The 57671-nt window shown below is 42.7% G+C and carries 49 protein-coding genes and 1 pseudogene (1 of these 50 running past the window's edge); 19 read left to right on the top strand and 31 right to left on the bottom strand.

Annotated features, from left to right (window positions below; translation table 11 throughout):
- Nucleotides 1–228: 228 nt before the first annotated feature.
- Nucleotides 229–1330: pseudogene (locus RM368_RS07470) on the top strand (tetratricopeptide repeat protein).
- A 44-nt stretch (nucleotides 1331–1374) separates the two neighbouring features.
- On the opposite strand, the gene RM368_RS07475 reads toward RM368_RS07470, so the two are convergent.
- Nucleotides 1375–2055 (bottom strand): phosphoribosyltransferase, encoded by a 681-nt coding sequence (locus RM368_RS07475; protein ID WP_322693492.1) that lies wholly within the window; start codon nucleotides 2053–2055, stop codon nucleotides 1375–1377.
- Nucleotides 2056–2246: 191 nt separating this feature from the next.
- Between RM368_RS07475 and RM368_RS07480 the strand changes: the two genes are divergently transcribed.
- Nucleotides 2247–2927 (top strand): uracil-DNA glycosylase, encoded by a 681-nt coding sequence (locus RM368_RS07480; protein ID WP_322693493.1) that lies wholly within the window; start codon nucleotides 2247–2249, stop codon nucleotides 2925–2927.
- 356 nt (nucleotides 2928–3283) lie between these two features.
- Here RM368_RS07480 and RM368_RS07485 read toward each other — a convergent pair whose 3' ends face one another.
- From RM368_RS07485 to rpsT, 6 genes are all read right to left on the bottom strand, one after another.
- Nucleotides 3284–7354 carry a DNA-directed RNA polymerase subunit beta'' gene (locus RM368_RS07485; protein ID WP_322693494.1) on the bottom strand — a complete coding sequence of 1357 codons (4071 nt, stop codon included), beginning with the start codon at nucleotides 7352–7354 and terminating at the stop codon, nucleotides 3284–3286.
- 105 nt (nucleotides 7355–7459) lie between these two features.
- The gene (locus RM368_RS07490) at nucleotides 7460–9337 is read right to left on the bottom strand and encodes a DNA-directed RNA polymerase subunit gamma (RefSeq protein ID WP_322693495.1); all 1878 of its coding nucleotides are present in this window, start codon (nucleotides 9335–9337) and stop codon (nucleotides 7460–7462) included.
- An 83-nt stretch (nucleotides 9338–9420) separates the two neighbouring features.
- Nucleotides 9421–12720: a DNA-directed RNA polymerase subunit beta gene (gene rpoB, locus RM368_RS07495; protein ID WP_322693496.1), complete on the bottom strand. Its 3300-nt coding sequence runs from the start codon at nucleotides 12718–12720 to the stop codon at nucleotides 9421–9423.
- Between the two features lie 140 nt (nucleotides 12721–12860).
- Nucleotides 12861–13151 (bottom strand): hypothetical protein, encoded by a 291-nt coding sequence (locus RM368_RS07500; RefSeq protein WP_322693497.1) that lies wholly within the window; start codon nucleotides 13149–13151, stop codon nucleotides 12861–12863.
- 460 nt (nucleotides 13152–13611) lie between these two features.
- Complete coding sequence (locus RM368_RS07505) at nucleotides 13612–14409, bottom strand: TatD family hydrolase (RefSeq protein WP_322693498.1); 798 nt, start codon at nucleotides 14407–14409, stop codon at nucleotides 13612–13614.
- Between the two features lie 111 nt (nucleotides 14410–14520).
- Complete coding sequence (rpsT, locus tag RM368_RS07510) at nucleotides 14521–14817, bottom strand: 30S ribosomal protein S20 (RefSeq protein ID WP_322693499.1); 297 nt, start codon at nucleotides 14815–14817, stop codon at nucleotides 14521–14523.
- A 733-nt stretch (nucleotides 14818–15550) separates the two neighbouring features.
- Between rpsT and hisD the strand changes: the two genes are divergently transcribed.
- Both hisD and RM368_RS07520 read left to right on the top strand, forming a co-directional pair.
- Nucleotides 15551–16849 carry a histidinol dehydrogenase gene (gene hisD / locus RM368_RS07515; RefSeq protein WP_322693500.1) on the top strand — a complete coding sequence of 433 codons (1299 nt, stop codon included), beginning with the start codon at nucleotides 15551–15553 and terminating at the stop codon, nucleotides 16847–16849.
- A gap of 365 nt (nucleotides 16850–17214) precedes the next feature.
- Nucleotides 17215–17640: a universal stress protein gene (locus RM368_RS07520; protein WP_322693501.1), complete on the top strand. Its 426-nt coding sequence runs from the start codon at nucleotides 17215–17217 to the stop codon at nucleotides 17638–17640.
- Between the two features lie 362 nt (nucleotides 17641–18002).
- Here the strand turns inward: RM368_RS07520 and RM368_RS07525 are convergent, their stop codons facing one another.
- Entirely contained in the window at nucleotides 18003–18389 is a 387-nt protein-coding gene (locus RM368_RS07525) for a hypothetical protein (RefSeq protein ID WP_322674433.1), read from the bottom strand.
- 206 nt (nucleotides 18390–18595) lie between these two features.
- Here RM368_RS07525 and hslO point away from each other — a divergent pair, with 206 nt between their 5' ends.
- Nucleotides 18596–19495 (top strand): Hsp33 family molecular chaperone HslO, encoded by a 900-nt coding sequence (gene hslO, locus RM368_RS07530; protein ID WP_322693502.1) that lies wholly within the window; start codon nucleotides 18596–18598, stop codon nucleotides 19493–19495.
- A 160-nt stretch (nucleotides 19496–19655) separates the two neighbouring features.
- Nucleotides 19656–21731, top strand: a complete 2076-nt coding sequence (locus RM368_RS07535; RefSeq protein WP_322693503.1) for a chromosome segregation ATPase — start codon at nucleotides 19656–19658, stop codon at nucleotides 21729–21731.
- 336 nt (nucleotides 21732–22067) lie between these two features.
- On the opposite strand, the gene RM368_RS07540 is transcribed toward RM368_RS07535, so the two are convergent.
- The 5 genes from RM368_RS07540 to RM368_RS38715 all read right to left on the bottom strand — a co-directional run bounded on the left by RM368_RS07540 (nucleotide 22068) and on the right by RM368_RS38715 (nucleotide 26184).
- Complete coding sequence (locus tag RM368_RS07540) at nucleotides 22068–22946, bottom strand: NAD(P)-dependent oxidoreductase (RefSeq protein ID WP_322693504.1); 879 nt, start codon at nucleotides 22944–22946, stop codon at nucleotides 22068–22070.
- 428 nt (nucleotides 22947–23374) lie between these two features.
- Complete coding sequence (locus tag RM368_RS07545) at nucleotides 23375–24553, bottom strand: class I SAM-dependent methyltransferase (RefSeq protein ID WP_322693505.1); 1179 nt, start codon at nucleotides 24551–24553, stop codon at nucleotides 23375–23377.
- Between the two features lie 129 nt (nucleotides 24554–24682).
- Nucleotides 24683–25003 carry a DUF5615 family PIN-like protein gene (locus RM368_RS07550; protein WP_322693506.1) on the bottom strand — a complete coding sequence of 107 codons (321 nt, stop codon included), beginning with the start codon at nucleotides 25001–25003 and terminating at the stop codon, nucleotides 24683–24685.
- An 86-nt stretch (nucleotides 25004–25089) separates the two neighbouring features.
- Nucleotides 25090–25479 carry a VOC family protein gene (locus RM368_RS07555; protein WP_322693507.1) on the bottom strand — a complete coding sequence of 130 codons (390 nt, stop codon included), beginning with the start codon at nucleotides 25477–25479 and terminating at the stop codon, nucleotides 25090–25092.
- Nucleotides 25480–26028: 549 nt separating this feature from the next.
- Nucleotides 26029–26184, bottom strand: coding sequence for a pentapeptide repeat-containing protein (locus RM368_RS38715; RefSeq protein WP_416212220.1), 156 nt, complete (start codon nucleotides 26182–26184; stop codon nucleotides 26029–26031).
- 79 nt (nucleotides 26185–26263) lie between these two features.
- Here RM368_RS38715 and RM368_RS07565 point away from each other — a divergent pair, with 79 nt between their 5' ends.
- Nucleotides 26264–26614 (top strand): transposase, encoded by a 351-nt coding sequence (locus RM368_RS07565; RefSeq protein WP_322693508.1) that lies wholly within the window; start codon nucleotides 26264–26266, stop codon nucleotides 26612–26614.
- On the top strand, nucleotides 26580–26837 hold the full coding sequence (locus RM368_RS07570) for a transposase (protein WP_322693509.1): 258 nt from the start codon (nucleotides 26580–26582) through the stop codon (nucleotides 26835–26837). The genes RM368_RS07565 and RM368_RS07570 overlap by 35 nt, the downstream gene beginning before the upstream one ends.
- 210 nt (nucleotides 26838–27047) lie before the next feature.
- Here the strand turns inward: RM368_RS07570 and RM368_RS07575 are convergent, their stop codons facing one another.
- On the bottom strand, nucleotides 27048–27539 hold the full coding sequence (locus RM368_RS07575) for a pentapeptide repeat-containing protein (RefSeq protein ID WP_322693510.1): 492 nt from the start codon (nucleotides 27537–27539) through the stop codon (nucleotides 27048–27050).
- Between RM368_RS07575 and RM368_RS07580 the strand changes: the two genes are divergently transcribed.
- The 3 genes from RM368_RS07580 to RM368_RS07590 are packed head-to-tail and all read left to right on the top strand — an operon-like array spanning nucleotide 27538 to nucleotide 29134.
- On the top strand, nucleotides 27538–27756 hold the full coding sequence (locus RM368_RS07580) for a hypothetical protein (protein WP_322693511.1): 219 nt from the start codon (nucleotides 27538–27540) through the stop codon (nucleotides 27754–27756). The two genes, RM368_RS07575 and RM368_RS07580, sit on opposite strands and share 2 nt — an antisense overlap.
- A complete protein-coding gene (locus RM368_RS07585) occupies nucleotides 27753–28037 on the top strand; it encodes a type II toxin-antitoxin system YafQ family toxin (protein ID WP_322693512.1) in 285 nt (94 codons plus the stop codon). The genes RM368_RS07580 and RM368_RS07585 overlap by 4 nt, the downstream gene beginning before the upstream one ends.
- A gap of 59 nt (nucleotides 28038–28096) precedes the next feature.
- A complete protein-coding gene (locus RM368_RS07590) occupies nucleotides 28097–29134 on the top strand; it encodes a cysteine hydrolase family protein (protein WP_322693513.1) in 1038 nt (345 codons plus the stop codon).
- A 115-nt stretch (nucleotides 29135–29249) separates the two neighbouring features.
- Here RM368_RS07590 and RM368_RS07595 read toward each other — a convergent pair whose 3' ends face one another.
- Complete coding sequence (locus RM368_RS07595; RefSeq protein ID WP_322693514.1) at nucleotides 29250–30140, bottom strand: M23 family metallopeptidase; 891 nt, start codon at nucleotides 30138–30140, stop codon at nucleotides 29250–29252.
- A 331-nt stretch (nucleotides 30141–30471) separates the two neighbouring features.
- Between RM368_RS07595 and RM368_RS07600 the strand changes: the two genes are divergently transcribed.
- Nucleotides 30472–31680: an HhoA/HhoB/HtrA family serine endopeptidase gene (locus RM368_RS07600; protein WP_322693515.1), complete on the top strand. Its 1209-nt coding sequence runs from the start codon at nucleotides 30472–30474 to the stop codon at nucleotides 31678–31680.
- Nucleotides 31681–31777: 97 nt separating this feature from the next.
- Here RM368_RS07600 and RM368_RS07605 read toward each other — a convergent pair whose 3' ends face one another.
- From RM368_RS07605 to ispD, 3 genes are all read right to left on the bottom strand, one after another.
- Nucleotides 31778–32125, bottom strand: coding sequence for a DUF760 domain-containing protein (locus RM368_RS07605; protein WP_094347414.1), 348 nt, complete (start codon nucleotides 32123–32125; stop codon nucleotides 31778–31780).
- A gap of 183 nt (nucleotides 32126–32308) precedes the next feature.
- Entirely contained in the window at nucleotides 32309–32851 is a 543-nt protein-coding gene (scpB, locus tag RM368_RS07610) for an SMC-Scp complex subunit ScpB (protein ID WP_322693516.1), read from the bottom strand.
- Nucleotides 32852–33092: 241 nt separating this feature from the next.
- Nucleotides 33093–33776: a 2-C-methyl-D-erythritol 4-phosphate cytidylyltransferase gene (gene ispD / locus RM368_RS07615; protein ID WP_322693517.1), complete on the bottom strand. Its 684-nt coding sequence runs from the start codon at nucleotides 33774–33776 to the stop codon at nucleotides 33093–33095.
- 69 nt (nucleotides 33777–33845) lie between these two features.
- Here ispD and RM368_RS07620 point away from each other — a divergent pair, with 69 nt between their 5' ends.
- Nucleotides 33846–34805 (top strand): glycosyltransferase family 9 protein, encoded by a 960-nt coding sequence (locus RM368_RS07620; protein ID WP_322693518.1) that lies wholly within the window; start codon nucleotides 33846–33848, stop codon nucleotides 34803–34805.
- 310 nt (nucleotides 34806–35115) lie between these two features.
- Here the strand turns inward: RM368_RS07620 and RM368_RS07625 are convergent, their stop codons facing one another.
- Together RM368_RS07625 and RM368_RS07630 are read right to left on the bottom strand one after the other, a co-directional pair.
- Complete coding sequence (locus RM368_RS07625; RefSeq protein ID WP_322693519.1) at nucleotides 35116–35844, bottom strand: class I SAM-dependent methyltransferase; 729 nt, start codon at nucleotides 35842–35844, stop codon at nucleotides 35116–35118.
- A gap of 437 nt (nucleotides 35845–36281) precedes the next feature.
- On the bottom strand, nucleotides 36282–36752 hold the full coding sequence (locus tag RM368_RS07630) for a CRR6 family NdhI maturation factor (RefSeq protein WP_322693590.1): 471 nt from the start codon (nucleotides 36750–36752) through the stop codon (nucleotides 36282–36284).
- 663 nt (nucleotides 36753–37415) lie between these two features.
- On the opposite strand from RM368_RS07630, the gene RM368_RS07635 reads away from it, so the two are divergent.
- A complete protein-coding gene (locus tag RM368_RS07635; protein WP_322693520.1) occupies nucleotides 37416–37862 on the top strand; it encodes a Fur family transcriptional regulator in 447 nt (148 codons plus the stop codon).
- Nucleotides 37863–37965: 103 nt separating this feature from the next.
- Here the strand turns inward: RM368_RS07635 and RM368_RS07640 are convergent, their stop codons facing one another.
- The gene (locus tag RM368_RS07640; RefSeq protein ID WP_322693521.1) at nucleotides 37966–40980 is read right to left on the bottom strand and encodes a pentapeptide repeat-containing protein; all 3015 of its coding nucleotides are present in this window, start codon (nucleotides 40978–40980) and stop codon (nucleotides 37966–37968) included.
- Between the two features lie 143 nt (nucleotides 40981–41123).
- Between RM368_RS07640 and RM368_RS07645 the strand changes: the two genes are divergently transcribed.
- The 4 genes from RM368_RS07645 (at nucleotide 41124) to RM368_RS07660 (ending at nucleotide 45685) form a co-directional block, all read left to right on the top strand.
- Nucleotides 41124–42893: a DUF3685 domain-containing protein gene (locus RM368_RS07645; protein WP_322693591.1), complete on the top strand. Its 1770-nt coding sequence runs from the start codon at nucleotides 41124–41126 to the stop codon at nucleotides 42891–42893.
- A 133-nt stretch (nucleotides 42894–43026) separates the two neighbouring features.
- Complete coding sequence (locus RM368_RS07650; protein ID WP_322693522.1) at nucleotides 43027–43764, top strand: phosphatidate cytidylyltransferase; 738 nt, start codon at nucleotides 43027–43029, stop codon at nucleotides 43762–43764.
- A 652-nt stretch (nucleotides 43765–44416) separates the two neighbouring features.
- Nucleotides 44417–45010: a DUF4360 domain-containing protein gene (locus tag RM368_RS07655; protein WP_322693523.1), complete on the top strand. Its 594-nt coding sequence runs from the start codon at nucleotides 44417–44419 to the stop codon at nucleotides 45008–45010.
- 159 nt (nucleotides 45011–45169) lie between these two features.
- A complete protein-coding gene (locus RM368_RS07660; protein ID WP_322693524.1) occupies nucleotides 45170–45685 on the top strand; it encodes a hypothetical protein in 516 nt (171 codons plus the stop codon).
- Between the two features lie 429 nt (nucleotides 45686–46114).
- On the opposite strand, the gene RM368_RS07665 is transcribed toward RM368_RS07660, so the two are convergent.
- From RM368_RS07665 to RM368_RS07710, 10 genes are all read right to left on the bottom strand, one after another.
- Entirely contained in the window at nucleotides 46115–47566 is a 1452-nt protein-coding gene (locus tag RM368_RS07665; RefSeq protein ID WP_322693525.1) for an NAD(P)/FAD-dependent oxidoreductase, read from the bottom strand.
- A gap of 247 nt (nucleotides 47567–47813) precedes the next feature.
- On the bottom strand, nucleotides 47814–48851 hold the full coding sequence (gene cobD / locus RM368_RS07670) for a threonine-phosphate decarboxylase CobD (protein WP_322693526.1): 1038 nt from the start codon (nucleotides 48849–48851) through the stop codon (nucleotides 47814–47816).
- Between the two features lie 26 nt (nucleotides 48852–48877).
- Nucleotides 48878–49162: an HU family DNA-binding protein gene (locus tag RM368_RS07675; protein ID WP_010998076.1), complete on the bottom strand. Its 285-nt coding sequence runs from the start codon at nucleotides 49160–49162 to the stop codon at nucleotides 48878–48880.
- A 673-nt stretch (nucleotides 49163–49835) separates the two neighbouring features.
- Nucleotides 49836–50477, bottom strand: a complete 642-nt coding sequence (locus RM368_RS07680; protein WP_322693527.1) for a Uma2 family endonuclease — start codon at nucleotides 50475–50477, stop codon at nucleotides 49836–49838.
- Between the two features lie 53 nt (nucleotides 50478–50530).
- A complete protein-coding gene (locus RM368_RS07685) occupies nucleotides 50531–51106 on the bottom strand; it encodes a Uma2 family endonuclease (RefSeq protein WP_322693528.1) in 576 nt (191 codons plus the stop codon).
- 289 nt (nucleotides 51107–51395) lie between these two features.
- Nucleotides 51396–51557 (bottom strand): hypothetical protein, encoded by a 162-nt coding sequence (locus RM368_RS07690; RefSeq protein WP_322693529.1) that lies wholly within the window; start codon nucleotides 51555–51557, stop codon nucleotides 51396–51398.
- A gap of 228 nt (nucleotides 51558–51785) precedes the next feature.
- Nucleotides 51786–53963 carry an AMIN domain-containing protein gene (locus RM368_RS07695; RefSeq protein ID WP_322693530.1) on the bottom strand — a complete coding sequence of 726 codons (2178 nt, stop codon included), beginning with the start codon at nucleotides 53961–53963 and terminating at the stop codon, nucleotides 51786–51788.
- Between the two features lie 281 nt (nucleotides 53964–54244).
- Nucleotides 54245–55009: a pilus assembly protein PilO gene (locus RM368_RS07700; protein WP_322693531.1), complete on the bottom strand. Its 765-nt coding sequence runs from the start codon at nucleotides 55007–55009 to the stop codon at nucleotides 54245–54247.
- On the bottom strand, nucleotides 55006–55782 hold the full coding sequence (locus RM368_RS07705; protein WP_322693532.1) for a PilN domain-containing protein: 777 nt from the start codon (nucleotides 55780–55782) through the stop codon (nucleotides 55006–55008). Before RM368_RS07705 ends, RM368_RS07700 begins: the two co-directional genes overlap by 4 nt.
- Nucleotides 55783–55786: 4 nt before the next feature.
- Entirely contained in the window at nucleotides 55787–56893 is a 1107-nt protein-coding gene (locus RM368_RS07710; protein WP_322693533.1) for a type IV pilus biogenesis protein PilM, read from the bottom strand.
- A 152-nt stretch (nucleotides 56894–57045) separates the two neighbouring features.
- Here RM368_RS07710 and RM368_RS07715 point away from each other — a divergent pair, with 152 nt between their 5' ends.
- A protein-coding gene (locus RM368_RS07715; protein ID WP_322693534.1) for a sugar ABC transporter substrate-binding protein crosses the window boundary here: on the top strand, nucleotides 57046–57671 show its start. It continues 673 nt past the right edge of the window; only the first 626 of its 1299 coding nucleotides appear in the window; the start codon lies at nucleotides 57046–57048; its stop codon lies beyond the right edge, outside the window.

The following is a 57671-nucleotide window of genomic DNA, read 5'->3' on the forward strand; positions in this document are numbered from 1 at the left end:
GATATCTTGATTCGACCACTTTAGCTGGTAATTTCTTTTTAAAAAATCACCTAAGATTGCTATATAGTTATTACTCTTCACGAGCATAAATATAAAAGTCTTAGTTAGCGATCGCTATATAAACTCTTACCTGTCCTAAACTTATGCTGTGGTAAAGCGGACTGATGAAAGATGCGCCCTGGTTTTGGGAACACTAGATTTAGCACCAGACTTCACAGGAAGAAGTTGATGTCTAAAGGCGAATGGAATAACCAGATCGAAAAATACAGTTCCCTTGCAATTACCCATAACATACCTAAAACCAGTGAAGCGTAATACAATTACTCATGAATTTGACTCTGGTTCACAAGCAGAAATAATACCTTTACAAGAAAGTGATGACCATTTGTCAGAAGCGTCCAAGCTACTAAGGCAAGGAATTCAACAGCAACAAGGTGGTGAATTAATAACGGCTATGAAGTCTTTACAACAATCCTTGGGGTTGTTTCAAACAGTTGGCGATTTAGAAAAACAGGCACAGGTACTTTCTTTTTTAGGATTGGTAACTTACAGTGCTGGAGACTACAAAGGTGCTATCTCTTACTCCCAACAGTGTCTGTCTTTGCTTAATAACACCTCAGATTTAGCATTGCAGATGCAAGCACTTTCCCATTTAGGAAATGCATACCGTCATTTGAACGATCATAAAAAGGCTATTGAGTTTCTAGAAAAATGTTTGAAAATAACGCAACAGTTGCAAGACAAACGCAGTCAAGTCGCGGCACTCAATAATTTGGGATTGGTGTATAAAGCTTTAGGTAATTTTACACAGGCTATTGAGTATCAACAGCAAAGTCTAGAAATTGTGCGGGAACTCAAAGATCATTGGGGCGAAGAACAGGTACTCAAAAATTTGGGTAATGCTTGGTATGCTTTGAACAATTACCCAAAAGCTATCGCCTATTATGAGCAATGTGTAGTACTATCACGCTCCTTAAAAAATGTTCGCAGTGCTTCTCAGGTGCTGAAGAATCTGGGCAATGCTTGTTATGCTTTAGGTGATTATACCAAAGCGATTAAGTATTATCAAGATCGATTGCAATTAGCCAAAGAAATTCAAGACAAGCGTAGTGAGGAACAGTCTTTGAGTAGTTTAGGAGTTGCTTGTGAAGCTTTGGGTGACTATAATAAAGCAATTACGTATTATGAAGAACGTTTGCTGTTAGCTAGAAATATCAAAGATCGTCGCAGTGAAGAACAAGCTCTTGCCAGTCTGAAAGTCGCTTGCTACGCCTTGGGTGATTATGCCAAAGCTATGCAATATCAGCAGGGAACATCTTCAAATAGTTAAAAAGCAAGACTGGAAACAATTCAAAATTACTCGCACAGATCGATTCACCCGATTGTCTTTTGTTGTTGGAGATATACGAGAACTTCTAATGTATCTACTTGGGGAAATTCTGCGTAAAAATTACTCACACTCCAGAAGGGTTCGGGTGTTTCCAATATGATTGTGCGATCGCCCCACTGTTCTAACCAAGGTAGCAATTTTTGTGGCGCTACTGGAGTACATAGCCAAACTGCTGCTGGAGAAAGCGCTCTCATAGCAGTTGCTGCTACCGCTATTGTCATACCTGTAGCAATACCATCATCAATTAAGATCAACGTAGCATTCTCTGCATTTACTTGCGGACAAGTAGGAATTAATTGAGCCTCAAGAGATTTAGCAAGGTTTATCGCTTTATTTAAAGCTATTTCTCGCCACCGCGCATCATGTTTGGAGCGAAATAGCTTTTGATCGGCCCAAAGAACATTTCCAGAAGTAGTCACTGCACCAATTGCTAATTCTGGGTTTTCTGGATGGCTAATCTTTTTTGCGACAACAATTGTCAACGGACAATCTAAAAGACGTGCTATTGGTGCTGCTACTGGTACACCTCCTCTTGGCAAAGCATAAACAATTGGTACAGGCTTTACCCCAGAATCAATAGTTTGCTGAGTCAAAACATCATGAATTACTTGCGCCAATAACTCACCTGCATGGGTACGATCGGCGAAAAGTGGGGTATGTGACATGGTTTCCCCCAGCATTTTAAGACGGCACTGCTTTTATCATGACTGAATTTTGTCTCAAATTAACTGATACAATAAGATTTGTATAATTAATTAAGTATTCAGCAAAAGTTTACTGTTCTGATAAATATGCAACCAAAAGGCTATTTAACTCAGATATAACAGCTGGCGCTGATGCCAAAATCCTGATTTTCATGAGCAGCGAAACCCAACTCAGCCTCTTCGACGACTCAACTTTTAATCAACGAGAACTGATTCCTACAGACGCAAAAATTCCGATCGCTCCCGGAACTTATTCTGATATAACGGAATTGACACAGGATTGCGATCGCTGCCACCGTTGTGCGTTGGGAGACACTCGCACTCATGCTGTTGTCGGACGCGGCAATCTCAAAGCACCAATTATGGTTGTGGGAGAAGCGCCAGGTCAAAATGAAGATGAAACGGGTTTACCATTTGTAGGCAGATCGGGACAATTGCTAGAGAAAATTTTGGCATCGGTGAATCTGACTACTGAGCATGATGTATATATTGCCAATATCAATAAATGTCGCCCACCAGATAATAGAGTTCCCACTCCTGTAGAAGTGACGGCTTGTTTACCCTACTTACTAGAACAAATTCGCTTAGTTGACCCCAAAATAATTCTGTTAACGGGTGCAACTGCTGTCAAAGGAATCACTGGTGATAAGCGGGGAATTACGAAAATTCGCGGCCAGTGGTTGGAGTGGGAAGGGCGTTTATGTATGCCAATATTTCATCCTTCTTACTTGCTGCGTAATCCTTCTAAAGAAAGAGGTGCGCCAAAATGGTTGATGTGGCAGGATATCCAAGCAGTGCGTGCTAAGTTAGATGAAATTCAAAATAACAGCTAATGCTTAATCTCCTCTTTTTCTAGGGTTATGATTCCTAACATCTTTTCAATTATTCAGTTCGTTGTTATCCTGGTTGGAAAGAAATTCTCAAGCTAATAGCTAAAGTCTTCTCAAGAGGACTAAATACAAGATTTTAAGCAATGTAAATGACTAGACTCTGTGAAACAGAAAATTTCAGTCTATTGATTGCGATTGCTTCTTTTAATTGAATACGACGACTTGCTCGTTAGGGGTAAAACTGGAACTAGCGCGCCCCTTGGTAAGGAGTGCGCTAGCATAGGTGAGGTAATTTGATTATTGGTAATTGAGCAAACTCGATATTACCTTTTACCTTTTAGACGCGAAATTTCAAATCTCTATTCGTCGTCGAAATCATCTTCGTCGTCTTCCTCTTCTTCCTCGTAATCGTCGTCGTCTACTACTTCGTCAGCAATTAATTCGTCTTCTTCATCTAGAATTGACCTTTCTGCACGTCTGCTGCCAAAGCCAGATTCTCCAAGAGTAGGAGAATCTAAATTATAGTTGCGAGCTGTGCGATCGTCTAAAACCATATCTAGGGGATCGTCAACTTCATCTAACACACTGCTGGTAATTTCAGCAGCATAGTCATCGATCGCTCCTGGTTCTTCATAGGTATTATATCCAGTACCAGCCGGAATCAATCGCCCGATAATCACGTTTTCTTTTAATCCGCGCAGCCAGTCAGATTTGCCTTCGATAGCTGCTTCGGTGAGTACCCGTGTTGTCTCTTGGAAGGACGCGGCGGAAATAAAGCTATCAGTGTTCAACGATGCTTTGGTGATCCCCAATAATACTGGAGTGTACTGTGCCCTAGCACCCCCTGTAATTGCCATAGCTTCGTTCACCTGCTCGACTTGGCGCAGTTCTACCAATTCGCCAGGAAGCATTGTGGTGTCACCACCATCATCAATCCTGACTTTGTTGGTCATCTGGCGAACAATTACTTCAATGTGCTTATCGGAAATATCAATCCCTTGAGATTGGTACACCATTTGCACTTCATTCACTAAGAAGGTTTGTACTTTCTGTAAAGCAAGGCTAGCACAAGCATAAATTCCATCTTCAGAACCCAAGCTAAAGAAGATTTCCAAAATTTCATGGGGATTGGATGGGCCATCAGTCAACGGTTGTCCTGCTAATACTGTCGAGCCATCTGGCACAATCAAATTTTGTCCGGGTCCCAGAGGATAATCTGTCACCACGCCATTTGATTCTACAACCTTGATGGCGATCGCTTCATCACCGTCACCGTAAACCACCTTAACTTCTCCGCCCCGCCGACATAAGATGCACGCTTCTTTGGGTTTACGAGCTTCAAGTAATTCCTCAATCCGAGGCAAACCTTGAATGATATCTCCGGTTTTGGCGCGTTCAAACACTAGCAACACCAAGTTATCACCCCGTTGTACCAAATCACCGTCTTCTATCTGCAACACAGCACCAGGGCTGACTCGATAAGGGCGACCGATACGGGTAGTAACAACGTAGTTCTGAGTTTGAAGTGAGGAGTTAGGAGTTTCGGAATTAACTCCTAACTCCTCACTCTTAACTCCTAACTTTTTAACGTCCACTACTTGTCCTGATTCTGGGGCAAAAACTCCAGGAGCAACTTCTGTACCTTCTACTAGCAAGTCACCCACTTTTACCTTTGGCTGAGTACTAGTATTAATCGGAAGCCTGTCAGCGTCACGCAACACCAAACAGCGACGCACGTTTTCGGTTCCTTTTTGAACACCTCGTACTTCCCCGCCTTCTTTACACAAGATTTGGGTACGTGCGACTACAGAACCTGGAGCGATGGTTAACCCATCGTGTACCTCAAGTGTCGTCTGGGTACTACCTTGGGTGGCATCGGCGGTAATGTCTCGACGAATTACCAAGGATTCCAAAATCACTAGTTGTAAACGTTGAACTTCTGGGTCTTCGGTATCCTCTACTAATTCAATATCTGCTGCTAAGGGCGAAGCATTATGATCTTGTTCCCCTTCTTGCTCAATTTCCAGTACTAGCTGAGTTCGCAGCAGTTCCACACCTTCAACAGATTTGACGCGTTCTGAATCTTTATAAGGTAGTCGCTGCACCGCTCTTAATTGAATCGATCGCCCGGTCTGTTGACTTACCGATGTAGTTGATGGCACATCTGGATTATCAGGGACGGCAAACTCAACTACTGGACGGCTCAACAGGGCGGGTCCTTCTGGTGTCTCTACATACTGGATGTAACGCAATTCCGTAGCGACATTGCCTTGGAATTCTTCACCTGGTTGGATGAAGGTGTTATCTCGCCCGATAACTGATTCGGGATCGTCCACCATCAGTAGTTCCCCTGGTTTCACCACCACTTCTCGCAGGATGTCGTTTTTCTGGGTCACTTCTATCACACCACTGTTTTGGCAGAAGATATCTTTTACTACTTCGGTGCCAGCTTCGACAAACTGACCGTCTTCCACTAACAGTAAGGAGATATCTTTATTAACTTCGTGGCTTTCTTCGGGAATCCACAACAGTGTACCGCCCTGCACGACTTCATAACCCAGCTTGGCTTTGCCTTTTTTCTGGACTTCGACACCTGCAAATTTCAGGAATCCACCAGTGGTTGTGCGATAACGATCGTCGATTAACTCAGCTACTACTTGACCATTTTGCACTTTTGTACCTGGTGTAGCTCTGAGGTTAAATACTTGGTTGTTACCAGTGGAAACTAAGTAGTTATTACGCCCTTGGGAACTTTGGACTGTCACCGTTGCTTGGTCTAAGACCACAGAAGCGGTGATAATTTCAATTTCCCTAGTACTCTTACCTGGGGTAGCTTCTGGCAAGCGCACCACACCGCCATGCAAACTGGTTAACTTAGTTTCTGCTAAAACTCCATTAGAAGCGATCGCATCACCATTTTTGACCACCAATTCTGCACCAGGCGGCAAGTTGTAAACTTCCCCAGACAAAATCCAAATCAAGCCACCGCGTGCGGCTGTGGTTGTGGTATTGCCTTGACGATCGGTTTTTTGTTCTGGAACAACTTCGGCAAATTGCACTTCCCCTGCTAAGTCAGAGGCTACATCTTTAACTGCTTTTTCTGTATTAGTCCGAGTTGTGCGTCCACCAAGGGCAACCTCTGCCAACAACTGACCTTGTTTTACCTTATTTCCATCAAATACATATAGTGTTGAACCTTGGGTAAGGTGAACCTCTTGGTTATCTGGGGTAACATCACCTACTTTTGTTGGTTCCAAAAGCATGATGCCATTAGCCTCAATATAAAGGGCATCTTCCCCGTGGCGGGTACGATATGTTCTGGTCTTCAGTTTGCGGGGAAGCTTAACAGTCCCATCGATTTTAGAACGAACTTGTTGCGCTACTTCTCCAGTAAACACCCCACCAGTGTGGAATGTCCGCATGGTTAACTGAGTACCAGGTTCGCCGATACTTTGAGCGGCAATAATCCCCACAGCTTCACCCAAATCTACCATCTTGGCGTGTGCCAAACTCCAGCCGTAGCAGTGTTGACAGACGGAACGTGCGGCTTCACAAGTTAAGGGCGATCGTACCACAACTTCTCTCACCCCAGATTTTTCAATTTTCTTGGCCAAATCCTCAGAAATTGGGGTATTACGTGCTGCAATCACTTCTTTTGTTACCGGATGCACCACATCTTCACCAATTACCCGTCCCATCAAGCGGGTTGCTAGAGGAATCAAAGTTTTGGCCCCTTCTGTCATTGGTTGAATCGCAAGACCTCTAGTGGTGCCGCAGTCAAATTCCCGAATAATTACATCCTGGGATACGTCCACCAATCGGCGCGTTAAATAACCAGAGTCAGCCGTCCGCAAGGCAGTATCCACCAATCCTTTTCTGGCACCGTAAGACGAAATAATGTATTCCGTCACTGTGAGTCCTTCACGGAAGTTAGTTTTAATGGGCAAATCGATAATTTCCCCTTGGGGATCTGCCATCAATCCCCGCATCCCCACCAACTGCCGCACTTGAGAGATGTTACCCCGTGCCCCAGAGAATGCCATCATGTATACGGAGTTTAAGGGATTAGTCTTCTTGAAGTGAACTACTACTTCATCTTTCAAAGCTTCACTAGTACCATTCCAAGTATCGATTACCTTTTGGAAACGTTCTACTTCTGTGATTTCTCCCCGTTGGTAACGAGTTTCAGTGGCACGAATTTCTTCTTCGGCTGCTTCTAAGAGCAATCGCTTAGTTGGTGGCACCATTAAGTCATCTACACTGATGGAAACCCCTGCTTTGGTAGCGTAGCGAAATCCTAAATCTTTTAGTTTGTCCGCCATTACTGCGGTTCGCGCCGTACCATAATATGTAAAGGCCCAAGAAATTAAATTTCTCAGTTGACCTTTATCAACCACCCGATTGCGAAAAATCATTTTTTCGTTATTCATTAGTCATTAGTCCTGAGTCATCAATAATTAATAATTCGTAATTCGTAGTTCGTAATTCGTAATTAATTCTTCAATAATTACGAATTACGAATTAGAGATTACGAATTAACTTGCTAGTGCTTCCTGAATAGCATTATTGTAAATAACGCGACCGGGAGTGGTATATATATACTGAGAAATTACATTGCCTTTAGCGTCTTGTCTGACTCGACGGAACTTATAGAGTAGTGTGCGGGTACCATCTTCGTTTTCCGTCACTTTTACGGGTTCTGTATCCGGTTGGTCTGATTCTATTTCACCGTCAAATCGCACATATATATAGGCGTGCAAGTCAACTTGCTCCTGCTGGAAAGCCATAATTACATCCTCTAGTGAAGAAAAGTACTTTCCTGCGCCTTTTGTTGCACCGGGATTTTCTGCTGTTAAGTAATACGCCCCTAAAACCATGTCTTGGCTAGGCGTGATGATCGGTTTACCTGTGGCTGGTGACAAAATATTATTAGAAGCCAACATCAATAACCGCGCTTCAGCCTGACTTTCTAACGATAGTGGGACGTGTACCGCCATTTGGTCGCCGTCAAAATCGGCGTTAAAGGCTGGACAGACGAGAGGATGAAGTTGAATCGCTCTACCTTCTACTAAAATTGGTTCAAAAGACTGAATCCCCAAACGGTGCAATGTTGGCGCCCTGTTTAGCATCACAGGATGTCCTTCAATCACCTCTTCTAAGACATCCCAAACACTGGGATCGTTGCGGGATATCAGCTTTTTCGCAGCTTTGATGTTATTTACCATCCCGCTACGAATCAGGCGGTTAATCACAAATGGTTGAAATAGCTCAATTGCCATTTCTCTTGGCAAACCGCACTGGTGAATTTTCAGCTTTGGCCCGACCACAATAACCGAACGTCCAGAGTAATCAACTCGTTTACCTAACAAGTTTTGTCGGAAACGTCCTTGCTTACCCTCAATAATGTCGGACAAAGATTTTAGGGGTCGGTTATTTGCCCCGACCACAGTGCGTCCCCGACGACCATTGTCAATCAAAGCATCCACTGCTTCTTGCAGCATCCGCTTTTCGTTCCTCACAATAATCTCAGGTGCTAAAATTTCTTGCAAGCGTGCTAAACGATTATTACGGTTAATTACTCGCCGATATAAATCATTTAAATCGCTGGTGGCAAACCGGCCGCCATCTAGCTGCACCATTGGGCGCAAGTCGGGGGGAATCACGGGAATAACTGCCATTACCATCCACTCTGGTTTTGAACCAGTGGCGATGAAGTTGTCAATTACCCGCAGTCGCTTAATTAACTTGGCTCTTTTTTGTCCTTTGGCGTTGCCAATTTCTTCGCGTAGGCTTTCAGCTTCTTGTTCCAAATTGATATCGGCAAGCAAGCGCAACAGCGCTTCAGCACCAATACCTACCTCTACGCCTTGCAGTACAGAATCTTCGCTATAAATTTGGTCTTCTATTTCTAACCACTGATCTTCACTCAGTAGTTGTTTGTAAGTTAGAGTTTCGGCATTCCCTGGACTCAGGACAACATAAGAGTTGAAATAAACAATCTGCTCGACATCCCGCAAGGGCATATCTAACAGGATGGAAATATAGCTAGGAATGCCTTTGAGATACCACACGTGAGCTACTGGTGCGGCGAGTTTAATATAGCCCATGCGGTGGCGACGCACGCGTGACTCGGTGACTTCTACTCCACAGCGCTCACAGACAATACCCCTATGACGGACTCTTTTATACTTGCCACAATGGCATTCCCAATCTTTCGCGGGGCCAAAAATGCGCTCACAAAATAAGCCATCCATCTCTGGCTTGAGAGTTCGGTAGTTAATCGTCTCTGGTTTGGTAACTTCACCGACTACTTGACCATTGGGCAATGTTCTCTCGCCCCACTGACGAATGCGTTCAGGGGAAGCCAAGCCGATTTTTACGTAGTCAAACTGATTAGTTTGGGCAGGTCTCATATTTAGTCATTAGTCATTGGTCATTGATCATTAGTCCTTAGTCTTTTGCTAATGACAAAGAACTAAGGACTAATGACTATTGATTATTCGTCATCTTCTAGCGATTCGCGAGAAAGAGATTCATAAGTTGGTCGAGGAGGTGTGCGACGGGCTGATTGATCTGCCATTAAATCGACTTCCACATCTAGGGAACTGCCGTCTGCTTGAGTTTCTACCTTGTGTACGGCAATGTCTAATCCCAATGATTGCAACTCGCGCATTAGCACTTTAAAGGATTCTGGAGTTCCAGGTCGAGGAATTGCCTTACCTTTAACGATCGCATTTAACGCTTCATTCCGTCCTTGCATATCGTCAGATTTCACTGTGAGCAATTCCTGTAAGGTGTAAGCTGCCCCAAAGGCTTCTAATGCCCACACTTCCATTTCTCCAAATCTTTGACCACCTTGTTGTGCTTTACCACCCAAGGGTTGCTGAGTCACTAGTGAGTATGGGCCTGTGGAACGGGCGTGGATCTTATCATCCACCAAATGCACCAGTTTCAGCATGTAAGCCACACCGATGGTAATTGCTCGGTCAAAGGGTTCGCCTGTACGACCGTCATACACCATGATTTTGCCTGGATTATCTGGGTTATATACCCAGTCTTTGCCTGTTTCGTCTCGTGCTTCTTGCAATTTGCCATGCACAATTCGGCGAGATGACTCTTCCCCGTACATTTCGTCAAAGGGAGTAATCTTAAAACGCACTCCCAAAGTCTGACCAGCCCAACCCAACAGGCACTCAAATACTTGTCCAACGTTCATCCGACTGGGTACGCCCAAGGGGTTGAGTACAATGTCCACAGGTGTTCCATCGGGCAAATAAGGCATATCTTCTGCTGGTAATATCCGAGAAATAATCCCTTTATTACCGTGGCGTCCTGCCATTTTATCGCCAACTTGGATTTTGCGTTTTTGCGCAACATACACCCGGACTACCATATTGGCTCCTGGCGGCAGTTCATCACCTTGTTCGCGAGTAAACAAGCGCACATCAACTACGCGGCCTTTTTCACCGTTTGGTACTCGCAGGGAATTGTCTCGCACATCCCGTGCTTTCTCACCAAAGATGGCACGTAAGAGTTTTTCTTCTGGCGGTTGGTCAGATTCACCTTTTGGTGTAACTTTTCCTACCAAGATATCACCAGCTTCTACCCATGCCCCAATGCGAATGATTCCTTGTTCGTCCAACTGACGCAAGGCATCTTCCCCGACGTTGGGAATTTCTCTGGTAATTTCTTCTGGCCCGAGTTTGGTTTGTCTAGCTTCAATTTCATATTTTTCAATGTGAATTGAGGTGTAGACATCATCTTGCACCAGTCTTTCAGAGATTAAAATTGCATCTTCGTAGTTGTACCCTTCCCAAGGCATATAGGCAACGACGATATTTTGTCCTAGCGCCAATTCACCGCCTTCGGTGGAGGAGCCATCAGCCAATACCTGACCTGCGACTACTTTTTCCCCAATGCGGACGAGAGGTTTTTGGTTTAAACAGGTGTCTTGGTTGGAACGTTGGTACTTGGAAAGGACGTATTTAATTTCGGGGGTGTTAGGTTTCGGACGGACGCGAATTTCTGTAGCATCTACATAAGTGACATCGCCATCGGTGCGCGATACAATCACCATCCCAGAGTCTCTTGCTCCTTGGGCTTCCAAACCAGTACCGACCAAAGGACGCTCTGGTTTGAGTAGGGGAACTGCTTGCCGTTGCATGTTCGATCCCATCAGCGCTCGGTTAGCGTCATCATGCTCCAAGAAAGGAATCATGCTGGTTGCTACCGACACAATCTGTACGGGAGATACTGCTACGTAGTCCACTTGTTCTGGTGTTGTGGTGGAAAATTCTTGGCGATACCGGACTGGCACTTGTGGCCCAATAATGTGCCCCGTTTCATCTACAGGAATGTCTCCAGGAGCAACCCGTAGGTCGTCTTCTTCATCGGCTGTCATGTAGGCTGGAGGTAGATCGAATCTAACTCGCCCATTTTCTACAGGTCTAAATGGTGTTTCGAGGAACCCGTACAGGTTAACCCGCGCATGGGTTGCCAAGGAGCCAATCAATCCGGCGTTTGGCCCTTCTGGTGTCTCAATGGGGCAAATGCGTCCATAGTGACTAGGATGTATATCTCGCACGGCAAAGCCAGCGCGTTCGCGGGTTAAACCACCAGGGCCAAGGGCACTCAAACGGCGTTTGTGGGTCAGTTCTGCCAGAGGATTGGTTTGATCCATGAACTGACTTAACTGGCTGGAACCAAAGAATTCTTTAATTGCTGCTACCAATGGTTTGGGGTTTACCAAGGAAGCGGGAGTTAGCACTTCAGCATCGGATACCGTCATCCGCTCCCGAATGATTCTCTCTAGGCGGTTTAAGCCTACTCTTACTTGGTTTTGTAGCAATTCCCCAACGCTTCTCACCCGCCGATTACCTAAGTGGTCGATGTCATCTATATTACCAATGTCATACTCAAGGTTGATCAGGTAATCTACAGCTGCCAAAATATCGCCAGGAGTTAGCACGCGCATGGTATCTGGGACAGAAAGGCGCAATTTTTTGTTCAGCTTATACCGTCCAACGCGACCAAGGTCATAACGTTTCGGGTCAAAGAAACGGGAGTCTAAAAGTTGTTGTCCGCCTAAGACTGTGGGTGGTTCACCAGGACGGAGTTTGCGATATAACTCCATTAAGGCTTCTTCTTCAGAAAATTGCCCTTCTTTTTCAATGGTCTTTTGGAAATATTCGGGGTGGCGTAAGGCATCGAAAATTTCGTTGTCTGATAAACCTAAAGCTTTTAGGAGTACCTGGGCGCTCAATTTGCGGGTTTTGTCAATACGTACCCACACCAAATCGTTACGGTCTGTTTCAAATTTCAGCCATGCTCCTCGGTTGGGAATGAGACTGGCAGAATAAGTACGTCGACCGTTTTTGTCTATTTCTGATTTGTAATAGACACCTGGCGATCGCACTATTTGGTTGACAATTACCCGCTCGGCTCCGTTAATAATAAACGTGCCGCGATCGGTCATCAAAGGCAAATCACCAATGAATACCTCTTGCTCTTTGATTTCCCCGGTTTCCTTATTAATCAACCGTGTGGGAACATACATTTGGACAGCATAAGTACTATCCCGCCGTTTGGCTTCTTCGACGCTGTACTTTGGCTCCTTGAGTTTGTAGTTATGACCCAAAAAGTGCAGTTCTAATTTACCCGTATAATCTGTAATAGGACTAAAGGAATTCAGTTCTTCTATCAGCCCTTCTTCTAAAAACCAGCGAAAGCTTGAGCGCTGGATTTCAATCAAGTCGGGTAACAGAAAGGCGGGTTCCATATATGTTTCTTTAGTCATGCCTCTTCCTTTGTCAACCTGGTACAATTTTCCCTTGGACACTGCTGTTTAACGCTTCCCACTGCTAGCCAATGTCCTTAGTAGTTGTTTGGGAACTTTTTCTTACACACTTGTGATTTATTAGGTGTAGACCGCAGCGATTAAATCTGGCTGGAATGAGCAATTTTGACAAGGAAGCAATCACCCCTAATAGGCACTAAGTAATGGGCACTCAGTACTATGGGATCGGGGGAAAACTTGCTGAAATTCTTTTCCTCCTGCATCTCATACCGAATGACGCCAGTTGCTTGTTTAGTCGCAGACGCTATGCGTAGCTTATTTCCTCGAAGCGGTACAAGTCGCCAAAGCCACTCAACGCACTGGCTTCCCAATGCCCATTTCAAAAAGAATATCCAGTTAAAATATTCCTGAACTTGATTTACTTTCTTCACTTCCCCTCCAAAAAGCGCGTTAATTCGCTGACGCCGCTCTACACAGTGTGTTTTAAATCCACCCCACTGTTAATACTCTTAGTGATATCTTAGATATCCTAAGACTGAGGGAACGATCCGCACCTTGTCGATTTTGAATCAGAATCACTTTATTTTGCTGGATTATACTCACAAGGCAATTTTTGTTTAACGATTTTGAATAGGTTCAATACACACTAAACCGATGTTGTGCAAAAGTCTAGCTCAATTTAGGTTGGTAAGGTTAGTAATGCGTGGAGAGCATCCGCTTGTAGAGATTTTGAGGATGGGCAAGCCATAACAGTATGGAAAATCAAGATGAGAAGTTTTATGCTCCTTCCTCTATTATTATGGCGCAAGCAAAATCTTTTTGAGGCCATAATGTTAGCATATTTTTGTCTACCTATAGTTTTATTTTTTTTACACAACTTAACAAAAGATACTAGGACACACTTGATATTGACAGACCGAATAATTCACAAGCATTTTGGGTAGTTTGATGGGCGATCGCCTCTACCGTTTCCTTACGCAGTTTAGCTACTTGCTCGGCTACGTAAAGTACATAGGCAGGCTCGTTGCGCCTCTCGCCCCGTTTCGGAACTGGAGCGAGAAATGGGCAGTCTGTTTCAATCAGTAGGCGATCGCTACTCACCATCGCCGCAGAAGATTGAATCGCTTTGGCGCTTTTGAATGTCACTGTTCCGCTAAAGCTGATATAAAAGCCTAAATCGAGAAACCATTGAGTTTCTTCAGGTGTTCCTCCCCAGCAATGCATTACACCCCGCACTCTTTCTCCTTTGAGTTGCCGCCATTTATGCAACACTTCTTTGGTTGCCACGGCAGCATCACGGCAGTGGATAATCACTGGTAAGTTTAGTTCAGATGCAATTGCCAACTGGGACTCAAACACCAGATACTGTTGCTCATAGTTATCGGCTTTGTAAAAATCCAGCCCCATTTCCCCAATTGCTACCACATTTGAGTCAGAACTCGCTAAAGTTTTGATTTTCTCAGTTGTCTCGCCATTCCATTTATCTGCATCTAAAGGATGTAATCCCACAGCAAAACTAATTTCGGGGAACTCTTGGGCTATGGATTGAATACTGGAAAACTCCTCCGGGTGAACACAGGAATGTACTAAACGCACTACACCTGCTTCTTGCCACCGCGATCGCACTATTGCTAAATCCGGCTGAAAACTATCAAAGTTAAGATGTACGTGCGTGTCTATCAGTTGCATCTTTTGTCCTACCCTGCGGGAAGCCGCTGGCGCGTCTATGTTGTTTGTCCTTCGTCATTTGTCGTTTGTTTTGTTATCAATGACTAATGACTAAGGACAAATTACCAATGACTACTCAGCTGTTTGTGTGATGGGTTTTAGTTTGTGAGCCAATCTTGATTTTTTTCTTGCCCCATTGTTTGGGTGAAGAACACCTCGTTTGATCGCCTTATCAATTTTGCCATAAGCCTCGGATAACCTAGCCTGCGCTTCTTGTTTTAATTCTGCGGTAGGATTAGCTGTATAAGCAGCTACAGCATTGAGGTATTTCTTCATCAGCGTTTTAACTGCTGATTTGTAAGATTTATTACGCAGTCGGTTACGTTCTGCGATTTGGGCACGCTTGAGAGCAGACTTTGTATTCGCCACAGTCAATTCCAAAAATACGATTATTAATTATGTACACACACTACTAGATTTACTAATATAGCATCCAAATTGCCAATGTTATAATTTCCTAAAAAAATTATGGAATTAGGTATTGGGCATGAATGAAGATCGTCAATATTATTAGTTCTATAGTCTCCACTCGCCAATTTAGTATTTCGTCAATTGAGGAAATGCGTTAAACTAAAATACATCTAAATAAATTTCACCCTAACTCATCACAACCTGACTAAGCAATGTGATTGCCAATAAATATAATTTGTCCGTAAACCAAATGTATTATTTAGAGGCAGGAACTGTAAAGAGCTAAATCTCAGAGGTTGTCAAGTATAGAACCGATATATCGTGCCTGTACACACATTAAACTAGTAAAAGTTAGGGAAATAAGTAAAAATTATACTCAAACCATAACCCCTATAAATTCAGGGGGATTGGATGTAACATACCATCTGCATCCCCCAAGGATTGAGGGAAAGGGTGTAAGGGGAGTGGGAAATGGCACACCTGCTTCCTACCGCTAGCCAGTCAAGGCTTGTCGGATTGAGCAATGAAGTCGCCTTCTCAAGCAAACTATACGCTGGTAGCCTTGAGAGTATCAAAAAAATCCAGGTTAAGCTAGAGAAGAGAATTAGAGTCAGCTTGCACACCCCAGTGGGTCAAGAGCAATACTAAATCTCAGGTGGCAATATTATAATTTTGGCATTGTCCTTACTCCATGCTGCGAATTATTACTCAGCAGGCAGACGTTAGAGCAGAACTACAACGGATCTGCGATCGCACCCATGACGAACAGGTACTTCACAAAGAAGCAACGGTGCGGGAAATTTTGCAAGCAGTGAAGCGCCAAGGCGACAAAGCTGTATTGCATTACACGGATGAATTTGACAAACAAACCCTCAAAGCAGAAGAACTCCGAGTTACAGGCTCGGAATTGGATGCAGCCTATCAACAGGTATCAAAAGAGTTGTTGAGTGCAGTTCGGCTAGCTTGCCGCCAAATTGAAGCGTTTCATCGTCAGCGAGTACCAAAAAGCTGGGTACACTTTGGTGATGATGAAGTAGTACTGGGCAAACGCTACACTCCTGTAGACCGAGCCGGGTTGTATGTGCCTGGTGGTCGTGCCGCCTATCCCAGTACAGTGCTAATGAATGCAATTCCGGCTCATGTTGCTGCTGTACCGCACGTGGTGATGGTAACACCACCAGGCCCAGGGGGTGCTATTAACCCAGCAGTCTTGGTAGCTGCCCAAGAAGCAGGAGTGCAAGAAATTTATCGGATTGGGGGTGCACAAGCGATCGCCGCTTTAGCTTATGGTACAGAAACAATTCCGAAAGTGGATGTAATTACTGGGCCTGGTAATATTTATGTCACCCTAGCGAAAAAACTTGTCTATGGCACCGTCGGTATTGATTCTTTGGCAGGTCCTAGCGAAGTGCTGGTAATTGCTGATGAAACCGCAAATCCAGTACATGTAGCTGCTGACTTGCTAGCCCAAGCCGAACACGATCCAATGGCAGCAGCAATTTTGCTGACGACAGATGCTGCTTTGGCGAAAAATGTGCAATTAGCTTTGGAAAGACAGCTAGTCGATCATCCACGGCGAATAGACACAGAAAAAGCGATCGCTCACTACGGCTTGATTATCGTTGTGGAATCGCTCCAAGCCGCAGCAGAACTCTCAAATGAATTTGCCCCCGAACACCTGGAATTAGAAGTCAAAGACCCTTGGGCACTTTTACCACAGATTCGCCACGCTGGGGCAATCTTTTTGGGTTACTCAACACCAGAAGCTGTAGGAGACTATTTGGCAGGTCCTAATCATACCTTGCCAACTTCTGGTGCTGCCCGTTTTGCTTCGGCATTGGGTGTTGAAACTTTCCTTAAACATTCTAGTATTATTCAATACTCCCAAACCGCACTGCAAAATGTGGCTGGTGCCATAGATGTGCTAGCAACAGCAGAAGGTTTACCTTCCCATGCTGATTCAGTCCGACGCCGAATTCAGCAAGAATAGTGATTTGGAATGCTTAATTTTTTCTAATAACTGGAAGTTTGGATAACGATACCTACGGTAAGCTAGGCTAAAGCACACCATTTGCTATCCTACCTTCAGCTATCTTTTAAGCACAAGTGAGGCATTGCCGACAGTAGTTGCTGGGAGAGGGTTTTCCTCTCTCAAAAACTCGTGAAAAGCTTCTCCAGAAAAGTTGCTACAACCCGTTCGCATGAAAGTGGCGTAAAACTAGCTGACCTATGGCGTAGCCTCAAATATCTAAACTTATTAAGTTGTCAGATAAAAAATTAGTTTAGTGTCACTGCCGACTAATTTTGCTAGATACTTATGTATGTAAGGGGTCTACTCTTTAGGAGACGAGAGCAGTGCTAAATAGTGTTTTGGTAGCTCTGGATGGTTCGGATATTTCAGAACGAGTAATTCAAGCTTTAGATAGTTTGGTGTTTTCAAAAGACGCCAAGGTTATTCTGTGTCATGTGTTTCTCACACCAGAGTCAGAAATGGAACTACCTGCCGATCGCCCTCAGCCAGAGTCCCCAACGTTTTCTTATTTTCATATTGAAAAGCAACTGCAATTATATCAGGAAAAGTTATCAGCCAGAAGTGAGTTAGAGTTAGTAACTGGCGATCCCGCTGAAGAAATTATTCGTCTTGCGAATATTTATAAAACTGACTTGATTGTAATTGGCAGTCGAGGCTTGATCGGGATGAAACGAATTGTTCAGGGTTCTGTTAGCAGTCAAGTTGTAGAAGAGGCTAATTGTTCAGTGTTAGTCGTCAAACCAAGGTAAAAATTTAAAAGGGGAAGCATGACTATAGCCACCCCAAAACTAGCTTTGAAGAATACCTGAAATATAATAATGGCACTGATAGCTAACTACCATGAGTTTAGAAAGTGGACAACATGGTGCACAAGGAGTTTAAGAATTTTAATCTATGCAATTCTGTGTTCTCTGCGTCTAGAGTCCTTAAATAAATTACTTTTAAACAGCAGAGCCACAGAGGAGGACACTTGTATGCGTGGGTTTCCCTACTTGAGCAAAGTATCAGTAGCACAGAAATAAAAAAGAGATTTTTGGAGTCAATTTTTGGAGTCACCTTGAAAAGGCTAGCCATACAGACAAGGAAAATCCCTTTTCTAGGTTCAGTCAATTCAACGTTCTTGAGTTGCTAAAAACTGACGCAAGCTCAACAAGCTGAGTGTTTGACCCAAATTCAAGGGCAAAATTGAAACTCCTTCCAAGCGGGACTGTACCCAACCTTCTCCCCAGTACCATTCGTGGAACCCGTCAATGCCTCCGCTGAGTAGTAAGCGAAGGCAGTTGGATTTGACAACCTTTACTTGATGATGAATCGCGATTGGCCCAGTCCAGGTTGTAAACTGGAATCCGGGAAGTAGTTCTTCTGGCATTCCTGGCGCAAAACGTTGTCCTAAAAGCCATTTTTTTAGTTGCACGGGATGCAGCAGACTGTCACGAATTGCATCTGTTGATGCTTCAATTTCAATCCGTAGTTGGCTTTGTTGAAAATTACCCAGCATTTTTCTCGAATTACCTAAAGATAAGACATCGCTATTTCTAATATTGCAAATAGTTTTTGTCATTAGTCATCAGTCTTTTGTCCTTTGCAAATAACTAATGACCAATGACAGCTGTTTATTTGCGTAACACCCGACTACGTTACTTTTCTTGCAGCAGAGAACTTAGAATAGAAAAAGTTAACTTGTTAAGAAATGTAAGGTTATTCATGGCGGATCAGTTAATTCGTGCAACAGCAGCCGAAGGTGGAATTCGTGCCGTAGGTGCGATCGCCACACGTTTAACAGAAGAAGCACGGCAGCGCCACAAGCTTTCTTATGTGGCAACGGCAGCACTGGGTCGGACTATGACGGCGGGCTTGTTAATGGCCTCTAGTATGAAGCGGACTGGATCGAGGGTGAATGTCCGCGTTAAGGGCGATGGGCCTTTGGGTGGCATATTAGTAGACGCAGGCTTAGATGGTACGGTACGCGGATATGTTGGGAATCCATCTGTAGAATTGCCTCCTAATGCTAAAGGTAAATTAGATGTTGGTGGTGCTGTGGGTAGCGGCTACCTCTACGTTGTGCGAGATATCGGTCGTGGTTATCCTTACTCTAGTACGGTAGAACTAGTTTCTGGCGAAATTGGTGATGATGTAGCTCATTATCTGGTGAATTCCGAACAAACACCTTCGGCCTTAGTTTTAGGTGTGTTTGTGGAAGCAGCAGGAGTAACTGCTGCTGGAGGATTACTGATACAAGTATTGCCCAAAGCCGCTAGAGACGAAGCCTTAGTAGAAACGTTGGAATCACGGGTTGCTGGTCTAGCAGGATTTACGCCATTGTTGCAAGCTGGCAAGACGTTACCTGAAATCTTTGATGACTTATTGGGAGATATGGGGTTGGAAATCTTTTCCGAACGCCAAATGTTGCGCTTCCACTGTGGTTGCTCTTTCGATCGCGTTTTGGGGGCACTAAAAATTTTGGGAGAAGCTGAACTGCAAGATATGATTATCAAGGATGATGGTGCCGAAGCAACTTGCGACTTTTGCGGCAACGTCTATCAGGCAAGTAGCGATCAGTTAGCTCAACTAATTTCCGATTTGCAAGCCGAATCTGCTGTTTGAAGATAAAGTATAAAATAACACTGATTTTTGAGATTGATAATGGTACTCTGTAGAGAGAGATAATCAAAAAAGTAGCTTTTTAATGACGAGAAAGTTACTATGTCAACAATGGAATTATCAACCTAAAACAGAGCGCTATTCAATTATTTTGGTGTGAGAGATGACAGAGCGGGATATTCCAGACAGTTGGTCAAGAGCCAGTGGAAGAGAGCCAGATCAAAGCAAAAGATTATCCCGAACAGAACAATTCGGTGAAACTAAGCCATTTGATGTCCCAGCTACTGGTTCTACCTCCAAGTCAGTGAAGCGGCGAAAAAAAAACCATAGGACAGGATTACCTATAAATAGTAATTCAGAGGAAACTGCCCAACTCAATAGTACTTCTGGAAAATGGCCACGCTGGATGAAAAGCTGGACATTGTGGCTAGTACTACTAATGTTGATTCCCGGCGGTGTAGGATTCTTGGCAATGGCAATGCTGCTAAAGTTGCCAGCTGCTCCTAATTGCCCCTCGATTTTCTGGCCGCTAGCTAGTGCTTCTGTGCGGCTACATTGCGCTCAGTTAGCGGCTTCTAAGCAAACAGTGAACGACCTATTACAAGCGATCGCTCTGGTGAAGCAACTACCACAAAATCACCCGTTGCATGGAGAAATCGATCGTTTCATCGAAGAATGGTCGCGGGATATTTTGAAGCTAGCCGATCAAAGTTTCCAAACTGGTAATTTAGAGGAAGCGATCGCTACTGCTCGTAAGATACCCGAAGATTTAGCAGCTTATAAGTTAGTCGATGAACAAGTTGACAAATGGCAGTCAATTTGGTCAAAGGCTGAAGCCACATACAACGGTGCGATCGCCGAAGTAAAGGAACAGCGCTGGCAATCAGCGTTCATGTTATCCGCCAAAATGCTGCGTGTAGACAATCAGTACTGGGCGGGTACTAAGTACGACCAATTGAATCGTCTGATTGCGACAGCACGGGAAGATGGCGATAAGTTAGGAAAAGCCGAAAGTTTAGCAAACAGCAAAGTAGTCGATAACATCCTAGAAGGGATCAAGCTAGCCGAGTCTATTGGTCAGGAAAGTTACCTTTACCAAAAAGCTCAGGAAGCGATTCCGGCATTTGGACGCAAAATGCTGGAATTGGCACAAGCGAAACTAGACAAGCAGGATGCAGATGAAGCGCTAAATATTGCTAGGCAAATACCGGAAAGTACGAAACTACAAGGCGAAACTGATGATTTTATTGCCATAGCTGACGCGAAAAGGAGTGCTTGGCTTGGTAATGTTTCTGGTTTAGAGGCAGCGATCGCTCAAGCACAACAAATCGATCCTTCCAGACCAGTGTATAACGAAGCACAGCAACTAATTGCTCGTTGGCAGTTGGAAATTGAAGATGTTGCCCATTTGGAAAAAGCAAGAATATTGGCTAGCCAGGGAACAGTCCCTAATTTAAACGCAGCGATCGCCCAAGTACAGCTTATTCCTGCTAGTAACCCCAGAGGCGCAGAAGCTAGACAAGAGATAGGTCGCTGGAATGCCCAAGTGGAGACAATTGAAGACCAACCTTATTTAGACCGCGCCGAACAGATCGCAATATTCGAGGATATTAACTCCTTGCAAGCTGCGATCGCCCAGGTCAGCGAAATTCGTCGAGGTCGTACATTATATCCAGAAGCACGCAAAAAAATTCGTATTTGGGCAGGAAAGATTGAGCGAATTCAAGATCAACCTTACTTAGATCGAGCACAAGAACTGGCCCAAAGTGGCAATCTCACCGCCGCCATTAGCACAGCTCAACAAATAGTTTCATCGGGAAGGGCGCTTTCTGGGGAAGCACAAGCTGCAATAAATGACTGGGAAGGGCAAATTCGCACTAGAGAAAACTGGAGAAAAGCCCAGAAAGTGGGGGCCGCTGGTACTCCAGAAGCCTTGGTTGAGGCAATACGACTGGCGGATCGAGTTTCAAACAATAGCATCTTACGTATGGATGCAAATCAGGCTATTGACCAATGGAGTCAGCAATTGTTAGAAATAGCACGCACTCAAGGTCAGTCTGATATTGCTAAAGGCATTGACATTGCCAAATCGGTTCCACGCGGTAGTGCTGCTTACAGTGCAGCGCAAGAGCAAATTAAGACTTGGCAGGATTTTCTCAATCCTCAACCTGAACCTCAGCCTTCGTCTGCCCCTGAATCTCTACCATTTCCTCGCTCAACTACTATTAATGGTCAGTAATTGTCTATTAACTCAAGTTGCGGGTTATCCAATTCTAGGTTTTTTGCATCCGTCGATTCATGCGATGCCTGCGGTGGTCACTGAGCTTTGTTGAAGTGCGGGCTATGCCTACGCGCACCACAAGTTGGGGTTGCACTACGCACAACCCTAACTTCGACTTAATCAAAAAGACAATTACTGAATCAGTTTAGAGTATCATAATTTGCTCATTCAATAAATGCTTATTGAACAGTAAATGCAAAAATGAATGCTTCAAGCTTCAGTAAAAACCCTTTATACGTGGTTGTTAAAGATTAGTTTACCCTGCTTTCAGGCGTGAGATGAAGCTTAAATTCTTTATTCTCCGATCGCTTCTCCCCATTCCTTAATAACTGAAAATAGTGATGAGTAATCATCATCAGCAAATGACATTTTTACGGCTGTTTGCAAGATTTGCCGCACTCCTTTAATACTGCTGAGATCCAAACTCCGAGATTTCGCTTCCGAGATAAATAACTCCGTATCTTTAAGCAAATGTTTTGTGGGAAAATTGGGCTCGGCATAATTGCCATCTAACATCCGTTGTAGCTTTTTGTCAAAGGTAGGGGCGTAGAGGGAACTGTCGCGCAAGATTTGCATAAACACATCTACATCGACACCTTGGCGTTGGACAAAAGCTAGACTCAAAGCAAAGCTAGTTGTTAAAGAAGCTATTAGTTGATTTAGTGCCAATTTAAGCGCCGCCGCAGATCCAACTGGGCCGATAAGTAAAGGTTCTGTCCCAAAATTTTGGAGTAACTTCAAGTGGCGTTCGTATTGTTCTGGCTCGGCCCCTACCATAACACTCAACTTGCCAGCTTTTGCTTCTGGGATACTCCCTAATACGGGCGCTTCTAAGTACTCACCACCACCCCCAACAACTGCATCTCTAATTTCCTGGCTTTCTGTGGGCGTAATTGTTCCCATTTGGATAATCGTGCGCCCTTCCAGAGTTTGCCAAGCAGTATCTGAAAGCAACACATTGTAAATAGCTGAGGCATTAGTCAGCATAAGAATTACGCACTCAGCAGCACGAATGGCGTGGCGGGGATGTGTAGCAATTTCAGCCCCAGCTGCTTGTAGTGATGCTAATTTTTCTGGGGTACGATTGTAGGCAACTAGCTGTATATCTGCGGCTAATAACCTTTGAGCCATTGGTAGTCCCATCAGTCCAGTTCCCAGAAATGCCACCTTCATTTTTTACGTTCCTTTAGTACAGCGTCACCGTAAGCGTTGCGTAAAGCTAGCTTTTGGCATAGCAACTCTTAAAGAGGCTGCGCCAACGCTTAGAGCGAGTCATTGAGCGTTATAGCCCATCATGAACATCGCATTGTCTGATTCAAATTTAGTTGGGAAGTAGTTATTTGAAATTTAAAATATAATCCTAAATTTCAGTTTTCTTACTTCCTAACTCTGGCAATCAACCACCGGCAGCAAAAGTTAACATAATTATCACTGACAGTAATATACCAGGGGTAAGTAGTGTTACTAGCATTAGCAGGTCATGAGTGGACATAATTATTACTTTGGTAGTGTGTTTAACTTTACTGTAATCACTGTTATGCTAGTCCAAATAAGACTGATACTGCATTCTTAAATAGAGTTTTAACTTTTCAACTTTACGCTTACTCTGGCAGGATCAATCCTTTTAATGGTTGAGAGATTTCTGTTTTGTCCAGACCTTTGCTCTGAATTAAGACTCCAAAGCCGCCGAGTCCTGTGGGGTCTAGAAGTTGGTGTAGTGCATCCCGATGCTGTAGTAACTGCGAGAGAGGTTGCTTTTGCTGGGAAAGGGCTGCAATCCGATCGCCTAACCCCAGTGCCATCAAAAATAATCCCTGCTGAATAAAACCAACATTCTTTAAATTACACTTCTGGCCCCAGCGTTCCAAAGCTGTAAAGTCAACATGGGCAGTTATATCTTGTCGCCCAATATTAATATAAGGGTTGTTATGGAAACGGTGGTGATAATAGCACTGTAACGTTCCTTGCGATCGCCTGGGATTGTAGTAACGGCTGGCGGGGTAGCCATAATCAATTGTTAACACATAGCCGCGCTGCAAGCGGTCTGCTACTATACTCAACCAGTCACCAGCCGCTAAATTAATTTCACTACGGTAGCCATCTGGATATGCACTTTCGGTAAAGTTCATTTCCACTAAGTCTAAATATTCAACTAGTTGGGGCGTTGAAGGTTCCCCTGTGACTTCCACAAATGATGAGCAGGTTTCTTTCTGATTACTATCTGTTGTTACATAAATTTCTCGGAGTTCTCCCGTTTCTAGAATGAATTGATGCACGGGGAAGGCATCTACTAACTCGTTAGAGAAAAAGCAACCTGCGATCGCATTTGGTGGTATCTCCTCTAAATTACACCAACGCACAGGGAAATCTTGCAAGCGTTGCTGCTGTTCTTGTCTTAAAGTTGGAGACTTTTCAACAATTATGTACTCTAGGGCGGTAAAAAAATCTGGGTAGTGTAGCTGATGATATTTAAGGATATGCAAAGCTAGCAATCCTTGACCTGCTCCCATTTCTACCAGAGAAAAGGGTACAGGTTTTCCTAAAATCTCCCACATTTGCAAAAATTGTTCTGCGAGTAACTCGCCAAAGTCAGAACAGAGATTGGGAGAGGTAAAAAAATCACTATCTTTAAAGCCTATTTTGACTGCATCGCTGGAATAGTAGCCGTATTCAGGGTGGTATAATGCCATGTCCATGAATTGGGCAAAAGTAATTCGTTTTTGAGGATTGGTGGTAATGTGATTGGCGATCGCTGCACACAGCAAAGCATTGGAATCCATAAAATTTCAGATTTTAGATTGGGGACTACAAAAAACAAATGCTTATCAACGACGACAGGCTGCGCCAACGTCAGTCAAATTAATCGCCTCCAATCGTTAACGCAAAGGCAAGAACCAGACTTATCCTTTTTATTCTCTTTCTAAGCTACATTCATCTAGCAACAAAATTTCTTTGATCGCTAAACCAACCCAAACACGACGACCGATCTCAAATAAACCAGGCATTGCCAAGCCTGCTTGTAATCGTTCATAACCAAAAGTTATCATCGTCGCGACACCATGAGTTAGGACTACACGCTTGTTTTGCGCTGCCCATTCTAATACATTTGGATCGTCTGCTTCAGTCAATCCAACATCCTGAACGCGGACAATATCAATATTACTGTTACGACGCAGAACGCCACGAATAACCTGATTATTAAAGTTCTCATCAACCAAGAAACGCAGCATCGTAATTTACCCTTGTGGGTTGCGTCTTGCTAAAAGGCGATCGCGCTGCCCATAGCCATCTAGATCGATAGAAGGCAATTTGCTACTTAGGCACTCACCAACGACACCAGCACACCATTAGGATCGCGGACACGAGCAATAGTGTGTCCCCCAGGCTGGGTTTTAGGAGCATCTAGTGTTTTTGCACCAGCACCAATCGCTCTCATATAAGCACTGCCAACATCAGGAGTAATAAATGATATCTGGATTGAAGCCGGTGGTTGTGTAGCGTGGTTGGGATGGCAGCCACCAGGAAATAATTTCTGTGCTTCGCTACTAGAAGAGAAAGCTAGTGTAGTGTTTCCGGTTTCGATTTCGGCCCAGATAGACTGCCCCTTTTCCAGGAGAGTGCGACGAACTAAACCAAAAGCTTTTTCGTAAAACTCAACTGTTTTAACTACATCGTCTACCCAGATTACCGTGTAACCAAATTTCACAGTTTTTTCTCCTTTTCTAGAAAAATCAGTGCTAGCAAATATCTCTGCTACTTAACTGTATGCGATTTAAATACACAGTTACTTAACTCTCCAGAATGTTACGATCTGTTGCTAGGGTTTGTGCCCCTGTTTGGATCATTTCCATATCTAATGGCGACTAATCATGAGGCCTTTGACAGCGATGTGCTACTAGTAATCCCCATAATCCTTTAGGGATGACAATTGGTACAACTAATCCCTCTTTTGTCACTCTGGGGAAATAAAAATTGGATCTAAATGATGAAACCTAGATTTAGTGGGAAGATTAGCGATCGCAAGCTAATAGAAACTTTCAAACAAGCTCTAATATTAAAATCCTATCTGGGCAAGGGTTACAAATTATTCTCTGCCGAAAGTGACAAAGGAGGGCTAATCCCTCTTTTGTCACTCTGGGGAAATAAAAATTGGGGCTAAACGATCAAACCTAGATTTAGTGGAAAGATTAGCGATCGCAAGTTAATAGAAACCTTCAAACAAAGCTTTACAGTTAAAATCCTATTTGGGCAAGGGTTACAAATTATTCTCTGCCGAAAGTGACAAAAGAGGGATTAGGTCAATACGGCTTAAATTAGCTCCACTCAAGTTGGAGTTTATCAGCTCACCATCCGCTAGCCTAGCTTGTCTTAGATCGGCATCACTTAAGTTGACATTGTTCCCACCATTTATCTCTGATGCTCCTTGAACCTATCCCACTAATCTGTAAAGATGATAGCCTATTTCTGAATTGAGAAGGGTGTATCAAGCGATGGCAGGACGTTTCGAGGGGTTAACCGATCTGGAATGGAAATTGTTTGAAGATATATTTCCTCCAGAATCAGAAAAACGTGGCAAGGGAATGCCTCATGCACCGTACCGTTATTTGCTAAATAGTCTTTTATACATCTTGATTACTGGATGTCGATGGTGTGACATCCCAAAAGGAGATATATGGGCTTCAAAAAGCGCTTCACACAGATGGTTAAAGCAATGGCGGGAGGATGGAACGTTTGGATATATACAGGCGCGTGTTCTGGCGATCGCGGATGAGAAAGGCTTGATAAATTGGGACTTTGGGGCTGTTGATGGCTCTTTTTCCCCCTGGAAAGGGAGGAGGTAAAGACGTTGCTTATGGCGGTAAGGGAAAAGGAGTGTTAATTCATACACTTACAGAGGGCAATGGAATGCCTTTAGCTAACTGTACAACTCCAGCTAACGGAAATGAAACAGAGCAGGTATTACCACTGCTAGATAAAGTCAAACTTAAAACTTTAAAGCCTGGTAGGCCGCGTAAGAGACTGAAGGTCTTAGCAACTGATAAAGGTTACGATTCACTCGTATAAACGCGCTACTTTACGCTCATCGTGGAATTAGACCTCAAATCCCAAAACGAGTTTGGAAAACGAAGAAAAATAGAGGTAGACCAATCAAAATTTCTGTTCCCAGGTTTTAGCAGGAACGTTGTTTTGCCTGGTATCAACGTAAATATCGTCGTTTAGTCGTTCGATGGGAACGTCAAACAGTATATTTTGATTCCTTCATTGACCTTGCAACTATCCATATATGGATTCAAAGGATTTTATTAGTGGGATAGGTTCTTGTAAGTTGGCACGACTTAGATTAATATTGCTCAGTTCGGCACCATCTAATTCAGCACCAGTCAAGTTAGCATCACTCAGATTGGCATAACTTAGATTCGCATAACTTAGATCGGTATCACTTAGATCGGCTTGACATAAATCAGTGCTTTGAAGGTTCGCATCACTTAGTTTTGCATAACTGATGTTAGCTCTACTTAGATTTGCACTGCTCAAGTCAATTCCATAGAGATTAGCACGACCAAGGTCAACTCCTGAAAAATCTCTCTCACCTGCGGCATAGCGTTTGAGTAATTCATCTCGGTTCATAAGAGCGATAACTTCGTTGAACTTTGCTAAGCTAAATTTATTTAATAATACAAATATACTATTAAGTAAGGAAAATGAGGAGCGATCGCCCTTACTACTAGCTAAATTAGACTTATCACTAAATTCTTTGATGCTCATGCTAGAAAAAACATCTACATTCCAGAAAGCCATAGAAGCGGTAGAAGCATTAGATCCAGAAGCTCAGGCTATTCTTGTAGATATTATCCAAAAGCGCCTCAAACAACAGCGACGGGATGACTTATTAAAAGAAGTAGCGCAATCAGAAAGTGATTATGCTCAAGGTAATGTCCGCCGTGGTTCAGTTGCAGAGTTGATGGCGGAGTTAGACGAGTGAAAAATTTGGTTTGGAGTCCGACTTTTATTCGTGCTTTTAAGCGTCTAGTCAAGAAAAATCCTGAGTTACGTTCTCAAATTGAACAAGTATTACAAAAAATCGCTGAAGACCCATTTCAACCCAGTTTACGCAGTCACAAGCTAAAAGGTGATTCATCGGGTAGATACTCCTGTTCAATTGATTATCAAAATCGAATTTTATTTAAATTTGTTACAAATCCTGATTCAGGAGAAGAAGAAATTTTATTGCTAACTTTAGGTTCTCACGATGACGTTTACTAAATTCACCATTATTTTTAACTAAGGCAAGCTTAATAATGAGAAAACAAGTACAGATTTAGATGAATACCCAAACAACAACCCAACTACCCATTCCCTCGCATTTTAACCTCAATAAAGTCGGCGAAGTCTGGCGCGTACCTTATCAAGAACGTGCTGCTGAAGCTGAAATCTGGGCAAAACAACATGATATAAAATCCACATCTTTAGATAAAACTCATATTTGCTTACTGTTAATTGATGTCCAAAATACCTTCTGTATCCCTGGCTTTGAACTATTTGTAGGTGGGAAATCCGGGAATGCGGCGGTGGATGATAACGTCAGATTGTGTGAGTTTATCTATCGAAACTTGGGAATAATCACGAAAATTGTACCAACTCTCGATACTCACACTGCAACGCAAATTTTCCATCCGATCTTTTGGGTGAACCCTGCGGGAGAACATCCTACTCCAGCAGCTACTAGTATTACACCAGCAGATGTTGAACAAGGTATCTGGAAAGTCAACCCAGCAGTTGCTAACAGTGTTACTAATGGGGATTATGAATTATTAGAAAAACACGCTTACCATTACCTTAAGAAACTCAGTCAAGACGGTAAATATCCCCTGACTGTTTGGCCTTATCATTCTATGTTGGGTGGTATTGGTCATGCTCTAGTTTCATCAGTGGAAGAAGCGATATTTTTCCACGGCATTGCGCGTCAGAGTCAAACGCAATTTGAAATCAAAGGTGAAAATCCTTTAACAGAAAACTATTCCATTTTACGTCCAGAAGTGTTGGAAGATTTTGAACAACGTCCACTCGCTCAAAAGAACACGCTGCTGATTAAACAACTTTTAGAATATGATGCAGTAATTATTGGTGGTCAAGCTAAAAGTCACTGCGTTGCTTGGACAATTGACGATTTATTAACAGAAATTAAACAGGTAGATGCCACCCTGGCGAAAAAAATTTATTTGCTAGAAGATTGCACTTCCCCCGTTGTTGTCCCCGGTGTTGTGGACTACACAGAACAGGCAGATGCAGCATTTGCAAGATTTGCAGAGGCAGGAATGCACATCGTAAAATCTAGCGAAAATATAGCATCTTTTTTTTAACGCAAAGGATCGCATTCGCATTAGCGAAGCGGTAGCGACGTTAGGAGCGTCAGCGTCTCGTAGAGAAGGTTTCGCAGAGTAACACAGAGATTTCCTCTGCATTTCAAAACAAACTTCATTTTTTCAAATAGCCCTTTGGATCTTCTGCTACCCAACCCAGAGATGAACTAGAACGCACTTCAAAATGGAGGTGCGGTTGAGGGGAACTTGGTTTTCCACTAGTTCCTACTGTTCCCAGTAAGTCTCCTTTTTTCACTTGCAGACCGACAGTCACTTTGATACTGTCAAGCTGGGCATAGCGGCTTTGGAGTCCGCCACTGTGGTTAATAATGACCAATTTGCCATAAGAACCTTGATCGCTGGCAAAGGCTACAGTTCCAGGGGCGATCGCTAGCACATTACTACCAACTGGTGCTAATAAGTCAACACCACTATGGAAGAAAACTTCACCTGTCCCAGGATTTATTTGCCAGCCGTAAGCTAATCCTACATTTGCTACTTGTGCTAAGGGATATCCAGACAAAGATGTACGGTTTGGTGTACCTGCATCAGTAGGTAAAGGGGACTTAGTTACAACACCATTAGGCGACCAATTGACCCCCGGAACAAACACGATTCTGGGGTTTTGTTGGCAGCCATTCACCTCAAACAGGCTATCAGCACGAACTTTGTATTGTGCTGCCACTTGTCGCCAAGTTTGACCGCGAGGCACTTCGACTACAATCCCATTGTAGGGAGGAATCTGAAGCACACTGCCAACAGCGGCAGTTGCACCATTCTGCAAAGCTGGATTCATACCAATAATAGTTGTCGGAATGAGATTGTAGCGCTGCGCTATGCTCTCCAAAGTTTCGCCACGAACAACTTTATGGCGTTGGAAGCGAGATAGGGCTGGAGTTGAGCAACCACTTACAGCAGCGTTAGCACTGTTTGAGTATGGCAGTATGCTTACTAGGCCCAAGGCGCTTAAGCTACAGAGAAATAGTTGACGAAAGGGTAAAGTCATGTATAAAGGTCAATAGCGCATTAACTTTAGATTTTAGATGGGAAGAATGGGAATTGGGGAGCAGGGGAGACAAGGAGAAATCAATTCAAAATTCAAAATTCAAAATTCAAAATTGTACCCTTACAGGGAAGCAAGCTACGCGCAGCGTCTCGTAGAGAAGAAAAACATTGGCAGAGATTAAGGGACAAGGAGAATAACTCATGCCCCATGCCCCATACCCAATGACAAATTCCCAATCCCTAATTTCTCGTAAATTGATCTGTCCACTTGCCGTTCGCTTGACTACACTTAGAAATTAGCAACTGCATTGCTGTTCTTGAGCAAAACAATTATGAAGTTATCCTTAAAGCAACTGGCGGTTTATGTGTTTTTACTGGTAATTGGCGGTGGTGCAGGTTTGTTTGGCAGTCGCTATTTCATTCCCCAAAATCGCTCGTTCCAACAGCTAAAAAATGTAACAATGGCTTCGCCTCCAGAATCCATAGTTCCGAATTCTCCTAACGGAGCTATTGGGGCTACTGGTGGCGATAACGTGAATTTTATTGCGACGGCAGTGCAAAAAGTTGGCCCGGCTGTAGTGCGAATTAATGCGACTCGCAAAGTAGCCAATCCTATCTCTGACGCTTTGAAAAATCCCATCTTGCGGCGATTTTTTGGAGAGGATGACCAACCAATTCCTCAAGAACGCATTGAGCGCGGTACAGGATCGGGATTTATTGTGAGCGATGATGGAGAATTACTCACCAACGCTCATGTAGTAGCAGATACAGATACAGTGCAAGTTACCCTCAAAGATGGTCGCAGTTTAGAGGGGAAAGTAGTAGGAGTTGATTCTGTGACAGATGTGGCGGTAGTGAAAATAAAAGCGAATGATTTGCCGACAGTAAAACTGGGCAATTCGCAAAACCTGATCCCAGGGCAATGGGCGATCGCTATTGGCAATCCTCTAGGTTTAGATAATACTGTCACTATCGGCATCATCAGCGCTACCGATCGCACTAGCACTCAAGTTGGTGTTCCCGATAAGCGAGTCAGCTTTATCCAAACTGATGCCGCAATTAACCCTGGTAATTCTGGTGGCCCCTTATTAAACGCTCAAGGCGAAGTCATTGGGATTAACACAGCCATCCGCGCTGATGCTCAAGGACTCGGTTTCGCCATCCCCATTGAAACCGCCGCCCGCATCGCTAATGAACTTTTTACTAAAGGGCGTGTTGAACATCCTTTCTTGGGTGTTGAAATGGCAGACCTTTCTCCCATCAGAAAACAGCAGATTAATCAAGAAAATCAACTGAATATTCAGCAGGATGCTGGAATTGTGATTAAGGGAGTTACAGATGATTCCCCAGCCAAGCGTGGAGGACTGCTTCCTGGAGACGTGATTCAAAAAATTAACGGGAAACCAGTCAAAACTTCAGCCCAAGTTCAGAGGCTGGTAGAATCGAGTAAAGTTGGAGACATAATAGCGATCGAAGTCAATCGCAGCGGTAAAGTTCAAACCTTCAAAGTACAATCAGGAGCTTATCCTGAAAAGAAGTAGTCAAAATAATTCGTAATTCCTAGAGAGCGTCATTTTGAATTACGAATTAGTGATTATTTGGTCAATAGTCCTAGAATCTTTGACTACTGACTATTAATTATTGACCATTAGACAAATGCTCTAACTGCATTCTTTGTTCCATCTGGCGCAGAAAATACCCCGTCATCATTGCCGACGCTAGAAGTCCAGCTAAATTCTCCCGATCTGTTGTGATTTGCACGTTGAAATTTTCTGCCGGGAGCATTCCCACTAGCCCTTGGACATTTTGCGAGATGATTTGTTTAATTTCGGGGCTGGCGGACTGAGCAACCCTAGCTAAAACATCAGGAGACTGATGCTGTAGATATTTGAGTAACTGATTAGGGTATTCCTCAGAGTGGTCGGAAAGAAGTTGATTAGGGTGTTCCTCGGAGTTGTCATTCAAAAAATCAGGATTAAACACCATTGGCAGTTTTATTTAGCTTAATTGCTAACTCTACTCTAAACCATAGTACAAGAGTAGCGCATTCACCACGGGTATAAGTCTAGAGGAGGGGAGTAGGGTAGAGGGGGCAGAGGGGCAGGGAGCAGGGGGCAGGGGGCAGGGGGCAGAGGGGAGAGAGGTAATTTTTATTCTTACCCGTGCTTCCTATTCTCTACTCGCCACTGTTTTTAGTTCTAGTTCTAGTTCTAGTTGTTCTTCCTTCTGACTTGTAGAAAGTATTTGTGGAAGTTGTTCGATTTGGAAATACTGATGGAATTTTGGGGTTACTTGGAGTGAGTAAGAGCGAGAATCGCTGTCTCGGCGTTTGCGGATGAAACCAAGTTCAACGAGTTCTGGGACGTGCTGATATACTCCTGAACCGCGTAGGTTAATCAAGTCGCTTTGGAGTATGGGACTATTAAGGGCGATCGCTGCCAAAGTTCGCAATGCACCTACACCCAATTCTACTGGTATCATCGTTTGCACTAAATCATGAAAGTCAGACCGGAGTTGCAAACTGTAACCATTTGGAGTTTCTACTACCTCTAGGGCACTATCTCGGTGGGCATAGTTGTCCATTAGTTCAATTATGCCTTCTTTGACAGTGGCGCGATCGCACGCGGCATACTCGGCGATTTCGCCGAGCGACAAGGGTTTACCCTTTAAATAGAGAATTGCTTCTATCTTCGTCGCTGTGGCTGTAATCATTTAGTCATTGGTCATTAGTACATGACAACTAACAATCAATAAGTGTGTGGCATTATATCGTAAATTGTCAAAGTATTTTTTAAAACTTTCAAATTTGGAATTGGGGATTGGGGATTGGGCACTGGGCACTGGGCACAAGAGGCAAAGGGGCAGAAGGGAAAGACTGACTGCAACTTCTTTCTTGCTCCCCTGCTCCCTGCTCCCTGCCCCCTGCTCCCCTGCCTCCCTGCTCCCCACTCCCTCAAAAGCCTCTACTGGTGAGAATAAATTCTGCGATCGCTAAGTCTTGTGGAGTGGTCACTTTTAAATTTGTCTCTTCTCCTTCGACAATTCGGACTTCGATGCCACACTTTTCAAATAAAGCAGCGTCGTCTGTTACTTCCCAACCTTGACGGACTCCTTCAGCATGGCACTGTTTTAACAACTTGACATCAAATCCTTGGGGAGTTTGTGCCGCCCATAGTTGTCGTCTGTCGGGTGTCTCTTGAATTATGCCTTGTTCATCAACTATTTTGATGGTGTCTTTGACGGGTACACCAGCAATTAAACCGGGACAGTGGCAAATAGCCTCGGCACAAGAGTTAAATAAATCTGGTGTTACCAGGCATCTAGCACCATCGTGAATCAACACTTGTTCTGCGGCTATTGGCAGAGATTGCAAGCCATTGTAAACAGATTCTTGACGGGTGGAGCCGCCTTGAATTAATTCTACTGGTTTAGTCAGCTTTAGATCGGCAATAATTGCTTTGAACTCTGGCCAATCGCTAGACTGAGAAATAATCCCGATCCAACTGATTGTACTGGCGGCTTCTGCGGCTAATAAAGTCCAAGCAATAATTGGTTGCGATCGCACTTCTAGCAGGAGTTTATTGCGGTTACTCCCCATTCTTTTTCCGATTCCCGCAGCTGGAATTAGTAAATACACAGAATTCCTCAATCTTTAAGCTATATATTTTCCCCTAAAATAGGGAGCGAGTAAGCGTCAATAAATATTATGCGAGTAGTAGCCCTTGTACCTGGCGGAATTGGCGACCAAATTCTCTTCTTTCCGACTCTAGATGACCTCAAGCGCCATTACCCTGACGCTCAGATAGATGTCGTTGTTGAACCCCAGTCAAAGGCTGCCTACCGAGTGAGCAAGTCAGTTCACGAGGTGCTGAACTTTGATTTTAATGACCGTAACAGTCTGGCAGATTGGGGTAATTTAGTTGGGACGATTCGCGATCGCGAATACGATGTTGCTATTCTTGTTGAGCAAAATTGGTTGGTAGGTCTTTTACTCTGGTTGACGGGAATTCCTATACGTATTGGCTACCAAGGCAAAGGATCGGGTTTTCTTACCCATACTGTGCCATTCAAACCATCTCAGTATGTGGCAGCAGTTTATCATGACTTGCTGCAACCGTTGGAAATAAATAGCTCTGTCCCAGAGTTAGCAGTAAATGTACCAAAACCAGATATTGAGTGGGCACAAAACGAACAAAAACGTTTAGGGGTTCATGAAACAGGCTATATCTTGATTCATGGCGGTTCTGGCCAGTTATTAAAGGCTAAAGAACTAGATAAAATCTACCCTGTCGAGAATTGGCAGCAAATTATTCAAGCCTTCCAACAAAAGCAGCCGGATCTGCCTGTGGTGGTTATTAAGGGACTTGATGATGAGCTGTTTGTGCGATCGCTTCTGGAGTCTTCTCCAGATATCAAGGTGACTGCCCCAGATGATATTGGTAAGTTAACTGCCATAATTGCCGGGGCAAATTTGATGTTATCTACTGATAGCGCGGCACTACAAATTAGTGTTGCAGTTCAAACCTATACCATTGCCATATTTGGCCCCAGCGATCCAGCTAAGTTGTTGCCGAAAAACGATAAATTTCTAGCTATTGAATCCCTTACGGGAAAAACGGCAGATATTTCACCAAACACAGTTTTAGAGAAAATTTGGGGTGGCTAAACCAGTAGTTTTCCCAAACTTCGATACCTAGAACAGACAGTAAGCCTCAAAACCTCTCTCTTTACAGGAGAGAGGTGAATATATTGCATACAAATGAAAAGCTCTATAATTTCTCACTCAGCCGTTGTCACAAGCTGGGAACGGCTTTCAGTTTTTATTTAGACAAATCGATCTATTCTAGTGCGTAATACCACAATCTTGTAGAGTTAAACCCAAAATCCTTAGAGATGCGTTAGCCCAGCAAGATGAAGTACAATTTCGCATCTCTAGAGGTCAAGGTCAAATTCCTCATCTAAAATCAAAAATGGCATTAGAGGCAAGCAATAAATGTCCAGCTTGCCATATATGTTCCCACAAATATACTGGGATAATCAGCATTACTATCGGAAACAAACCAATCAGGAGTCGCTTTCTGCTGTCGAACCCTCTTTTCCAAACCAATTTGTAAAGATATATTTTCGTGAACAATTTTTGCATTAGCAATTTCTAGCATTTTCTCTATTGACTTTTGTAGCCACTCTGCTCGAACAAACAAACTGTGAGATGGATGATCGCCGTAGCAAAAAGGTACAATGAGAACAAGATATCCTTTGTCGTTTAGTATTTTATTCAGACAAAATTGAATAATTTCTTGATCGTCTTTTTTTTCTTGGGTATCTTTGTTAATACTGTGAAATAACAAACCCGCTAGTACGACTGCATCAAATTTTTGATTATCTTCAACAAGTTCAGACAAGAAAAGCGATAAATCTTTGGTAACAAACTTTCTATTTGGGTAAAGTTTTAAACATTGTTCAATAGCTAATTCACTGTGATCGACTCCTAGATAGTCACATCGAGCCGGAAGATATTTGCTTAAAGCCCCATTACCGCATCCTAAATCTAATAATGAGAATGAGTTTTCTGGAAAAGTGTTACTTAAAAAACCACCTGTAGGTGTATATCGGGTGAGATTTTCCGGGGCTTCAAAGTAAGAATAATAGTCATCTTGGAAACGTTCTTCTTCAGATGTTGCACGCTCAGGTACTAAATTTTTCATTCCAAAACCCTCATTTTTTCAAGCTTGTTTGATTACAAAATTGCTCTTTCAGGATCTTGCGAACTACTGAAAGCGCTTTAACGAAACAGTATAAAATAAAACCTGTTTTCTTTACTGTATAAGAAACAGGTTTCTATTCTCAGCATATTTGCTATGGTTAATTTAAAAAATATCTTTTTAGATAGAGAAAAATTTCATCCTTAAAGAATATTTGAAATATTGCAAAGTATACTATGGGTCAATACGATTCAGTTAAGTTTCTGGTATTGATTTCGGCAAATAGAGACGCGAAATTATACTTCGTGTCGGTCAATCCGCTAAGGCTTCTCTACACAAGATTTAGGGCTTAACTGAACGATGTTGCAATATCAGAATAATCTCACACAGTTTACTAAAACGAAGAAAATTTTCTCAAAATTCCATCACCTATTAGCTATTTAAAATATTTCAAAAAAAGCATCATCTAATTCATAACCTAGAATTTGCGCCATAGACTTTAAGCGCGAGAGGCTGGGTATGTTTTGTTGTTTCAGCCAATCACCTAAAATAAAGATTTTGTGCATCAAAAATATCTCTAAGGCTTCAGGATTGTACTGAATACCTTCTTGGGCACTAAACTGGTGTGGTACAAGCATGGCGGCATAACGAGCAAATTCCCCAGCTTTCCAATCTAGTAAAAATGGCAACCAGGGATATTTGGCATCTAGACGCACAAACCACAGGCGCACCTCTGGAATTTCTGAGAGTTCCCGCGGATCTCCAGGCTGGAGATCGTAATTGACATCAAAGCGTAGCTGCTGTTCGTGGGATGCAACCCCATCTTGCAGCATTTTTTCAATCACCGTTGATGCAGGGGACAGATCCAGATTGTTAATGAAGTCATTATTGAGTGCGATCGCAATTGTCATTGATTTAGCAGCCACCTTCTTGATGCTCAACTGTAGGATCGAGAATATACAGTAGCAGCTTTCAGAGATTGACGCTACATTGACTTTGGATCGCACAAAGTCTTTTTCATAAATAAATTAGTATTTACTGATACTTTTTGCTGATAATCTCGTCAACCCATACAAGGTTTAAACACAAGTCTGACCTTGCTCAAATTTATTTGATACTTTTGCTTAATTTTCGGTGATTTTAACAAATATACATCTAGTTACTAGTTTTGATATGAGCCACTGGCTATCGCTATTCACTTCACTGATTTTTACTAAAATTAAATGTTACTTTTATCATTGCTATAATTACTCGCATCTAATTAAAGAATTACTACACGATTAATATGGTACGCCATTAGAATTAGCCTACTTGGGTAAGGCAATGGCTGCCCCAAGGTGGACATTTACAGCAATTTTAAGTTAAAGTTGTAATGAGTTTGTTTTAGATTAAGGTCTGACAAAGTAGCCGTCAAGAAGCAAAAAAAATTATAATCGCCACCTGTCACTTTCACAGCATCAAAAGGCAAAACATAAGTACAGGTGAGACAGCGGTGTGCAATATCATTGCATATATTAAATAACCAATAAACATTTAGACGGAAAAATTCCCCCCAACAGTTAACAAGCTGTAATATGCAAAAACAAACAATTACTACAAAACCAATTCGTTCCTTAGAAGATGCACTTGAGCGCTGTCAAATCCTGGGTATGCGCGTCAGTCGTCAGCGTCGCTTTATTCTGGAATTACTTTGGCAAGCCAATGAACATCTTGCTGCAAGAGAGATTTACGATCGCTTGAACCAACAAGGCAAAGAGATCGGTCATACCTCTGTTTATCAAAATTTAGAAGCTTTATCCAGTCAAGGAATCATTGAGTGTATTGAACGTTGTGATGGGCGTTTGTACGGCAACATTAGTGACTCTCACAGTCACATAAACTGTGTGGATACAAATCAAATTCTTGATGTTCATGTGGAACTACCAGAAGATTTGATCCGCAAAATTGAAGAAGAAACAGGAGTGCGGATTACTGACTACAGTATTAACTTTTTTGGCTACCGCAATCCGGAGGAGGGCTAGGGAGCAGGGGAGCAGGAGAGCAGGGGGCAAGGAGGAATTATTGAAAATCTCTCCCTTGTTTCCTTTGTCTCTTCTCCATGCCCAATGCCCAATGCCCCATACCCTATTCTCCAATTGAATTCTTGCCAAAAACTGTCTCATCATCGGCATCATCATCATCTAAATCTACTGATAAAATTGCGCCTTCACAGCTTTCAATTAGTCCGATCGCAGGGGTTTCGTTCCAATTAACGTTTGTGTTTGGCGTGATTTTCACAGTGTTTAAAAAGCGCTGCTGCGATGCCTGCGGCGGTAAACTACGCAAATGCTTCAGTTTTTGAAACAACTCTTTAGAGAACAAGGCTCCATTATCAGTAGCTAATTTTTTGTCACTCGCCGCAAGGATGGCGTCAAATAAGCAGGCGTTGGTGAGATCGGCAGAATTAAGATTTGTCCCCATCAGGTTTGCCTGTTGCAGGTTTGCACCTGTGAGATTTGCCTGTTGTAGATTCGCACCTGCGAGATTTGCGTGTTGTAAGTTCGCGCCTGCGAGGTTCGCCTGTTGCAAATTGGCTCCAACCAAATTCGCACCTGTTAACTCCGCATTAGATAAATTTGTTTGCTCAAGATTTACCCCAGTTAACATCACTTGCGATAAGGAGGCTCCCGATAAATTGAGTCCAGCCAGAGACTTGATTCGGGTTGCAAAAGCACTTTTATGCAAAACCATTGTCCTAGCAATTAGCACACTCAGCATTTCTGGGTTGAATTCTATTAAATTGACTGGATTCCCACAAGGCCAAAATGGAACTTTTGTTTCTCGGTAGCAAGCACAAAGCAATAAAAATACATTCAGTCCCACCGCAGCATTTACCTGTTCAACATTCACAGGATTTTGCAGTGCATGAAAATTAGTCAAAGCGTTGTGGGCTATCCCCTCATCTAACCAACGTCCTTGACAGTAAGCACGCCAGAAAGATAAAAGACTTTGAAATAAAACTTCAAACGAAAATTTGTGCTTTTGCTGGCGACGCAATCCGGCGATCGCTAGTTCTTCTATTTCTTGGCTAAGTATCCCGTAACCTAGTAAATTATAAATATTCTGGGCTACGCTAATGGGCGTACCATAAGCCTCATCTTGGTACTGAGTCAGAAATTTAAGTTGGGCAGCAATAGCATCTGCACAAAGAGATTCTCCTAACTTGAGATGCGAAAACTCAATTAAACTACTTTTTGCTGTGCTTTCGCCTGAGCTTTCTACATCCCAAATTTTAAAATAAAATGCTGGTAAACTATTAAACTCACCAGTTAGATTAATTTGATGGCGTTGCGAGTGTAAAATTTTGAGAGCGCTCGCTTGCATCCGATCGAGTAAATCTTGGGGATGACGATTAGCGAGTAAATTAGCGATCGCTTCTGGAGTCCGATGAATATGAGCTGTACCCGAACGCAGTAACATCGTCTTGATCCCACCAATTAGCGGATAACCCAACAACCATCGACTCAGACGATGATGAATTTCCCATAACAGAAAAGACTTTTGGGTATTAGCAGCTAATTGCAATAGTTCATCATCTAGCAATCCCTCGCGGTGCAAGATGCCCAACAAATGCAGCATTAGGGGTTGACGGATAAGGGCAGATAATTCGCTTAACTTTGATTGGCTGTTAAATAACCCTGCCTGTTTTAACAATGTAAAGAAATTTTGAGCAATGGGTAATGATTGCAGTTTTGCCCACTGTTGAAACCATTGCTTGAATTCGTCCACATCCAATGGCTGAATAATAATTCGCCTCAATAATAGCGGTACTTCCGAGACGATTTCTGGTAACGTCGTTGAGCGACTTGTCAACACAATTTTGTGGCGGTGCTGAGATTGAAAGTTCAGTAATTGCTGAATAAAAATTGCTTGTGCCCTGATACCCTGAGCAGAATGGGGCAGTTCATCTAAACCATCCAGCAGCAACAGACAAGGGAGATTTTCTTGCTCTAACCAAGTTGAAAGATTAACACCAAAAGCAGAATTTAAAGTTTCGATTAAAGTTTTACCGTATTTTACATCTCGCAACCTAATTACTATAGGCATCCAAGTAGGGTACAATTCCTGTGCTACCTGTGCTGCCCAAAGTTGGCAAAAACTAGTTTTTCCATAACCCGGTTCTGACTCAATAACAGCGATCGTTTCTAAATCAGTTAACTGTTGCTGCGCCCATGTTTTTAAATCAACTGGTTTAACAGCTTTTTGATCTTGCTCAGAAATATTTTCCTCTATTGGTAAGCCTTTTTGTGGCACATAGATATCCTTAAGAGCAAAGGATTCCATTAGCAAAGGGATACTGAGATTTTTAATCAAACTCGCACGGTAATGTTCTCGGTGCAAATCAATTTTTTCACTGACTGTAGAACCAACTTCTGAGGTGATGAAACTGGGAGATAATGAAATCCCCAAACGGAAAAATTTTTGCAGTTGGGCTAAAGGAGCAGCATTCTCGGTGACGACTACCAGTATGTCACCAGGAAGTGAGTTGACCAAGCGCTGTGTTAGAAGTTTCGCTTCCGGTTCCTCTGCACCATTGGCAATTAACCAAACGATCGCAGCACTATTTATTTGTTGCACCAGCAATGAATCTGCAACCGAAGACAGTGCTTGTTCAGCTTGAGTATCAGTCAATTTACCTGGGCTGAGAGTTTTTAGCAATCCTTGTAGTTGCGGATCTTGGAGGATGAATTTACCTACGTCCTCTTTAAGTATGTGTGCTTGTATGGGTATAATTGCTCGGTCTAACCACGGTTTTTGTAAGCTTGCTTCCTGCTCTAGAATTGCTTGCAAAGCTTGGAGATAGGCAATTTGAAACGCTAGCCACGTTCCTTCGTTACGTTTTAACGGTTTTTTTTGGCTGAGACTACGCAACAGTTTTTCTGTCAACAGGGAAATGACACTGATTTCTTCCCAAACAATACTTAAGGGCAGTTCTAAAACCTCTACCAAGGTACAGATATCAAAAGGCATCAGGCTTTTGAGTTCCATATCCTGAACAATACGGTAGGCAATACCTGCCAATTGCCCCTCAGAAAACTCTCTGATTTGATTGATTGCGATATGGCGTTCTGCCAACCAGTGCCGAATACTCAGGTTCATTTAATTACACAGTGAAAGCTGTTTATGGCAATTACGATCGATTTATCAGTTTGCGAAAACAGGTGACAATGGGGAAGACAAAGTTTTATATCAAAGTTGTTTTCTGATTGGTAAAAAACAGTGCCGATCTAATTGAGTGGACTATGAGCGATCGCCCTTTAAAATTATTATTAATCGACCAAGATCCAATTTTTCGTCTGGGATTACGGATAGCCCTAGAAGCGATTCCTAACCTAGAAGCGATCGCAGTTGTAGAAACTGATACCATTGCCTTGCAGATTCTAGCAGAAATTGCCGAAAAAGACCCTAACCAGTTAAATTTGGTAGTTTTAGAATTTGGCAATGGTCGCTCTACCACCAGTCAACAGCTAGGTTTACAATTCTGTCGGCAACTCAGAGCCTTATATCCCAACCTACCAATCCTGCTCCTCAGTTCTATTCAAGAACAAGGATTGCTATTAGCTGCCAAATCAGTTGGTATCAATGGCTACTGCTCCAAAGGTACACCACTTCCTGAGTTAGTCGCCGCCATACAAGAAGTTGCAGATGGTGGTTCTTACTGGTGCCAGGATACAGAAGCAGTAATAACTCCTAACTCCTGTACAGACGCGATTAATCGCGTTTCTACTCCTAACTCCTCACTCCCCTTGTTTAAACTGCGAAATAATTTACGTTTGTCAGGAATCGCTAACATTGATGCTACCCTAGCCGCAGTAACAGCACAATTACAAACTCCCGGACTACCAGTACTAGATCGAGCCATTCTAGCTGGACAGCGGCGAGAACTGTTAGCGGCTCGTTGGTTGCTAAATCGGTTGTTGGTTTCATCACAAGAAAGGCAAGAGGAACAGATTCCGGTTGCTGATGAGCCACCTTTGACTCCTTTATTAAGTGGTGCCATTCAGCAAAGGCAAACTGTATCACCTTTACTGAGTCCGGGAACCCTACAATCTGCCTTGTTTACATCTTGTGTTGCTAAACTTCAATTTTCTTTACGAAATGTCACAGATATACCTTTAGAAATTGATATCTTTCGTGAAGATAAAAAACGGGAATTACTTTATCTGATCCTACAAAAATTAGCTGGACAGTTGGATGAACTGCGTACTTCTCAAATAGAGATAAATCAATTATATGAACTAAAAAATACTTTACTATGTGATTTATGGCAAGCAGCAATTACAGATTTTTTTGGAAAGTTTTCTCGAATCAAAATAGTTAATCAACACATAGAAATTGTTAATTTGTTACTGCAAAATACAGAGATTGTCCAGAGAGAGATTATCAATAAAATTCCGCTAGTTTGTGAGTTGTATTCTTATCTGTTATTTCAAACAGAATTGAACATTGATAATACTTCCTATCCAGTAGGAAGTGCCGAAGCTAAGTCTCAAGCATTAATGATTTTAGAGAACTTATTGATTCAGGTCGCGAATGGAGTAGTGCAACCACTATTAAATTATTTAGCAGATGTAGAAGAGATTAAGCAAAACTTTTATGGACGCCAATTGATTTCTACAAGAGAAATTGAACGGTTTAGAAATGATTTGTCGTGGAAATATAGATTAAAAAATTATATAAACGAGCCAAAAGCAGTTTTTGAAAGTCGGTATGAACTATTTGTAATTGCGCCTCGTGGCATTGCCAATACTTCAGTTTATGCCCCTCGAAATCAGGAGTTAGTAAAACTTTCTAATATTCCCTTAGTAGTGACATTGCTCCTAGAATTTAGTGATGCGATCGCACCGCGTTTAAAATCACTATTAGCTGTTTTCGGTAGTGGTATAGTCTTCATACTTACCCAAATAGTTGGTCGGGGTTTAGGTTTAATCGGTCGTGGTATCCTTCAAGGTATTGGTAGCGTTTCGTCAGTAGAAAAGAACTTTAAACGAAATAGCGATCGATCTAAGTGAACCAGCAGGCAAGGGGAGCAGGGGGAGAAATCAATTCAAAATTCAAAATTCAAAATTCAAACATTGTTGAACTTCTGCCTTCTGCCCCCTCTTTCCCAATGCCCAATGCCCAATGACAAATGACAAATGACAAATGACAAATGATTTTATCGGGCTAGCAATTTCTTATGTTTACGCTATCAGTCTGCTTGTGATTGGCGAGGGACTACGTAGGCTATTTGGTGTAAAGCCGGATTTGACCCGCAAAGTAATCCATATTGGTGCAGGGATGTGGGCTTTCGGAGTCCTGCTACTGTTTAAGAATTGGGAAATCGGAATTATACCTTTTGCTACCTTTATCGGACTGAACTACTTGTTTTACCGCTACCGAATCATCGGCGCAATGGATACGCAGGATAGCTCACCTGGTACGGTTTATTTTGCGATCTCAGTGACACTACTGTTCGGGCTACTGTGGCGACCAGATGGGCCAGTAGATAGCGTTGCGATCGCCGTAGCTGGGATAATGGCAATGACCTGGGGTGACGCACTAGCAGCATTAATCGGTAAACGTTTTGGGCAACATAAATACCAAGTGGGAAGTTCTGTGCGTTCCTGGGAAGGTTCAGCAGCAATGTTTGTAGCGAGTATAGTAGTGATTTTCTTGGTGCTGTTACTGCTACCTGGTTCGTCGCTAAGTCCCCTAGCAAAGCCTTTAAGTTTCGGATGGGCATTGCTGACGGCGGTGGTAACTGCTACTTTTGCAACCCTAGTAGAGGCAGTCTCGCCCCACGGCACAGATAACCTCAGCGTACCCCTAACAGCGGCGGGAGTCGTGTGGTTTTTTTTGCAGGGTTTTAAGGCACTCCTAATTACCTCGTTCTCAGTCTAAAACTAGAATTTCAGCCACTCATAATATAGATTCTCAATAAAAACAGCTATTTCACTGCGATATCTGCGGCGGGCTATGAGGCTCGACGGCTCACTAATGCTGTCTATTGGTATCGCACTATTAAATAGTTGATTTATATCCCTAATTTTTAGCACCTAAGTTTGGAGTACTGCTCCTCGATACTACAATACTACTATTTTGAAGTTGGCAGTGTTCGTAAACACAAGATATCTGTGATCGAGAACACATATTTTTTGATTGAGACAACTATATGATCTTCCCCACATGGACATACAGCAAGAATACATCTTGTAACCTGATTTCCATCTTTTTTCTCTTAACTCCAGCGATATACCGTTATGCTTCATTTTCTGATTGAGCAGAAATTGTCAAAGCATACCTGAAAGGATTTCCCACAATTGAAGAAGGCAGAAGCCTGTAAGTATCAATCAAAACTTTAGTTGTGGGTGATTGCCCATTACTAGAACAAAATTGTGTCGAGATATGTAACAGCAGACACAAAGCATTCTTGCTTCAATCTCATGCTTTTAAGGGTGGGATTAAAGCAAAAATGCCTTCATACCTCGTACCTTCTGGCTTCTGAATGCATTTTTCATCAAAAAACAACTCTAGCAACATAGGTACAATCAATATGAACTTTAAACAATTTGGTGTATTACTGTCTCTATCTACAATTCTTGGAATCAACGTAATTGCGAACAAAGCTTTGGCTGATGAGCCTAGTATTACTTTTGGAGATGCAATCGGGTCTGGTGGATGTAGTGTTGCAGATCAGCTTCCTGGAGAGGATGGTAGAAGCTTATCGATCGTCTTGGATAACTTTAGTGCATTCAATGGTCAGCGTCAAAAGTGTATTTTACGCGTTCAAAGTTTTATTCCAAGTGGTTTCATCATCCAAAATGTACAAGTACTGTACCAAGGAACTACTGATATTAATACTAAGAGTAAAGGTACCAGCTTAAGCAGAACTTATAGCTTTAGTGGTGGTGCTCTTGGTCAAGCCGTAGCTTCCCCTAAAACTAGCAAGTTTACATCTAGTAAGGCATTTGCGGAGCAAGATGAGATTACTGTTTTAGCTGCTACAGGTTTATGTAGTGGTGGTGGACAAGGATTATTAGGTATTAATCTGACTGCACAATCCTCAGCAGGAAGTTCTATTTTTGTTGATACAGCCGATCTCAATGCTGGGGATGTGATACTTTCTTTTGACCTAAAGCGTTGCTAGTCGTTACTTTTAGCGATTCTGTGGATAGATGGTGATACACGCACCAAATTCCAAATTTAGTGGTCTTCAATGAGTGGTGAATCTAAATCCCCCACTCGTTGAATCTACCAAATGTATTCTTCTTTAAAATTATAAATTTCTGTTGATGGAGAGGAAGTTATGTTGAGATTGAGTGATGCACGTAATTTTTTCATATTAATGTGCTTGTTTTTTTTCTGTTATGATGCCAATTCATCTAGCACTGCTGCTCCAGTAAACAACCAGCCGCGATTTTCGGTTAACAGGGGATGTAATCTAAGCTTCAGTCCGCAAATAAATCAGTTTACGCTTCGCGCTCCTATAACTGTAAAGGCACAATCATCAAGAGCTAGATGTATCATTAGAATTGATACCTCTAATACTCAAAAACAATTTAGACTCGTGCCTTTAGCTGTAAAAGGTGTAGTCAAGAAAGCACCAGCACAAGTAGCTATCACATCGTTTTTACTTGGCGATAAACCAACTCCATATCAAATAAGATATGAAAGTACTATAAATTTTGATTTGACCAAGCAAATACTTCCAACTAACTATACAACTACAGGAAAAAGTGTTTTAGGCGTTAATTTAGTATTAACAACAACCGGAGGAGACTTAGAGTTGACAGATTTCAAATTTGCACTTCAACAAAAATAATAAGCTCAATTTTGAGGGATGCTCCCCAATTCTGATGACGTTGCGTTTGCGATCGAGGTGCTGTCAATATTAGCAAAGGCAGCGAGAACTGCAAAGTCAGTAATGATATAGGACTAATATCTGATTTTTGAACGAGATTTTAGAGGATGTTTGAAAAGTCATGATTGATGTATCAAACATTTTTTACCCCACCCTAACCCTTCCCGTATGTATTGGGGAGGGAACCAGATTTTTCTTGTTTCCCCCCAATACATCGGGGGGATTAAGGGGGGTAATAATGTAATTAAAATTACAGCCAACTACTTTTCAAACAACCTCTTAGATAAAACCTTTATAAAACGGGCTTTTTAGTCTCAAGATGTTTTCAAAAATCAAATTGGAGTCCTAACTTTGTTTAAGTTATTATAGTGACAACTCCGTGCATAAATGCTAATTACAATTGCGGCGAAAATGGAAGAAGCCTTCTAAAAACTCTTGCAAAGGAATGTTGGTATTTAACTTTTGCTTACTCCACTCTCTTGCAGTTTGTTCCAAAATTTCTGAAAAACTGGGGTAGGCAGGAGATAAATTTGCTAGATGTTTAACTTTTATTTTTTGTGATATTGCCAAGGCAATCAAATTAATTAATTCTCTAGCTTCTGCCCCTAATATCGAAGCCCCTAAAATTTCTCCATTGCGTAGCACAATTAATTTACACATACCAGTGGTTTCATCCCGAAGTTGGGCTGCTGCCACTGTTTTAAAATACTGTCGCAAAACTAAAATTTCATCTCGACGAAATTGGCGTTTTGCCTGTACCTCTGTTAAACCCACTTGCGCCAGCATTGGCGCAGAAAATATCGTCCAAGGAATTGAAGAATAATTTACTCCTAATCTAGGGAAAAATAGTGCATTGTTCAGGGCAATTTTTGCTTCATAATTAGCGATATTGGCAAAGTCATAACCACCAATTACATCACCACAAGCATAAATGCGGTGGTTAGTGGTTTGCAGTTTATCATTTACTACTAAGCTACGCCGATGCCATTTCACACCTGCTGTTGCCAAATTTAGAAATTCAAGATTCGGCTGTTGGCCAGTCGCCACTAAAATTTCATCAGTTTCAATGGCCTTATCTCCTGCTTGAATCCACTTTTTATTTTCAATTACCCTCACCTGAGTTACTGGTTTTTCGGTGAGTACGCGCACACCTTCGACTTCTAGCTGCGCTTGAAGTAATGTAGCTATCTCAGGGTCTAGATATGGAAGAACATAAGGATGCTTGACTACCAGCGTCACATTGCAACCAAACCTTGCTAAAGTTTGAGCAATTTCAATGCCTTGGGGAATTCCACCGATAATTACCCAATTTTTGGGTAATGTCGCTCCCTGGAAGGATTGCCAAATATTAGAAAGGGTTAGATAGCCAGTGGCTTGTAATCCTTCAATCTCTGGAATTTCTGGACGCGAACCACTGGCTAGTAAATAAGTACGGGCACGTAGTAGGCGATTGTTAACGGCAAAAGCCAATTGAGGTGAAGATTGAAACTGACCACTGCCAACGATCGCATCGACTCCCTGCGCAGCTAAAATGGCTGGGGAATACTGTTCTTGGAGATTTGAAGCGACGCATTGAGCATACAGCATCGCTTCTTGCCATGCCATAGATATCTGACATTCTTTTGAGGTATCAGTGTGTGTGGCATGAATACCAAAACCAGCCGCATCCTTCAACTTCTGCGCTACTTTACCAATTTCGGTAAGAGCATAGTGATGAGTAAACCCGTAGTCTACTTTGGGTTGTACCAGGGCAACTGTAGCACGTAGTTGGGTTGCAGCAAGTGCAGCATAGTATCCAGCAAGACTGCCACCAATAATTACAACATCGTAGTCAACGGTCACGTGAATTTAGATTAGAGTTAGGAGTTAAGAATTAGGAGTTAGGAATTAGGAGTTAGGAGTTAGGAGTTACGTCTGATGTGAATTAGAAACACCGCTTATTCTATAAGGGTTTCTAGATTCACTCAAAATCATAGTTTTGGGATTACCTATGAAATTACAAGGGTTTCAAAGCTTAATTCACATTAGGCGTGAGTTAGTAATTAAAACCTTTTTTAACTTATAACTCCTAACTTATAACTTATAACTCCTAACTCTCTTTTAGCGCTGTTAGTAAACGTTGGTTATCGGACTCTTGACGTACAGCAACCCGGAAAAAGCGATCGCCTAGTTCTTTAAAACTAAGGCAATCGCGGATTAAAATCTGGTGATACTTGAGTAATTGTTGCTGTAACTGGGAAGTAGATTCTTGGGACTCAACCAGTAAAAAGTTAGCAGCACTTGCTTGGGGTTGCAATCCTGGGATTTCAGCTAAACCCTGAAACAGTTGGTTTCGTGCAGGTGGTAGCCATGCCCAGGTTTGCTGCTGAAACTCCGTATCCTGGAGTGCCGCAATTGCCGCTGCTGCCGCTAGCGTGTTTACAGGCCAAGGATCTCGCCATAGCTGCCATTTAGCTAGGCAGTCAGGATGTGCGATCGCATATCCCAATCGCAGTCCTGGGAGACTGTAAAATTTGGTCAGCGATCGCAATACTACTAAATTTGGATATTCCTGCACCACCGGAATCAGGCTTTGTTCCTCATTGGGCGGCACAAAATCCATAAATGCTTCATCCACCACAACCAAAGCAAATTGCTCCAGGTAGGGCAAAATAGAGTCCCGTGAAAATAGTTTTCCGGTTGGGTTATGGGGGTTATTTAGCAATAGTCCTTTGTCCTTTGTCCTTTGTCTTTTGTCAATGACCAATGACAAAGAACACTCCAGCACTTTAGCGTTGTACGCTGTCAAGGTTCGGTAGTAATCGCCAAAGGCTGGAGTGATTAAAATTGTCGCGGCTAATTGAGCTAATTCCCTACCGATTAAAGTGAGTAATTCTGCGGAGCCGTTACCCGGCAGAATCCACTCAGACGGCAATTGATGGAAGTGACTGAGAGCTAGTCTCAGTTCACTATAGTTTGGGTCTGGATAGTGCTTAAGATTACCAATGTGGGACTTAATAGCAGCGATCGCGCTGTTTGGAGGCCCCAACGGGCTGATGCTAGCAGAAAAATCCAGAATAGCATTAGGGGGACAGCCAGCCAGTGCTGCTGCCCAGGCTAAATTTCCCCCGTGTGCAGGTTGCCGCATTAAAAAAGGGTTCCCGAAGACAGAACCTATGCTTTTGGGGGTGCTACCTTTTCTCTAAACAGTTTTCCTGCGGAGAAGGCAGGAACCCTTGTCGCTGGAATTTCCATTTTTTCATTTGTTTTCGGGTTGCGACCTTCACGGGCTTTACGTTCCCGCGATTCAAATGAGCCAAATCCCACCAACGTTACCTTATCACCAGAGGAAACCGCTTCAATAATCGTTTCCAAAGCGGCAGTTAAAACTGCATCCGCTTGTTTCTTGGTAACACTAGCCTTTTCAGCTACGGCATCAACTAATTCACCTTTGTTCATGTCAAACTCCTGAAGGTTTACTTGAGATTTGAGTACGGATGCACATTAATACATCCGTACTCAAATCTTTGTTCGCGGAAATACAAAAATCATCCTTTGGGAGTATTTTTTCTCAAAACGGCTGTACATCCCATCGGCTCGACTTTTCAATGAATCATTCTAAGGTGTTGTAGCCTGATGTGGATAGATGAAACCATTAATTTATATAGATTTCAGGATTTTTTGTAATTTTAGGGTACTTGTTTCACTAAAAACCACCCTAAAAGTAGGAAAAAATACTTAGTAAATCCCGCAATTGCCAAGAAAACAGGGGAGAGATGGTCAATGTTTGTTGGCATTCATTACCGATGTTGAAGAGTTATTGCTGAGATTAACCAATTTTTATGGAAATTGAAGGCTCAGATTCCCGATTTCTCTAAAAAATCGCAGATTTTGCTCACTTTTTATCTGATATGGAAAATCCAATGCGAAATTTAACCTATAGCAAGCTTCTTTAGTAGCGAAGAGGGAAAACTTAAAGCTTCTCCCCTAGAAGGCTATCCATTAGTCACATGTTTCTTAACATTTGTGGGGCGATGCCACGGCGATAAACTAGGCTGCAACAACTTTTTCTGGTGCATCCATTACGCGTAGCTTACCGTAGGGGTACAACGAACGTAGGCACTTAACAAACCTATTCCCTAGCAGAAATTTTCTGTTGCACCCAAGCCCGAAAAGCACGGGTAGTAGCAATTTCCCCATTCTTCTTAGCTTCTTGGATAAACCGAGGAATCTCCTTGACCGACACAGGTGCAAAAGTAGGGCTGGTTTCGACTTCTGAGTATTGCCCACCTGCAAGCGTGTAGACTCGCAACACACTGCCGTTATAGCGCCAAAATTCAGGGACTTCCATTGCAGCATAAAGCTTAAGTTTGTCTATTGCAGACCTGGAATATTCCACTTCCAGCACCAGATCAGGGGGCGGGTCGATAGCTATGTCAATATTTTCTTTATCTCGAACTAGCACTTCATTTTGGATGTAATAGCTACTATCTGGTTCGGCTCCCCGCTGCAAATCATCCCGCATTAAAGTTAATGAACCAGCGCGTCTAATTTCCCAGCCCAACTCTTCGCACAGGACACCAACAAAACCTTCAATTACACGGTTTGAGTTCTCGTGCGGCATTTGTGGGGTCATAATTTCTACGGTTCCATTGTCATAAGCCAGTCGGGAATTACGATCTGAACCCATTTCAGCCAGTATGGTTTTAAATGTCTGCCAGCTAATGTTTTGGAGTAAAACCCGATTTTCTGCGGATGTTGTTATTGCCACCATAGTTCAGTTCTTTGCAACAAAACTTTTTCCAGTACTGTATCCCTATGAACCTTTTACCAAATTCGTTGTATATTGAGTACAAAATCAGGTAAAACATTTTCGCCGGAAATAGTTTGAGGGCATTTTAAAACTTCCACATCTTGTCCTGGACGATAAATTTCTACTTCCTGTTTTTTTCGGTTAATCAACCAACCTAGACGACAACCATTTTCGATATACTCTTGCATCTTGTTCTGAGTTTTTTTCAAGCTGTCATTAGGCGAAAGTATCTCAATTACAAAATCAGGACATAGGGGAATAAATTTTTCTTTTTGTTCTTTAGTCAAAGCATCCCAACGAGATTTTTCCACCCAAGAAACATCTGGAGAACGGTCAGCCCCGGATGGTAAAGTAAATCCAGTTGATGAATCAAAAACTTCGCCCAATTTATTTTGATCGTTCCAGAACCATATTTGAGCGTTAATAGTAGAATTATTTTTTCCTGTTTCTCCTCCCGTAGGTGGCATTATAATCAACTCTCCTTGGGCATTACGTTCTAATTTTAAATCGGGGTTTTCTTTACACAATTGATAAAACTGCTCTCTTGTCAGTTTAATTACAGAATTGAGGTTTAATGTAAGTGCTGTCATAAGAGTATTTCCCTTTTTATTAGATGAGTAGGCTACAAATCTATATCCATATATTTCAAGGGCTTTCTCGGCAATTATACTAACATCATCTGTTGCGCTGAGTAACACCCCAGAATTAATATAATGTGATGTGCAATTTATTCTTAAAACCCCACTTCCATTCCTCTCCCCGAAAGGTCAAGAGGCTTTGATTCTTGCTCCCCTTCTCTGGTAGGGAAAGGGTTGAGGATTAGGTTTGAGAGTAAAGTTGTACATAGCGTAATATAAGTTATTTTAATTCTTCTCTACCCTATAGCCCACCTCTGCGACTGGCGAGTTCTTTTTCAATTTCATTTTCATCTAATAAATGTTTACCAAAAGCAAAAATCTTAGTGCGAATTTGCTGCAAACGTTCGCTCAATAGGATTTTATTTGCAGAGTTTTTCAAAGCAATAAATTCAACAAAATCCAAAACTTCCTCTTGTTTTTCTTAGGGAAGAGGACGCCACTTTGTTCATAAATCTTGTTCTGAACTCATTAGTATTTACCCACTACTGCTACTTCTATTGTGATTGGATATTTTTATTCTAGAATGACATTTAAACTTAAATCTATTCGTAAAAAAGAAGATACCCAGCTTCTTTAAGAAGTCGGGTATCTGAGCCTTTAGCAGAGGTGATTCATCTATTCATCATCTTTATTACCTGCCAGGAACCTTCAATCCCCGACGCTCAAGGATTTGCCGCACTTCTGGGCTAGGGGTGTAGTTATAGCCGTAGGAGGAGTTCTCAGAGTCATCCATAATCTGAGGTGTAAGCAACACAATCACCTCTTGACGCTGGTTTTGTCGGTTTGTACTTCTAAATAACGAACCAATCAGTGGAAGATCGCCTAAGATAGGAATTTTGGAGACAGCTGTCCGATCTTGGTCTTGAATAATACCACTTAGGATTAGTGTCTGACCATCTCGTAAGCGAATTAAGCCAGAAGTAAGAGAGCGCTCAGACACTAAAATAATTTGTCCATTTCCTGTATTTGCTGGGGCGGAAGGAGCGCTGACAGTAGGGGCAACCGATAAAGAAACGAACCCATTATCGTCAATCCGCTCAATTTTTACACTCAAGGTTAAGCCAACTTTTTGTTTCTCAATTGTTCTTTCTGTCCTAGAACCACCAGAAGTATCAGTTGTTTGAAGGGTTATATTTCCCACTACTTCTTGAGTCAGATTGACCAGAGCCTGCTGACCTTCTTGCACAATTAAGGTTGGGTCGGTCAAAATCTTGGCATTGCCATTTGTCACTTGAGCCTGCAAGCTAGCGAGAAGACGCTTGGGGAACTGTATCGGTGCTGCAATAGTGCTAACAATATTATTGGCGAATGGTGTACTAGTCAAGCTAGTTCTCGCTTCATCACTAGTAGCTGGTCTGGCACCTCCAAAATTCAGAGAGGCGATACCACCATCATTGCTAAAGTAGTTGTTACCAACCCCAAAAGAAAAGCTAGTGTTGTAGTCTTGAATGTTCGAGAGGTTGACATCAATAATCTTGACGTTGACTACCACTTGACGACGGCGGATATCAAGCTGAGTTAGTTGAGCCATCGCAATCTCAATCAGTCTAGGAGGGCCAATTAAGGTAAGTGAATTGGTGCGCTCGTCTCCTAATGCCTGTAAACCTCTTAGTAATGGATTAGAGTCTTGAAAACTAGCGCGTTGGGTTTCCAGTCTGGTTTCTGTGGTCGTCTGAGTTTGGGTGATGGGAGCAGCCGTATTACCCACGGCTACAGCACTAACACTAGTAACTTGTCGTTCGCGGCTGACAGCAGTTTCTGCTCCTAAGCCAACCAAAAAATTCAGGGCGGTTCCCACCGTTACCTGATTGAGTCGCATACTACGCATAACCATGTCACGGGTCGCATTAGGTAGTTTAGCCCCAACAAAAACTGTACGACCACTGCGGTTAGCTTCTAAACCACTCAGGCGCAAAACGTAGTTAAACACATCTTGCACTGGCTCATTTTCTATATCTAAAGAAATAGTTTGAGAAACTGCTGGTGCATTTGCACCGCCACCTGGCTGACCTCCACCACCTTGCTCACCTCCGACGTAAGCCAGGTTCAAACCAGCAGCACGAGCAAGCAATGATAAAACCTCACGTACTGGGGCATCTCGCAGTACTAGACGAGGTACACGTTCCTGAGTTGCTAAGTCAACGGTACTAGGAGAAGCATCGGTAGCAGAAATAGCAATATCTCCCACTGGTGGGGCGACGGCTCGAGGTAAGAACGGTGGAGCCTGACTCACAGGTTGACCTGGCCCAGCAGCTTGTGCAGGTTGTCCGTCAATGGTGACTTGTGGGTTAGGAACGAGAACACCTGGATTTTGACCAGGTTGGGCTGGAGTTGTAACAGGTGGTGCTGTGGATGTTGGGGTTGTTGGGGCTGTTGGCGTTGGCACTGATGCTGTAGAGCCTGTTGAAGGGCTAAAGCTGAGTGTAATTCCATTTGGCGAGCGCATTACGGGTTGACTGCCAGGTGCATTGTTGCTCCCAGTTACCGTCACCCGAATACTATTAGCATCAAGCTGACTAACCTCAACAGAGGCAATTCCTGGAGCTGGGTTATCTTGACGAAAGCTATTACCTTGTGGTAATCGTAATTGAGTATTGATAACATCAGCGACTAAAGCCTTGCCTCTTTTTGTAGTGAAAACTTGGGGGCGCGACCCGGAAGAAGTTTTCAAAGCGACGTTAATTCCACCATTAACTGGATTTAACTGGACATCAGTAACTTGACTAATTTGTGCCCAAACTGGTTGAGCTGCCAAAAATACAAAAGCAGCAGTAGCTAAAATAAAACTATTACCGTGAAGCTGTTTCACAGTTCATTCCTCACCTTATAAAACCTTGTTTACAAACAATTTTGAGTAGGCGCTTAGAAACCACACGCCAATTGCTTATGGGGTTTCCCCATTGGCGCTAGCCTCTCTTTTTTGAAAAAGACCGCGTTGACTTAACTACACGAGACTTTGCCCACCTACCCTGCGGAAAGACCAAGGGCGAAAGCGAGTTTCAAAATCCTCAATTATTTCCTTAGTCTGTAGGAAGAGTTTGTCTACGCTTGTGTAGTCGCGAAATTCTATTCGTCCTAGCTCTAATTTGACTACTTTTTCGGGGCAGCTTTCGCTGCTGCCGCTATTTTTTCTGGACTAAGTGGCATCAATACCTGTAACTTGAATGATGTATTAATCGCTGCTGGGCCTACTTGCATCGGCGTTTTATCTAATGGGGATCTTGTCTCTGTTGGAGCCAAAGTTGCTTGATAATCTTCAACTATTAACAAAGGCTGTAACCGCTCAATGTTACGAATTATCGATTGTGTTTGTTCATAAGTTGCTGTAATCTCAGCGCTAATAGTACTGCGTTGCAGCTTGCCGTCAACCCCTACTCCTAGACTTCCATCGGTAATCGGTTCTGGTTTTTGGGAAATCGGCACATATCTCTTCAGTTTGGCTCTGACTGCATTAATAGAAGTTGCACTATTGCCAGACTCAATTAAGCGGTTCAAATCCAACAGCAATGTATCTAAGGTTTTTTCGTTCGCAAATAAACTTAAAACCTGAACTTTTTGCTGCTTTGCCTGTGCTAGTTCGTCTTTAACTTTGTCAATCTGTTTGATATTGGCTTTTTTTTGCTCAATTTGCGCTTGCAGTTCAGAGCTTTTGGCTTGCTGTTGCTGATAGCTTTCCCAAGCTGGCATCAGCAGGTTTAATAATATATAACCTGCTCCCGCTAAACCAACTACCCCTATCAAGATCCCAATAATTTTTGGTGTGAAGGCAATACCAAATACTACACGTGCGGCTGGCGTTGCCTGATCGAATTCTCCACCTTGTTCGGAAAAATTTAAATCATCACTCAGCGTCATTTTGAAATGACTCCTGTTTGTTGCATATTACGAATTCGAGTTACTAACCCCACTGTGCCTTTTTTTTCCAACTCTCGAATTAATTCCGACGCTGGAACGTCGTTCATGCTCGACTGAATAGTGTATTTAACTACTTGAGGTGGCTTAATTACGACATTATTAGAAGATTGACTCCCATTTGATGTTAAGGGAGCATCTACTAATGCTGCTGTCAGAATTCTGGTTTCTGTGGGCTTCAAAAACTGAGATTGTTGTAAACTCAATAAGAAGTCATTGACATCATTAAAAGAACGAGCCAATCCGTTAATTTCTAATCCCCCTGCGGGATTATTTGGTGGCTGACCTGCCGCTACTGCAATGGGTGGGATTTGCTTGATATTTTCGATTTGCACTGCCGTTGGGATGCGATCGCGCAAATCTTGCAGCATTGCTGACCAAGGTCGAATTTGGTCAAATACAGTAACTAAAGCTTGGGTTTCCCCTTTAATTGCCTTCGTCTCGTCTTTGATTTTATTAATATTTCCTATTTCTGTATCTAACCTCTTGCTTTCTTGATCTAGTTGTGCGATTTGACCATCTAATTCAACAATCTTTCCTTGCAGCAACCACCAACCTACTCCTAATAAAACCGGAAGACCGATACCTACTGCAACTCCTACATACAGCAGTGTCAAATCCCCCGTAGGAAGTTTTAAGGCTATTCCTCGTTGTTTCTCTGGCTTTTTCTGGTATGCTGGGCGGTCTTTAAGAAAGTTAACATCTAGACTGTACATTTTATTACACCTCCCGCATTCCTAGACCTAGTACGATCGCCAAGCCAGAGCGTTGTACCTGTGGATATTTATCAGTGTCAACTTCCAAAGATAAAGACCCAATTGGATCTATTTGGGTAGTTGGCAAACTCAATCGTTGGGTAAAAAATTCATCTAGCTGCTGAAGTCCACCTCCTGGCCCGGCTAATAAAATCTGCGCTACCTCCAAATTTTCACTTTGATTCAGGTAAAAATCGATAGAACGGCGCAGTTCATCCGTTAGTTCCCCCAAGACTCTCAATATGGCAGCCATGCCAGGATCGAGTTCGGTAACGCCTGTTTTACCGCCGTCTATGGGAGTTGCAGGAATAACCATTCCGTGTAACAGTTCCATATCTCGTGATGTAGGTAAGCTCATTGTCCTTGCTAAGGCAGTTTGCATTTGATAAGTCCCGATGGGGACTGTGCGCGAAAATTGCGGCACTCCGTTAACGATGATGGCTATTTCTGTACTATCGAACTCGATATCAACTAGTACTGCTGCTTCTTGCGGCCCAAATTGTCGCAGTTGTTCGCGAATAGTCCGAATTAGAGCAAAACTGTTAATTTCTAAAACATCAATTTGTAATCCTGCCTGCTCGAAGGTACTTATATAGGTATCCGTGATCTCCTTGCGGGTGGCAACTAGGAGTACGTGTACTTTTTCAATGCCATCTTCATCTACAAAATACCCAAGTTTCTGATAATCTACATCAGCCTCTTCACGAGGATAGGGTAAATACAAACCTGCTTCATGGTTCAGCACCATTTCTCGCAGTTCTTTATCGTCTAACTCTGCTGGCACTGGTATAATCCGAACGATAGAATCTCGTCCTGGTACACCAGTAGCAACGCGAGAAGTTTTGATTTTGCTCTCAGCTAGCGCTTGCTGGATTAATTGCGCCATTGCTGGAGGGTCATTGATTTGACCATCGATAACTATCCCTTCTGGAACTGCTACCGATGTATAGGTTTCTAATTTCAAACCTTGACCCTGTTTGCGTAGCTGAACTACATTCACTCGTTCGGGAGCAAGCTCAATGCCTACTCCTTTTTTCGATTTGCCAAACAGACTATTGAAGCTTTTTACCACAGTTGTGCCCGCTGGACTGCTAAATTGAAAATTTAAATTTGTTGCAGTAAAGGCGTTATATATTACGTCTTTACGGGTAATTTATTTAGCCTATAATCTCAACAATTCTGTCTAAGCTTTTCACACCGATCAAGCGTAAAAATACTGGGAAAATGATTCAATTGCGAAAATTTAAACAACTTGTTGCTTTGGTACTGCTTGGCTTAATAACCAGTTGGGTTATAAGTTGCAGCATAGGTAATGTTAATACAAGTACAAAACAAGCTACTTCAGGAGCGGGAACTGTTGAGTTTTGGACAATGCAACTCCAACCTCAATTTACCGACTACTTCAAAAGCCTAATTGCGAATTTTGAATCGCAAAATCCAGGTATAAAGATTAACTGGGTTGATGTACCTTGGGCGGCAATGGAGAACAAAATATTAACAGCTGTCTCCGCAAAAACGCCACCTGATGTAGTTAACTTGAATCCGGGTTTTGCTTCTCAGCTTGCCGGACGAAATGCTTGGTTAGATTTGGATGCGAAAGTCCCGAATGATATACGTTCCTCCTATCTGCCGAATATCTGGAAAGCAAGCACGCTTAATGGCAAGAGTTTTGGGATTCCCTGGTATCTCACCACACGGTTAACCATTTATAACACTGATTTATTAAAACAGGCAGGTATCAATAAAGTCCCCGTAACCTACGCAGAATTAGCACAAGCAGCGCAACAAATTAAAGAGAAGACGGGAAAATATGCCTTTTTTGTAACTTTCGTACCGCAAGATTCTGGTGA

Origin of the sequence: Nostoc sp. DedSLP03 (genome assembly GCF_034530815.1) — a bacterium.
GTDB lineage: Bacteria > Cyanobacteriota > Cyanobacteriia > Cyanobacteriales > Nostocaceae > Nostoc.

Excerpts from the sequence above, each read along its gene's own strand:
- RM368_RS07475 (WP_322693492.1), bottom strand. The coding sequence starts at position 2,055 with ATGTCACATACCCCACTTTTCGCCGATCGTACCCATGCAGGTGAGTTA.
- RM368_RS07480 (WP_322693493.1), top strand. The coding sequence starts at position 2,247 with ATGAGCAGCGAAACCCAACTCAGCCTCTTCGACGACTCAACTTTTAAT.
- RM368_RS07485 (WP_322693494.1), bottom strand. The coding sequence starts at position 7,354 with ATGAATAACGAAAAAATGATTTTTCGCAATCGGGTGGTTGATAAAGGT.
- RM368_RS07490 (WP_322693495.1), bottom strand. The coding sequence starts at position 9,337 with ATGAGACCTGCCCAAACTAATCAGTTTGACTACGTAAAAATCGGCTTG.
- rpoB (WP_322693496.1), bottom strand. The coding sequence starts at position 12,720 with ATGACTAAAGAAACATATATGGAACCCGCCTTTCTGTTACCCGACTTG.
- RM368_RS07505 (WP_322693498.1), bottom strand. The coding sequence starts at position 14,409 with ATGCAACTGATAGACACGCACGTACATCTTAACTTTGATAGTTTTCAG.
- hisD (WP_322693500.1), top strand. The coding sequence starts at position 15,551 with ATGCTGCGAATTATTACTCAGCAGGCAGACGTTAGAGCAGAACTACAA.
- RM368_RS07525 (WP_322674433.1), bottom strand. The coding sequence starts at position 18,389 with ATGCTGGGTAATTTTCAACAAAGCCAACTACGGATTGAAATTGAAGCA.
- hslO (WP_322693502.1), top strand. The coding sequence starts at position 18,596 with ATGGCGGATCAGTTAATTCGTGCAACAGCAGCCGAAGGTGGAATTCGT.
- RM368_RS07535 (WP_322693503.1), top strand. The coding sequence starts at position 19,656 with ATGACAGAGCGGGATATTCCAGACAGTTGGTCAAGAGCCAGTGGAAGA.
- RM368_RS07540 (WP_322693504.1), bottom strand. The coding sequence starts at position 22,946 with ATGAAGGTGGCATTTCTGGGAACTGGACTGATGGGACTACCAATGGCT.
- RM368_RS07545 (WP_322693505.1), bottom strand. The coding sequence starts at position 24,553 with ATGGATTCCAATGCTTTGCTGTGTGCAGCGATCGCCAATCACATTACC.
- RM368_RS07550 (WP_322693506.1), bottom strand. The coding sequence starts at position 25,003 with ATGCTGCGTTTCTTGGTTGATGAGAACTTTAATAATCAGGTTATTCGT.
- RM368_RS07565 (WP_322693508.1), top strand. The coding sequence starts at position 26,264 with ATGGCAGGACGTTTCGAGGGGTTAACCGATCTGGAATGGAAATTGTTT.
- RM368_RS07570 (WP_322693509.1), top strand. The coding sequence starts at position 26,580 with ATGGCTCTTTTTCCCCCTGGAAAGGGAGGAGGTAAAGACGTTGCTTAT.
- RM368_RS07580 (WP_322693511.1), top strand. The coding sequence starts at position 27,538 with ATGCTAGAAAAAACATCTACATTCCAGAAAGCCATAGAAGCGGTAGAA.
- RM368_RS07575 (WP_322693510.1), bottom strand. The coding sequence starts at position 27,539 with ATGAGCATCAAAGAATTTAGTGATAAGTCTAATTTAGCTAGTAGTAAG.
- RM368_RS07590 (WP_322693513.1), top strand. The coding sequence starts at position 28,097 with ATGAATACCCAAACAACAACCCAACTACCCATTCCCTCGCATTTTAAC.
- RM368_RS07595 (WP_322693514.1), bottom strand. The coding sequence starts at position 30,140 with ATGACTTTACCCTTTCGTCAACTATTTCTCTGTAGCTTAAGCGCCTTG.
- RM368_RS07600 (WP_322693515.1), top strand. The coding sequence starts at position 30,472 with ATGAAGTTATCCTTAAAGCAACTGGCGGTTTATGTGTTTTTACTGGTA.
- RM368_RS07605 (WP_094347414.1), bottom strand. The coding sequence starts at position 32,125 with ATGGTGTTTAATCCTGATTTTTTGAATGACAACTCCGAGGAACACCCT.
- scpB (WP_322693516.1), bottom strand. The coding sequence starts at position 32,851 with ATGATTACAGCCACAGCGACGAAGATAGAAGCAATTCTCTATTTAAAG.
- RM368_RS07620 (WP_322693518.1), top strand. The coding sequence starts at position 33,846 with ATGCGAGTAGTAGCCCTTGTACCTGGCGGAATTGGCGACCAAATTCTC.
- RM368_RS07625 (WP_322693519.1), bottom strand. The coding sequence starts at position 35,844 with ATGAAAAATTTAGTACCTGAGCGTGCAACATCTGAAGAAGAACGTTTC.
- RM368_RS07630 (WP_322693590.1), bottom strand. The coding sequence starts at position 36,752 with ATGACAATTGCGATCGCACTCAATAATGACTTCATTAACAATCTGGAT.
- RM368_RS07635 (WP_322693520.1), top strand. The coding sequence starts at position 37,416 with ATGCAAAAACAAACAATTACTACAAAACCAATTCGTTCCTTAGAAGAT.
- RM368_RS07640 (WP_322693521.1), bottom strand. The coding sequence starts at position 40,980 with ATGAACCTGAGTATTCGGCACTGGTTGGCAGAACGCCATATCGCAATC.
- RM368_RS07645 (WP_322693591.1), top strand. The coding sequence starts at position 41,124 with ATGAGCGATCGCCCTTTAAAATTATTATTAATCGACCAAGATCCAATT.
- RM368_RS07650 (WP_322693522.1), top strand. The coding sequence starts at position 43,027 with ATGACAAATGATTTTATCGGGCTAGCAATTTCTTATGTTTACGCTATC.
- RM368_RS07655 (WP_322693523.1), top strand. The coding sequence starts at position 44,417 with ATGAACTTTAAACAATTTGGTGTATTACTGTCTCTATCTACAATTCTT.
- RM368_RS07660 (WP_322693524.1), top strand. The coding sequence starts at position 45,170 with ATGTTGAGATTGAGTGATGCACGTAATTTTTTCATATTAATGTGCTTG.
- cobD (WP_322693526.1), bottom strand. The coding sequence starts at position 48,851 with ATGCGGCAACCTGCACACGGGGGAAATTTAGCCTGGGCAGCAGCACTG.
- RM368_RS07675 (WP_010998076.1), bottom strand. The coding sequence starts at position 49,162 with ATGAACAAAGGTGAATTAGTTGATGCCGTAGCTGAAAAGGCTAGTGTT.
- RM368_RS07680 (WP_322693527.1), bottom strand. The coding sequence starts at position 50,477 with ATGGTGGCAATAACAACATCCGCAGAAAATCGGGTTTTACTCCAAAAC.
- RM368_RS07685 (WP_322693528.1), bottom strand. The coding sequence starts at position 51,106 with ATGACAGCACTTACATTAAACCTCAATTCTGTAATTAAACTGACAAGA.
- RM368_RS07700 (WP_322693531.1), bottom strand. The coding sequence starts at position 55,009 with ATGACGCTGAGTGATGATTTAAATTTTTCCGAACAAGGTGGAGAATTC.
- RM368_RS07705 (WP_322693532.1), bottom strand. The coding sequence starts at position 55,782 with ATGTACAGTCTAGATGTTAACTTTCTTAAAGACCGCCCAGCATACCAG.